Raw genomic sequence first — 55,420 nt, 5'->3', positions numbered from 1 at the left:
TCCCGAGGTCGATGGCGGTGAGCGCGATCACCGGGGTGAGCGCGCCGCGCAGCGCGTGCCTGGTCACCAGGCGCCGTTCGCTGACGCCGTACGCCCGGAAGGTCCGGATGTGGTCGTCGGCGAGGGTCTCCAGCAGGGAGGAGCGGGTCAGCCGGGCGTACTTGGCGGACTCGATCAGGGCGAGCGTGATCCAGGGCAGCAGCAGGCCCCAGAACCACTGCTCCGGGTCCTCGGTGAGCGGCGCGTAGCTCGGGAACGGCAGCCACTGGAGCTGGGCGCACAGGACGATGAGCAGCACCAGGCCGAGGACGAAGACCGGGACGGAGTTGCCGGCCAGGGTCAGCGCGGTCAGCAGGCGCTCGCTGAGCCGGCCGCGGCGCAGCGCGGAGAGCAGTCCGGTGCCGACGCCGAGGAGCAGCCAGAGCACCATCGCGCCGAGTGCCAGCGAGGCCGTCACCGGGAGCCGGGCGGTGATCATGTCGGTGACCTGCTCGCCGCTGCGATAGGAGACGCCGAGGCAGGGGGCCGGGCAGTGCAGCAGTCCGGTGCCGGCGCTGAAGTCGCGGCCGGCGACGATGCCCTGGAGGAAGTGGGCGTACTGGAGGTACACGGGGGCGTCCAGGCCGAGGCGTTCGCGCACCTGGGCGACCTGGGCGGGGCTGCACTTCTCGCCGCAGGCCAGCTGGGCCGGGTCGCCGGGGGCGATGTAGAACACCGCGTAGACGATCACGGAGAGGGCGAGCAGCACGCCGAGCATGCCGAGGGCCTTGCGGAGCAGGAAGCGGGTCATGCGGTGGCCTCCTCGGTGGCGTTCGACGGGCCGGGGCGGCCCGCGTTCGACGAACCGGCGCCGGAGGGCCCCGTGCCCGCCGAGGCCGCGCCGCCGCTCGACGCCCCGACCCGCAGCCGGGAGGCCGCCCGGGGGTCGAGTTCGGTGCGGACGGCGTCGCCGAGCACGGTGAAGGAGAGCACGGTGACGAACAGCAGCGCGGACGGGAGCAGCACGTACGTCGGGTCCGCGCGGAACCAGGTGGTGGCGCCGGAGAGCATCTGGCCCCAGGACGAGGTCGGCGGCTTGACGCCCACCCCGAGGAAGGACAGCCCGGACTCGGCGATCACGTTGCCCGGCAGCAGCACCGCCGCGTAGGTGACGACCGGCGCGGCGAGCGAGGGCAACAGTTCCCGGCGGGCGATCCGCCACCGGGTGGCGCCGGCCAGCCGGGCCGCGGCCACGTAGTCGAGCTGCCGGAGGGCGAGCGTCTGCGCCCGGACGATCCGCGAGGTGCCGGCCCAGCCCAGCAGCCCGATGACCAGGGTCAGCAGGAGCGGGCGGGGGAAGTCGGAGGGCACGACGGCCATCAGCGAGATGGCGAAGACCAGCGAGGGCAGCGCGAGCATCACCTCGGTGGTGTTGCCGATCAGCTGGTCGAGCACCCGGCTGCCGAGGCCCGCGGCGAGGCCGACCAGGACGCCGATGGCGACCTGGACGACGGTGGCGCCGAGGGCGACGAGCAGCGAGATCCGGGCGCCGTGGACGAGCCGGGCGAAGACGTCGCGCCCGGTGCCCGGTTCGACGCCCAGCCAGTGGTCGGCGCTGATGCCGCCGAAGGAGCCGGTGGGCACGCCGCCGGCCGCCGAGTCGAGCAGGTCGTTGTGGAAGCTGGTGGGGTCCTGCCCTTCGAGCGCGCTGAGCAGCGGTGCCGCCGCCGCGATCAGGACGAGCAGGACGATGACGAGGCCGGCGGCGAGGGCGGTGCGCCGCGCGAGCAGCCGCCGCCACACCTGCCGTCCCCCGGGGGCCGGGGAGACCGCGAGGGCCTCCCCGACGCTGGGTTCCTGTGGAGCCATGATGGTCCGTTCGATCCGTCCGTTCCGGCCGCTACTTGACCGCGACCTGGGAGATGTCCAGCACACCGGTCCAGTCGCTGATCACGATGTTGCGGACGTCCTTGCCGGACAGCCGCTTGTACACGGGGTGGTACAGCGGGACGGTCAGGGCCTGGTCGCCGATGCGCTTGTCCAGGGCGCCCCAGCGCTTGGCGGCCTCGGCGTGGTCGGTGATCTTGTTGATCTGGTCGATCTCGTCGTTCACCGAGGGGTCGTTCAGCTGCGCGGTGTTGAAGTTGGAGCCGTCGGTGACGATCTGCCGGCCGTCGAAGATCGGCGCCAGGAACGGGCCGCCGGACGGCCAGTCGGCGCCCCAGCCGGTGAGGAAGAGGCCGGGCTCGGTGCCGACGCCGTGGATCGTCTTGGAGTACCTGGTGGAGTCCAGGGGCTCCAGCTGGACGGTGATCCCGGCCGCCTTCAGCCCGTCCTGGACGGCGGTGGCCACGTCCGGGCCGTAGGCCTTGCCGGCTGCAGTGGAGTGGGTGAGCGTGATGGTCAGGCCGTCCGGGTAACCGGCCTCCTTCAGCAGCTCCTTGGCCTTCTCCGGGTTGCCGGTGGCGCCGGCCGGGAACGGGTCGTACGGCGTGTACCCGAAGGTCTCCTGGTTGGGCAGGAAGGTGGTGGCGGGCTCGGCGAGCGAGGAGCCGCCGACGGAGTTGACCACCGAGGTGCGGTTGATCGCGTAGGCGACGGCCTGCCGGACCTTGGGGTCGTCGAAGGGCTTGACCTTGGGGTTGAACGCCAGGTAGTTGACGAAGCCGAAGTGGCCGGTGCCGACCCGCGCGGCGAGGGCCTTGTCGTCCTTGACCTGGGCGAGTTCGGAGGGGCCGAGGTTGGTGTCGGTGGTGACGGCTGCCGCGTCGGCCCCGGTGCTCGCGGTGAGCCGCTGGTTGATCACCGCCGGGTCGAGCCCGGACTGCACGTCGACGGTGTCGGGGTACGCCTTGCGCTGGTCGTCCGTCGCCGCCGACCAGTTGGGGTTGCGCTTGAGGACGAGGTGCGTGCCGTCGTTCTCGTTCTTGACGACCTGGTAGGGGCCGGAGGAGACGGGGTGGTCCTGGTACTTGGTCCCGGTGTCCTTGGCCTTCGGGACGGGCGCGAACTGCGTCTGGGTGGCGAGGTAGGGGAAGTCGCCCTCGGGCTTGTTGAGGCGGAAGACGATGGTCTTCTCGTCCGGCGTCTCGATGGCGTCCAGGGTGCGGCCGTCCTTGTACGGGCCCTGGTAGTCGGCGGCGCCGACCAGCCAGTCCCTCAGGAACGGTGCGCCACCGGAGAGTTCGGGCGCGAATGACCTCTCGATGCCGTACTTGATGTCGGCGGTGGTGATCGGCGAGCCGTCCTCGAACTTCAGGCCGTCCTTGAGGTGGTACGTCCACACCGTGGCGCCCTCCGAGGGGGTGCCGGTGTCGGTGGCGAGGTCGGGGACGACCTTGGTGCCGGCCGCGCCGTCGACCCGGTTGCGGGTGGTGAGGGTGCGGAAGACCAGGGAGGGGACGTTGCCGCCGCCGGAGGTGTAGAGCCGTGCGGGGTCGAACTGCTCCTGCGGGAGCTGGTTGAGGACGGTGAGGGTGCCGCCCTGCTGCGGTGCGGCGTCCTTGCCGGTGCCACCACCGCCGTCGGCCTTCGGTCCGCACGCCGCCAGCCCGACGACGAGCGCGGCGGTGACGGTCGCCAGGGCGAGGCGGCGAGGGGTGAAGGTGGTTCGAGACATCGGAAAGGGAGCCTTTCGCTACCGATGGTGTACGGAGGAAGGCGGGCGACAGTGAGGCCTCGGGAAGATTGAGCGGCACCGCGCCCGCGGGAAGGGGCGACGCCCCGAAGCGCGGCGATCACCGCGAAGGCTTCGGGACAGGCGGATTCAGCGACAGAGATTGTCGGAAACGCAGTGCGCGGCCACGCCGATCAGCGCCAGCTCAATGGCGGCGCACTCGATCGGGTGACGGTCAGACATGCCGAGAAGACTGTATGACTTTAAGCGGAATGTCAAAACTCCGGATTCGGTCCCCCCTCCGAGGAACGACCGTCAGGGATTTCCGGGCGGGGGTGCCGCGGCTCGTTTCCCTGCCGCCGGAACCATCGGCGGACCGGACCCGGACGCTCAGCTGTGGTTGACGATGATGGAGATGCCCCAGCCGATCGCGGCGAGGACCACCGCGAAGCACACGGCGGCGACGGTGACGCCGAACGCCCCGGCCCTGGCGCGTGACGCCCCAGCCGCACCCCCGACCCCGCCCCCGACCGGCCCGACCGGGGGGTAGAGGGCGCGCACACCGACGGCGAACACCGCGGGCAGGCCGGCACCGGCGAGGAAGCCGACCACGACGATCTTCCAGACCGCGTTCAGATCGATCCAGGGGTTCACGAGGCCACCTCGTCCGTGCGGGCCGGCTCCTCGACGACGGGCTCGGGGACGACCGAGCCCGTCCAGGCGGCATTGACGTTCTCCGGCGTGACGGCCGGGTGGCGGGACGCGGCGTAGAAGGCGACCGAGGCCGCCACCAACACGATGAAGACGACCACCACGCCGGCGGCGCCGCCGATCCCGTTGGCGGCCCAGTAGGCCAGCGCCCCGACCAGCCCCGCGGCCGGGAGGGTGAGCACCCAGGCCACCACCATGCGGCGGGCGATGTTCCACCGCACGACCGCGCCGCTCCTGCCGACCCCCGATCCGAGGATCGACCCGGTGGCGACGTGGGTGGTGGAGAGCGAGTAGCCGAAGTCGGCGGAGCAGAGGATGACGGCGGCCGAGGCCGACTCGCTGGCCATCCCCTGCGGCGGTTCGATCTCCACCAGCCCCTTACCCAGGGCCCTGATGACCCGCCAGCCGCCGATGTAGGTGCCCAGGGCGATGGCCGTGGCGCAGGAGGCGATCACCCAGTCCGGCGCCTTCGCCCCGGCGTTCAGCGTTCCGTTGGCGATCAGGGCCAGGGTGATGACGCCCATGGTCTTCTGCGCGTCGTTGGTGCCGTGGGCGAGCGAGACCATGCAGGCCGAACCGACCTGGCCGCCGCGGAAGCCGCGCGTCCGCGAGCCTTCGGCGACGCCGCGGGTCACGCGGTACACGAGGTAGGTGCCGAGCGCGGCGACCGACCCGGCGATGACCGGCGACAGCGCGGCCGGCACGATCACCTTGGAGACGAGGCCCTGCCACTTGACGGCGGACGCCCCGGCCGCCGCCATGGTCGCCCCGACCACGCCGCCGACCAGCGCGTGGGAGGAACTGGACGGGATCCCGACGTACCAGGTCGTCAGGTTCCACAGGATGCTGCCGGTCAGGCCCGCCACGACCACGGTCAGCGTCACGTCGGCGCTCTCCACCAGGCCGCTGGCGATCGTGGCGGCGACCGCGGTCGACAGGAACGCGCCCACCAGGTTCAGTACCGCCGAGATCCCGACCGCGACGCGCGGCGGGAGGGCTCCGGTGACGATCGAGGTCGCCATGGCGTTGCCGGTGTCGTGGAAGCCGTTGGTGAAGTCGAAACCCAGCGCGGTGACCACCACCAGCGCCAGAACTACGTCGTTGCCGGTCACGGGGACGAACCTAGCCCGCGCACCGCTACCGCCCCGCGCTCCCACCACCGGGGCGGACCGGGAACCGCGAGGCTCCATCCGATCGGCCCAGCACGCCGCGGAACCGGCGAGGAGCGCCCGTACGGTCCCGGCCGCCGGGGTCCGACCGGCACTCGGGCCGGCGCTCGGTCAGTAATTCGCTGTCGCTGATCAGTTCGATCCTGCTAGCGTCCCGGACGTGGCAAAGCTGAACCAGATCATCGCCGTCGAAAAGGGCGTCAAGTCCAAGTCCTTCCAGGAGCTGACCCAGGCCCACCAGGACCTGCAGAAGCCCGCGCTGCTGGCAGGGATCTCCCGCACCTACCAGCCCAAGGACGAGGAGGGCGAGCAGCTGCCGCCGGAGTCCACCCGCGTGCAGCTGAAGGCCGAGGACATCCTGCGCTCCACCGCGCAGACCCTCACCCGGCTCTTCGACGTGACGGCCACCAAGGACTGGGCCAACGTCGGTGCCTCCGCCGACGTGGTGGTGGACGGCCAGGTCCTCCTCGCGCGGGTGCCGGTGCCGTACCTGCTCTTCCTGGAGAAGCAGCTCACCGACCTGTTCACCTTCGTGAAGAAGCTCCCGGTGCTGGACGCCTCCGAGTCCTGGAACCTCGACCCGTCCACCGACTCCTGGAAGACCGAGCCGGTGCGCACCATCCGGACCAAGAAGGTGCCGCGCAACCACGTCAAGGCCGAGGCCACGGACAAGCACCCGGCCCAGGTCGAGGTCTACTACGAGGACGTCGCGGTCGGCTACTGGACCACGGTCAAGTTCTCCGGCGCGTTGCCGGCCCGCCGGGTGAACGAGCTGGCCGAGCGGGTGGAGAAGCTCCAGCAGGCGGTCAAGTTCGCCCGCGAGGAGGCCAACGCCGCCGAGGTCACCGACCAGCGGGTGGGTGACGCCGTCTTCGGCTACCTGTTCCGGTAGCCTCATGATCGCCCGTCCGGGGAGCCGGGCGGGTGCACCGAGCGCCGAGGCTCCTGTCCGGGAAACCGGGCGGGAGCGGCTGCGCGGTGCGAAAAGCTGACACTGATGTTGAAGCTGACCAGGGGTCACAGTGGAGGTTCGAGTCCTCCCCCCGGCACCACCGGCCGGGGTAGCCCAAGCAGGCAGAGGCAGACCCCGTGAATCTCAGACTCTCGCTCCAGTCTCAGCATTCGCCGCCGAACACCGGATCGACCGGGTGTGGACGACCATCGACGAATGCAGGTTCGAGTCCTGTCTGTGCCGCTCCGTGGCACGGTAGTTCAAAGGCAGAACGCGTCGATTTCAATCTGATCCGCGACCCTTCAACGTGCCGGTGTGCGCAATTGGGCGGCAACCAGGGGCCCGGGAGCAGGCTACGCTCCCGGGTCCTCTAGCGTTCCCGACGCGGTCCGACACGCCCCCCTCGGAGGAGCGGCTAGCACGCCCCGGCCCGCCGTCGGCGGCGCAGGGCCAGCCGGAGGGCCAGGCGGAGCCGGCCGGTGGTCGGGCGCCCGGCGAGGACGGCTTCGAAGCGGCGGTGGTCGCGGGCCGCGCGCAGCACCGCGACGTCGTGGGTACCGGGGGCGGGCGGAGCCGGCTCGTCGTGCTGGGCGGCCCGGTAGCTGTCGAAGAGGTGCTGGTGCAGTGCGTTCATGCGCCCACCGTGCACCCCGGCCGCCCCACAAGTCCCGTCGATTGACGACCCCCGTCAAATGACGGAACCGCTCCCCCCGCCCGCCCCGGCTGCAGGGGCGCCAGGCACCATGGACGGGTGAGCGTGACCATTGACATCACCGGACTGCCGCACGAGCGGATCATCTTCTGCCCCTCGCCCCTGGCCGAGCTGAGCAACGCGCTGCACGCGCTCGCCGAGCCCGCCCACCACGCCCGGCTGCACGCGTGGACGACGACGACCTCCGCCGCGCTCACACCGGAACTGGCCGACCGGCTATTCGAGGCCGACTTCATGTGGCGCTCGACCCGCTCCGACTTCCTGATGCCGCCCCAGCCCCGGGAGACCCTCGCCGAGGAGCTCGACGACCTCGACCGCATGGACGACGAGAAGTTCGTGGGCGCGGCCCTGGAGATCTCGTGCAGCACCAGCCACTACCCCAGGGGCCTGCCGTCGCCGCTGGTCGACGAGTGGTCGCGGCGCCGCGCACTCGACCTGGCGGCGGCCCGCGGCCCGCGCCAGGCGGCCTTCGTCGAACGGATGCTCGCCGATCCCACCGCCACCCGCGCCTGGATCCGGCGCCTCCTGGAGGACTGCGACCAGGCGTTCTTCGCCGACACCTGGCGCCGGGTCCGCGTCCAGCTCGCCGCCGACGCCCAGCACAAGACCGAGCTGCTGCGCCGCAAGGGCCTGGCGGAAGCGCTCACGGCTGCGTCACCCGCGATGAGCCTGGAGGAGGACGAGCACGGCAGCCGCATCGTCGTCGACAAACTGATCCACGGCCGCACCGACGCCCGGGGCACCGCCGTCACGCTGCTGCCGACCGTCTTCGGCTGGCCGCACCTCTTCACCCTCTACGGGGCGGGCTGGCAGCCGGTGATCCAGTACCCGGCCGCCGCCCACGAGGTCGGCGGCACCGAGTCCGTGGAGACGGTCAAGCTGCGCCTGGACGCGCTGACCCATCCCATGCGGATGAGCCTGTGCCGCAACCTCGCGCGCAGCGCGTACTCGACGAGCGAGCTGGCCGACGCGTACGGCATCACCGCGCCGGAGGTCTCCCGCCACCTCGCCGTCCTGAAGAAGGCCGGGCTGGTCATCACCCAGCGCCGGGGCCGCTACGTCCTCCACCAGCTCGACATCCCGGTCGTGACGCGGCTCGGCAGTGACTTCCTGGAGTCCGTGCTGCGGTAGGGAGGGCCGGGCGGCAGGCGGGGCGGTCGTTCCGGGAGAGGTCCGTCCGGAGAGATCCGTCCGGGAAACACGACAGAGGATGTCGGGTTTGGCCGGGACAGTGGGGTTCACCGGCCGACGTCGTGGTGGCGCCGGGCCGGACACCGCACAGACAAGGATCCTCATGCGCGAAACACCCGACGAGCTCCGCCGGCTCCAGGCCCTCCTCGACGCCTCGCTCTCCCGCTCCACGGCGCACCTGCGGTCGATCGTCACCAGCGAGAACACGCTCACCGCCGAGCAGCTCACGCGCGTGCTCACCGGCATGTGCACGCTGGCGCTGTCCACCGTGACGGCGAAGGGCGAGCCGCGGATCAGCGGCGCGGACGGGCACTTCCTGCACGGGAGGTGGCACTTCGGCACCGCGCGCACCGCCGCCAAGGCCCGGCACCTCGCCGCCCGGCCCGCCGTCAGCGCCGCGCACATGCGCGGGGAGGACCTGGGCGTGTTCACCCACGGCACCGTGGAGGTCCTCAACCCCCACGACGGCGAGCCGGCCGCCGACTGGCCGGACCTGCTCGCGTACTTCCGGGACTTCTACGGCGCCGACGCCTTCGACTGGGACAACGACGTGGTCTACTACCGGCTGCACCCGCAGTGGATGACCGCGTTCGCCTTCGACCTCGCCAAGGTCGACCCCCTCCCGGACGCCTCGCGGGACGCCCGGCACTGACGTCCGAGGCACCGCCGCGACCGGAGAGAATGGTGGCGACGTCACACCGGACCGGTGTACGTGACGACGACGGACGGAGGAGGGAGCGACATGCGGGCGAGCCGGGCCATCGCGCTGCTGCTGCTCCTGCAGTCCCGGCGGACGATGACCGCCGCGGAACTCGCCGCCGAACTGGAGGTCTCCGAGCGCACCGTCCAGCGGGACGTCGCCGCCCTGGCCGAGGCCGGCATCGCGGTGTACGCGGAACGCGGCCGCGGCGGGGGCTACCGGCTCGTCGACGGCTACCGCACCCGCCTCACCGGCCTCGACCGCGCCGAGGCCGAGGTCCTGCACCTGGCCGGACTCCCGGGCCCGCTGCGCGACATGGGCCTGGCCGGGCGGGCCCTCGCCGCACGCCTGAAGGTCGCCGCCGCCCTGGGCGACGCCCCCGCCGCCGCCACCCGGCGCTTCCACCTCGACGCACCGGCCTGGTTCCGCGACGCCGGGACCCCGCCGCTCCTCGCCGAGGTGTCGCGCGCCGTGTGGGAGGACCGCGTCCTCCACGCCCGCTACGCGGCGCGCGGCGGCACCCGGGAGCGCCGGCTGGACCCGTACGGCCTGGTCCTGAAGGCCGGGCAGTGGTACCTCGTGGCGCGCGGCCCGTCCGGCCGGTTCGGCTCGTACCGGGTCGACCGCTTCGAGACCGCCGAGGCCGGCGACGAGCGGTTCGAGCGCGACCCCGAGTTCGACCTCGCCGACCACTGGGCCGCGGCGGCACGGGAGTTCACCCGCGCCATGCTGCGCGAGCGGGCGGTGGTGCGCCTGAGCCCGCTCGCCGTCGAGAACCTCGCCGTCCTGCTGGAACCCACCGCCGCCTCCGACGCCCTCGCCACCGCGGGCCCCCCGGACGCCGACGGCTGGGTCACCGTGACCCTGCCGATCGAGTCCTGGGAGATCGGCTACTTCGAACTCCTCCGCCTCGGCCCGGAAGCCGAGGTCCTCCACCCACCCGAACTCCGCGCCCGCCTCACCGAAGCGACCCGCCGCGCCGCCGCCCTCTACACCTGACAGCGGGCCCGAAAGGTCACACGACGTGCCAGGCCGGGTCCTCGCGTGGTCCGGCGCCGAGGACGAGCAGCGCCTCCGCCGTGGCCGGCTCGCCCGGCTGCCGCGCGGACCTGCCGTAGGCACTCGCCGCGCGGCCGAGCGCGAGGAGCGCCTCCGCGCTCGCCGGCGCCGCCCGGCCACCGCGGAGGCGGTCGGCCGCCAGCCGGGCGAGCCGGGCGATCGTCTCGCAGGCGCGGATCGACATGGTGCGCAGGAACTCCGCCACGCGCCGGTCGCGGAGGAGCCGGCCCGCCGCCTCGCCGGCCCGCGCGACGAGCGTCTGCCAGATCCGGGAGACCGCGTCACGCACCGCACGGAGCTGTTGCCACTCGGGGACACCGCGCAGGGCGAGGTCGTCCCGGTCGGCCTCGCGGAGCGCGGCGTTCACGGCCACCGCCGCGCCCCGAGCGCCCGAGTGCCCCGTCGGGCCGGCCGCCACCGCTTCCGACGCGTCGGGGAGCCCGGCGACGTGCTGCCACCGGGCCTGGAGCGCCTCCACGTCGGCCTCCAGAACGGCCCGCAGGTCGTCGCAGGCGTCGAGCTCCTCGGGCGCGACCTCCTCCCAGGCCTCGGCCACCTCACACAGCTGCGCCCTGAGGTCCGGTAGGTCCATGCCTTCCGCCGCCGACCGGCCCGTCGGCCGATCGATGATCAACTCACCACCCCACAGGGGAAGTTCGTCCACGGCCGCCGCTCCGACAACGACGTCCTCCCAGTCCGGTGAATTCAGTGGGCTCATACTCCGACTTCCGTACGACGAAGGGTCACGGCCGCCTCCCTGCCGTCACGCAGGACGGAGCGTCCGACGCGGACAACTCTCCCGAGGCGCTGAACGCACCTGGTGTAACACCTCTGTTCACCCCTGTCGACCGCCGCAACCCCGCTGTCAACCACTGCCCGGCCAAACCGCCCGCGAGAGTGCGCTGAACGGCGATGCCTTCGGGCTGGCGGCGGGGTAGGGATGGCGGCGGGGCGGATCCGTCCCCTCGCCCGGCGCCCGTGAGGAAACCGATGTCCGCACCCTTCCAGCACCGCCGGTTCGCCGTCGACGACGACGGCAACGACCTGGGGTACCTGCTGTCGCTGCCGGACGGCTACCAGGACGGGCCCGAGCCGTGGCCCCTGCTGCTCTTCCTGCACGGCGCGCTGGAGCGCGGCGAGGACCTGACGCTCCTGACCGCGCACGGGCCGGTGCGGCAGATCGCCGAGGGGGCGCGGCTGCCGTTCGTGGTGGTGGCCCCGCAGTGCCCGTCGCACAGTTCCTGGGTGGCGGAGCTGAGCGCCCTGGCCGGCCTGGTGGCGGAGGTGGAACGGGAGGTCCGGGTCGATCCGGACCGGCGGTACGTGACCGGCCTCAGCATGGGCGGCACCGGTTCCTGGGCGCTCGCCGCCCGCTACCCGCACCGGTTCGCCGCCGCCGTACCGGTCTGCGGCTCCTGGCTGCGGGAGTCCGCACCGCGGCTCACGACCGTACCGGTGTGGACCTTCCACGGCGACGAGGACGAGGTCATCCCGGTCGCCCACACCGAACGGCTGGTCGACGCACTGCGGGAGCTGGGCGGCCCGGTGCGGTTCACCCGCTACCCGGGGGTCGGCCACGACTCCTGGACGCGGACGTACGACGATCCCGAGGTCTACGGCTGGCTGCTCGCCCAGTCCCGCGGCCGCGGCGCCGTCCCGGCGGAACGGCCCGTGTGACCGCCCTGACGGACGCGCCGCGCCGAACCGTCAGCAGATCCGCGGCAGCTGCTCACCCATCGGCAGGTCGACCACCCGGGTGCCGCCGAAACCGGTCCGGGCGACGACCATCCCCGGGTGCTCCTCGACGCACTCGCCGATCACCACCGCCTCCGCGCCGAGCGGGTGGGCGCGCATGGCGGCGAGCACGGCGTCCGCCGAACCGCGCGGGACGAAGGCGACGAGCCTGCCCTCGTTGGCGATGTACATCGGGTCCAGGCCCAGCACCGCGCAGGCGTTGGCCACCGGCTCCGGAACGGGGACGTCGCGTTCGCCGATCACGACGCCGACCCCGGCGGCGACCGCGATCTCGTTGAGCGCCGCCGCCAGCCCGCCCCGGGTGGGGTCGCGCAGCACGTGCAGGTCGGCGGTGGCCACGAGCATCGCCTCGACCAGGCCGCCGAGCGCCGCACTGTCGCTGCGCACCTCGACGCCGAACTCCAGCCCCTCCCGGACGCTCATGATCGCCACGCCGTGCAGCCCGATCGGCCCGCTGACGATCACCACGTCACCGGGCCGGGCGCGCTGCGGCCGGATGTCGACCCCGGCCGGAACGAGCCCGATCCCGGCGGTGTTCAGGTAGACGCCGTCCCCGTGCCCGGCCTCGACCACCTTGGTGTCCCCGGTGGCGACCTCCACCCCGGCGGTACGGGCGGCGGCGCCGAGCGCCCGGGCGACCCGGTCCACCACGGCCATCTCCACCCCCTCCTCCAGGATGAAGCCGCAGGACAGGTAGGCCGCCCTGGCCCCGCTCATGGCGAGGTCGTTGACCGTGCCGTTGACGGCGAGGTCGCCGATGCAGCCGCCGGGGAAGAACAGCGGCCGCACCACGTAGGAGTCGGTGGAGAAGGCGAGCCGGGCGCCGCCCAGCTCCAGCACGGCGGAGTCGCCGAGTCCGGCGAGCACCGGGCCGCCGAAGGCCGGCGCGAAGAGGTTCTGCACCAGCTCGGCGGACAGCACCCCGCCGCCGCCGTGGCCCATCACCACCCGGGGGTGGTCGCGCAGCGGCAGCGGGCAGCTCCAGCCGGAGAAGTCCGGCCGCTCGGTGGGAAGTTCACCGGGAAGCCCGACAGGCAGTTCGCCGAGCAGTTCGGTGCGCAGTTCGATGTCAGCCAACGCGACCCGCCTCCTGGGGCTGCTGGGCCTCCCGGCCCCGGACGGACGTGTCCGGCACGCCCAGCCGCCGGTACAGGTAGTACGCCGCGCACGCCCCCTCGCTGGACACCATCGTGGCGCCGAGCGGTGTGCGCGGGGTGCAGACGGTGCCGAAGGCCTCGCACTGGTGGGGCTTCAGCAGCCCCTGCAGCACCTCGCCGCTGCGGCACGCCGCGGGTTCGCGGGTGGTGATCCCCGCGACGTCGAAGCGGTGCTCGGCGTCGTGGTCCCGGTAGCGGGGCGAGAGCCGCCAGCCGCTGAGCGGGATCACCCCGATGCCCCGCCAGGAGCGGTCGGCCACCTCGAACACGTCCTCCAGCATGGCGCGAGCCGCCGGGTTGCCCTCGGGGCGGACGGCCCTGGGGTAGGCGTTGTCGACGGTGTGCTCCCCGCGTTCCAGCTGCCGTACGGTCCGCCGGATGCCCTCCAGGATGTCCAGCGGTTCGAAGCCGGTGACGACGATCGGCACCCGGTGGCGCTCGGCCAGCGCCGGGTACTCGGCGGTGCCCATCACGCTGCAGACGTGCCCGGCGGCGAGGAAGCCCTGGACCCGGCAGTCCGGCGAGTCCATGATCGCGTCGATCGCGGGTGGCACCCGGACGTGGGAGACCAGCATGCTGAAGTTGCGCAGCCCCTGCTTCCTGGCCAGGTGGACGGCCATGGCGTTCGGCGGGGCGGTGGTCTCGAAGCCGATGCCGAAGAAGACCACCTCCTTGTCCGGGTTCTCCCGGGCGATCCGCAGCGCGTCGAGCGGCGAGTACACCACCCGCACGTCGCCGCCCTCGCCGCGGACCCGGAACAGGTCCCGGTCGGTGCCGGGCACCCGCAGCATGTCCCCGAAGGAGCAGAAGACCACCCCGGGCCGGGCGGCGATCGCCAGCGCGCGGTCGATCACCTCCAGCGGGGTGACGCACACCGGGCAGCCCGGGCCATGGATCAACTCGACCTCGTCCGGCAGGAGTTGGTCGATGGCGTGGCGGATGATGCTGTGCGTCTGGCCGCCGCAGACCTCCATCAGCGCCCACGGCCTGGTGACCGTCGCCCTGATGTCGGCGAGCAGCCCGGCCGCCAGCTCGGGGTTGCGGAACTCCTCCAGGTACTTCACCGTCCGGCCTCCTCAGCCTCTCCCGCCGCGCTGGCGGCTTCCCACGGGTCGCCGAACTCCTCCTGCAACAGCCCGAGTTCCTCGAAGAGGGCGAGGGTGCGCCGGGCCGACTCCTCGTCCAGGCGCTGCAGCGCGAATCCCACGTGGACGATCGCGTACTCCCCCACCGCCAGGTCGGGCAGGTACTCCAGGCAGACGTCCTTGACCACGCCGCCGAAGTCCATCACCGCCATCCTGGTCCCGTCCCGCTCCCCGATCTCCGTCACCCTGCCGGGCACCGCCAGGCACATCCGCTCTCACTCCTCCCGGGTGGCCGACGACCGGGCGGCCACCATCAGCTGGCCCAGCGCCAGCCCTCCGTCGTTGGGCGGCACCCGGCGGTGCCGCAGTACGGTGAAGCCGTCCTCCCCGAGCCCGCTCGCACAGGCCGAGGAGAGCAGCGCGTTGGCGAAGACCCCGCCGCTGAGCGCCACGGTGGTGGTGCCGTGCCGCTCCCGGACGGCCGCGCAGATCCGCCGGACCAGCTCGGCCACCGCGTGATGGAAGCGGACGGCGACCAGACCGGCGGGGGCTCCCGCGGTCACGTCGGTCACCACGGCGGCCAGCACCGGCGAGGGGTCGGCGATCCAGCCGTCCGCCCGCTCCGACAGGCCGAACGCGTAGCCGCCGGTCCGCACGAAGGCACAGGCCGCCGCCTCCAGTTCGATCGCCGCCTGGGCCTCGTACCCGGCCCGCTGGCAGACCCCGGCGAGCGCGGACACCGCGTCGAACAGCCGCCCCATGCTGGAGGTCGGCACGCAGTTCAGTCCGCGCTCCAACTGCCGCTCCAGCAGGGCGAGTTCCTCCTCCGTGCAGGCGCGGACCGGTGGCAGCTGGGGCAGCCAGGGCAGCCCGGCCGCGCGCAGGTGGGCGAGCGCCGTCCGGTACGGGCGCTCGACGGCCGCGTCGCCGCCCGGCAGCGGCACGTACCCGAGGTGGGCGAGGCGGCGGAACCCGTCGTAGTCGGCCAGCAGCACCTCGCCGCCCCAGATCGCGCCGTCCTCGCCGTAGCCGGTGCCGTCGAAGGCCACCCCGAGCACCGGCCGGCCGCCGTCCAGGCCGTGTTCGGCCATCACCGCGGCGATGTGGGCGTGGTGGTGCTGCACCCGGTGCACCGGCCGACCGGCGGCGGTCCGCTCGGCGTGCCGCAGCGAGCGGTAGCCGGGGTGCCGGTCGGCGACCAGCAGTTCGGGCCGTACGCCGCTGACCGTGCCGAGCTGCTCGACCGCCCGGTCGAAGGCCCGCAGGGTGGCCAGGTCGTCCATGTCGCCGATGTGGCCGGACAGCCAGGCGTAGCCGTCCCGGGCGAGGGCGAAGGTGTTCTTGAGGTCGCCGCCGACGGCCAGCGCGGGGCGGACGGGCACCGGCAGCGGGACCGGCAGCGGCGCGTACCCGCGCGAGCGGCGCAGCGGCAGCCGCTCGCCGTCCACCACCCGCACCACCGAGTCCTCGCAGGGGACGTGGATCGGCCGGTCGTGGGTGAGCCAGCCGTCGACCAGCGGGGCGAGGCGCTCCAGTGCCTCCCGGTCCTCGGTGACGATGGGCTCGCCGGAGAGGTTGGCGCTGGTCATCACCAGCAGGTCCGGCCCGGGGGCGGCGAGCAGCAGGTGGTGCAGCGGCGTGTACGGGAGCATCACCCCGAGGTCGGGGCTGCCCGGCGCGACCCCCTCGGGCACCGGCAGGCCCCTACGGCGGAGCAGCACGATCGGCTTCACGGGCCCGGTGAGCAGTTCCCGTTCGACCGGGTCGACGGGCAGCAGGCGCTCGACGGTGGCGAGGTCGCGGGCCATCACGGCGAAGGGCTTGTCGCCGCGCCGCTTGCGCCGGCGCAGCAGGGCGACGGCCGCGGCGTCGCGCGCGTCGCAGGCGAGGTGGTAGCCGCCGATGCCCTTGACGGCGAGGATCGCGCCGTCGGCGAGCAGCTGCCGGGCCGCGGTGAGGGCCTGTTCCCCGTCGAGGTCGGGGCGTGCGGGCACGGTCAGCGCGAGCCTGGGCCCGCAGGCGTGGCAGGCGACGGGCTGGGCGTGGAAGCGGCGGTTCGCGGGGTCGGTGTACTCCCGGACGCAGTCCGGGCACATCGGGAAGCCGGCCATGGTGGTGTTGGCCCGGTCGTACGGGAGGCCGGTGACGATGGTGTGCCGGGGGCCGCAGTCGGTGCAGCTGATGAAGGGGTGCCGGTGGCGGCGGTCGGCCGGGTCGGCGAGTTCGGCGAGGCAGCCGGCGCAGACGGCGGTGTCGGGCGGGATCAGGGTGGTGCGGGGGCCGTCGGGGCGGGAGGGGACGATCCGGAAGCCGGTGGCGCCGGTGACGGCGAGCGGCGCGTGTTCCACCGAGTGCACCCGGGCGAGCGGCGGCGCGTCCCCGGCCACCCGTCGGCAGAAGGCCGCGAGGGCGTCCGGGCTGCCCTCGACCTCGACCAGGACGCCCTCGCCGGTGTTGGTGACGGTGCCGGCCAGTCCGAGTTCACCGGCCAGCGTGTGGACGAACGGCCGGAAGCCGACCCCCTGCACCAGGCCTCGGACGGCGACCCGCCGCCGCTCGCGGTCGAGCCCGGGGTGACCGGCCGTCACGCGTCCTCCCCCACGACGGAGTGGCCGTGGTGGTGCCCGTGTTCGTGCTCGTGTTCGTGACCGTGGTCGTGCGGCGCCGGCGCCGACATCACCGGCCGGTGCGGCTCGGCCCCGTCCAGCACGGCCAGCGCCCGGTCCAGCAGCGCCCCGACGCCCGCGCCCGTCCGGGCGGAGGTGTGCAGCACCGTCACCCCGGGGTTGACCCGCTGGACGTTCGCCAGGAACGCGGCCTCGTCGAACTCGGCCGCCGCGGCGAGGTCGGCCTTGGTCACCAGCACCAGGTTGGCCGGCCCGAAGGCCGTCGGGTACTTGAGCGGCTTGTCCTCGCCCTCGGTCACCGAGGCCAGCACCACCCGCAGCGTCTCGCCGAGGTCGTAGGAGGCCGGGCAGACCAGGTTGCCGACGTTCTCCACGAACAGCAGCCGGCACTCCGCGGGCAGCCAGCCGTCCAGGTGCCCGGCGAGCATCCGCGCCTCCAGGTGGCAGAGCCCGTCGGTGAGCACCTGCTTCACCGGGGCGCCCGAGCGGGCCAGCCGGCGGGCGTCGTTCTCGGTGGCGAGGTCGGCGGTGAGCGCGGCGACCGCCACCCCTCGCCGCCGGGCGAGGGTCAGCTCGGCCTCCAGCAGCGCGGTCTTCCCGCTGCCGGGGCTGGACAGCAGGTTCACCGCGATCGTGCCCCGCTCCGCCAGCGTCGTCCGCAGCCGGCGGGCGCTGTCGTCGTTGCGGGCGAGGACCGCCTGACGGAGGTCGACCGTGCGGCACATCGGCATCAGCCTTTCTGTTCGGCCCGGACGCCGGGGCTCCGTGACCACTCGACGTCGAGGATCTGCAGTTCACGGCCGGACAACAGCTCCACGCCGCCACCGCCGTCGCAGCCGGGGCAGCCGAGGTCCGGCGGCATGCCGACCGCCCACTCGACCGCGCAGGGGGTGCAGCGGGCCCGGGCCGGGACGGACTCGGTGTCCAGCACCGCGCCCGCCACCAGCGTTCCGGCGCAGGCCAGTTCGAAGCAGAAGTCGAGGGCCTCGGGCACCACGCCGGCCAGCTCGCCCACCCGCAGGCGCACCCGCGCCACCCCGGGGGCCCCGTGCTCGCGCGCGGCCGTGTCCACCTGCTCGACGACGGCCTCGGCGATCGACATCTCGTGCATGGGTCCCCTTCCCGGAGCGGGCGGCAACGCGCCCCATTACAGGGCGCGGTGGCGGCGTCGGCCCGAAGCCGCGCCGCCACCGGGTGCGGGGCTGCACCGTTCGCAGCAATCCGCACCGCACGGGTCGTCCCCGGTCACATCCGGGAGATGTGCAGGTACCGCTTGATGTCCGGCAGGCTCTGCCAGAGCAGTGCGCCGATCCCCGCCAGCAGGGCGACGCAGAACAGTTTCCTCAGCATGGTGTCGTCTCCTTCTCCGGTTGCGCGGCCTCGTCCACGACGCGCAGGACCATTCGGACCGCCTCCTCAACGGCGGCGGCGACGGGCTCGCTCAGCCCGATGCCCTCCTCCAGCGAGGCCGGCTCGCAGCCGACCACCAGCACCCGTTCGGGCGGCTCGCCGCCGGTGCCGGCGGCGAGCGTGGCGAGCAGGGCCAGTACGGCGTCCGGCCTCATCCGGTGCCCGTCCAGGACCGGTACCTCCAGCGGCTGTTCGGCGTCCGCCTCGATCAGGTAGACGGTGCCGGGCGCTCCGCCGCGGCAGGTGGCGTCCACCAGGACGGCGGTGCGGTGGCCGTCGAGCAGCCGGTACGCCAGGTCCACGCCGCGCACGCCGACGTCGACCAGCTCGACACCGGCCGGCAGCGGGTGGGCGGCCAGCCGCCGGACGGTCTCGACGCCGAAGCCGTCGTCGCCGAGGAAGATGTTGCCCACCCCGGCGACCAGCACCGTGGCGCCCGTCACGACTCCTCCAGCGGTGTGACCTCGTCGGGTTGGAAGTAGCGGAAGCGCCCCTGGGCGCGCCACAGGTCGGCGCCCGGGTCGTCCTCGACCGTGACGGCCAGGTGCACCGAGCCGTCGACGTCGTACAGCACCGCCTCCACGATGCCGGTGCGCCCGTCCAGGAAGAGGTCCTGGGCGTCGGTGCGCCGCCGGCCCGGCCGCAGCAGGACCCGGCTGCCGGCGCCGACCTCCCGGCCGTCGACCAGCACCCGGTCCCGCTCGGGGTCGACCTCCGGGTCGTCGCCCGGGTCCCACCACGGCTGTTCGGCCGCTCCGGCGCCGCCGGTGACCTCGCGCAGCCCGCGGATGGCCCCGTGCAGCCGCTCCAGCACCTCGGGCGGCAGGGACTCGGCCAGGTCGATCACCGCGCCGGCCCGTTCGTCGGTGCCGCGGGCCTCCCGTTTCTCCTCCTCGGTCAGGGCCGCCGTCCGCAGTGCCAGGATCTCGTCGATCTCGGTGGCGTCGTACAGGGTGCCGAGGCTCTCGGGGGCGATCCGCGGGTGGTCCTCCAGGATGATCGGCGAGGACAGCACGACGCCGCGCTCGCCGTCCGGTCCGGCCAGCACCGGCCAGGTGCGCTGGTTGCGGCACCGCTCGACGGCCGGACGGGCCCACTCGGGCGGGTCGGTGACGGACAGGAAGCGGCCGTGCTCAAGCCCGAGCAGCAGGTGGGCGGAGACCAGTGAGCGCGGCAGCGCCTGGTCGCGGGTGGCCCGCCGGGGCGGCGTCCAGTCGGAGGTGTTCTCCACCTCGACGGTCAGCCGCCGCGCCAGGTACGGGCCGGGCACGTCCTCGGCCCGCAGCCAGACCAGGCCGTCGACCTGTTCGCGCCGCCGCACCAGCCGGCCGAGGACCTTGCCGTCCTCGCGCACCAGCCCGGTCTCGCCGACGCCCGGCAGCCGGAACGGCCGCTGCACCCCGTCGCCTTCCAACTCCTCGACGGGAATGAGGAGTTCGATCCGCTCCTCGACGCCCTCGTCCCACTCGACGAGGTCCCGGTCGGCCAGCGCCAGCCGCTCGACCGACTCGAAGCCGGCCGCCGTGGCCCGCTCGACGGTGCGCCGCTGGACCCGCAGGAAGCGCAGCTCGACCGCCAGCAGGTCCCCGCCGCGCGCCTCCATCACGCACTCGGTGCGCTGGTGGGAGTGCTCGCCGCCCTGCACGGTGTACTCGGGCGGCACCAGCACGCCGAACTGCCAGCGCAGCCGGTTCTTGGCCGCCGAGGCGCGGTACGGGTAGAGCACGTAGCCCTCCAGCAGCACCGCGTCGGCGATCTGCCGGGCGGCCGCGAAGCCGCGCTCGATCCGCTCCGGGAAGCCGCTCACCGGACCGTCCCCTCGCTCGCCGCCGCGAGCAGCTCGCGCACCGTCGCCTCCCAGGAGGGCAGAGCCCGCCGGGAGCGGTAGGCGAGCAACTCGTCCATCACCTCGTCCGGCAGCCGCAGCCAGCCGCTGCCGGGGAAGTGCCGGTCGATCGCCTCCCGCCAGACCCCGACCGGCATCCGCACCCTGGCCTCCCGGTCCCAGGGCACCGGGCTGACCTGGAACCCGGCGGGGCCGGCGAAGGCGGTGCCGGAGAAGAGCAGCAGCATCGGCACCTCGCCGCCGTCCAGCGCCCGGAAGTAGCGGGCCGAGGCGACGTCCTGGTCGTAGGTGCAGGGCACCGCGAGGTCGATCTCCGTCTCGCCGGTGAAGCCGGGCACCAGCAGCGGCACGGTGGCGAACTGGACCGGGTTGAGCGTGGTCGCCCAGCGCTCCCGGCCGCCGAACAGGTCGGCCAGCCGCTCGCCCTCGGCGTCGCCGTACGGTCGGCGGCCCGGTTCGATCCGCAGCTGGCACTGGAGAACGAGGGCGTGCACCCGGGTGTCGGCCGACGCGGTGATCCGCAGCCGGAACACCAGGGTCGGCCCGGCCGCGTACGGGTCGGAGCGCACGCCGGTGCAGGCGAAGGCGAGCGCCGTCACGCCGTCACCTCCGCGGGCAGCGGGCGGGCCCGCTCGGCCAGCCGCGCGAAGAACGCGTCGAGTTCGGTGCGTGCCTCGGCGCCGCCGTCGAAGCCGTGCCAGCACCGCCGCAGCCGGCCGACCAGTTCGTAGCAGACGTCGATCGGCACCAGGAAGCACGCCACGCGCTCCTCGGTGCGGCGCAGCAGCAGCGCCTCCACGTCCGGCTCCAGGGCGTCGGCCAGCCGGCTGCCGCCGAGGGCGCGCCGCCAGGCCTGCTCGTCCAGCTCGCTCTCGGTGGCGCCGGCCGGGCCGGGGTAGAAGGCGAGGAGCTGGTCCAGCACGGTGTTGCGGAACAGGAAGGCGGTGCCGACCGGGATGCCCAGCACCGACCAGGCCTGCTGGTCCAACTCGCCGTCCGGGTCGGCGAGGTAGCGGTCCGGCACGGTGCGGTAGCGGCCGCCGGCCGCGCCCGGCTGCTGGAACAGCAGGCCGCAGGCGGTGCAGGCGCAGGCCAGGGCGCGCTCCTCGACGTCCACCAGGTGGCGGTGGCCGTCGGGCAGGTCCCGGCCGCAGAACGCGCACTGCTCGGGGCGCGGCGGGGCCGGTTCGCGCAGCCGGTGCAGCAGGGCCGTGCCGTCGCGGGAGATCCGGCGGGTGTTCATCGCGCCTCCGCGGGCTGCGGCGGGCGGGTGCCGATCTGCAGCAGCTGGGGAGCGCGTTCCAGTTCCACGGCCGTCACCTCGGGCGCGTGGCAGGCGAGGACGGCCTCCACCTCCTGTTCGCCGCAGCCGCAGCCGGTGGCGGTGCGGCGCAGCCGCAGGACGCCGGTGGCCTGGTCGAAGCCGGCCACCTCGACCCGCTCGGGCAGGTTGGCGAGGGCCCGGTCGATCCGGGCGGGGAGGTCCTCGGGGTGCAGGTCGTGCAGGAGCAGCAGCCCGGCCACGGCCGGGTCGTCCAGCATCCGGTCCAGCGCGGGCGGGGGCAGCGCGGGGACCATCCGGGCCAGACCCTGGCCGTAGAACTCCATGAGTTCCCTGACCAGTTGCTCGCCCGCCTGCTCCGCGCCGCTGCCGGCCAGGTCGTCCAGGGCCTGCTGGATCCGCTGCCCGGTCCGCTCGGCCGTCATGCGGTGAGCCCGCTCAGGCCGGTGGGCACGTGCATGGTCTGCACGGTGCGCCCGCCGCCGACGTACATGTGCACGCCGCAGGGCAGGCAGGGGTCGAAGCTGCGCACCGCGCGCATGATGTCGATGCCCTTGAAGGTGTCCGGGGGGTTCTCCTCGAAGATCGGGGTGTTCTGCACCGCGTCCTCGTACGGGCCCGGCGTGCCGTAGCTGTCCCGGACGCTGGCGTTCCAGGGGGTGGGCGGGTACGGGTGGTAGTTGGCGATCTTGCCGTCGCGGATCACCATGTGGTGCGAGAGCACGCCGCGCACGGCCTCGGTGAAGCCGCAGCCGATCGACTCGTCCGGCACCTCGAAGCGTTCCCAGGTCTGGCTGCGCCCGGCGCGGACCTCGTCGAGCGCCTTCTCGGCGAAGTGCAGGGCGGCGGCGGCCGCGTACGCCTGGAAGTAGGTGCGGGCGCGGTTGCGCTCGATGGCGTTGCTCCACCGCGGGATCTTCCACTCGAAGGTGACCTCGGGCTTGGTCATCGAGCGGGGCAGGTTGATCTGCACGCTGTGGCCGGTGGCCTTGACGTAGCCGATGTCGACCAGCCCGGACAGGGCGGTGGACCACAGCCGGGCGATCGGGCCGCCGCCGGTGTCGAGGGCGAGGTGGTCCTTCCCGTCGAACCAGCGCGGGGACATCACCCAGCTGTACTTGTCGTCGAAGTTCCGCTTCTGCGGGGCGGGGATGGTGTGCTGGTTCCACGGGTGCCGGGGGTCGACGGGGTTGCCCAGCGGGTCGTGGGTGACGAACAGGTCCTTGCCCTGCCAGTCCTCGTAGTAGGAGCTGCCGAGCAGGATGCGGATGCCCAGGTTGATCTGCGTCAGGTCGTTGGTGACGAGCTTGCCGTCGACCACGATGCCGGGGGTGACGAACATCCGCCGGCCCCAGTCCGTCATGTTGCGGTAGGTGAAGTCGCAGTGGTCCGGGTCGTTGAGGCTGCCCCAGCAGCCGAGCAGGACCCTCCTGCGGCCGACCTCCTCGTAGCCGGGCAGGGCCTGGTAGAAGAAGTCGAAGAGGTCGTCGTGCAGCGGCACGACCTTCTTCATGAACTCGACGTAGCGCATCAGCCGGGTCAGGTAGTCGGTGAACAGCTGCACCGTCGCGACCGTGCCGACGCCGCCCGGGTAGAGCGTGGAGGGGTGCACGTGGCGGCCCTCCATCAGGCAGAACATCTCCCGGGTGTACCGGCTGACCTGGAGCGCCTCGCGGTAGAACTCGCCCTCGATGGGGTTGAGCGAGCGCATGATGTCGGCGATGGTCCGGTACCCGTGGTCGCCGGCGTGCGGGGCCTCGGTGCGCTCGGCCTGCTCCAGGACGCCCGGGTTGGTCTCGCGGACCATCTTCTCGCAGTAGTCGACCCCGACCAGGTTCTCCTGGAAGATGTTGTGGTCGAACATGTACTCGGCGGCCTCGCCGAGGTTGATGATCCACTCCCCCAGGTGCGGGGGCTTCACCCCGTACGCCATGTTCTGGGTGTAGACGGAACAGGTGGCGTGGTTGTCGCCGCAGATCCCGCAGATCCGGCTGGTGATGAAGTGGGCGTCGCGCGGGTCCTTGCCGCGCATGAAGACGCTGTAGCCGCGGAAGACCGAGGAGGTGCTGTAGCACTCCGCGACCCTCTTCTGCTTGAAGTCGATCTTCGTGTGGATGCCCAGGCTGCCCACGATCCGGGTGATCGGGTCCCAGGACATCTCGGTCAGGCCGCTGCCGTCGCCGGCCGCCCTGGTGGTCGGAGTTGCCATCGTTGCTGTCGTGTCCTTGTCTCTGGGAGCGGGGCCCTCGGCGGGCGGGATCGGTGGGAGTGCGGGGCCTCGGCGGGCGGGATCGGTGCGGAGGACGCGGGGCCTCGGCGGGCGGGAGAGGGTCGGCGGCGGCCGCACACCGGGTGGTGTGCGGCCCTCCGGCGGTCGTCACCAGGGCGGTCGGTAGCCCGTGGTCAGCTGGCGGCCGGTGCGGCGCCACTTCGGTTCCTTGTCCAGGGTGTTCAGCGTGATCGCGCGCAGCCGGCGGATCAGCGTGCCGTACGCGCTGCTGGCGTTGGAGGAGACCCGGGAGCCGGGCGGCGGGTCCATGAAGGGCATGAACTTGTCCGGGAAACCCGGCATGGTGCAGGCGATGCAGATGCCGCCCACGTTCGGGCAGCCGCCGATGCCGTTGGTCCAGCCGCGCTTGGCGACGTTGCACTTCACGACCGGGCCCCAGCAGCCGAGCCGCACCAGGCACTCGGGGGTGCCGTAGTCGGTGGCGAACTGGCCCTGCTCGTAGTAGCCGCCGCGGTCGCAGCCCTCGTGCACGGTGGCGCCGAACAGCCAGGCGGGCCGCAGCTTGTCGTCCAGCGGGATCATCGGCGCGGAGCCGGCCAGCTGGTACAGCAGGTAGGTGAGCGTCTCGGCGAAGTTGTCGGGCTGGATCGGGCAGCCCGGCACGCAGACGATCGGCAGTCCGGCCTTGGACTTCCAGTCCCAGCCGAGGTAGTCCGGCACGCCCATGGCGCCGGTCGGGTTGCCGGCCATCGCGTGGATGCCGCCGTAGGTGGCGCAGGTGCCGATCGCCACCACGGCGGTCGCCTTGGGGGCGAGCCGGTCCAGCCACTCGCTGGTGGTGATGGGCTGACCGGTGGCGGGGTCGTCGCCGAAGCCGCACCAGTAGCCCTCCTTCTTGATCTTCTCGTTGGGGATGGACCCCTCGACGACCAGCACGAACGGCTCGATCTCGCCGCGGTCGGCCTTGAAGAACCACTCGACGAAGTTGTCCGCGCCCTGGACCGGGCCGCACTCGAAGTCGATCAGCGGCCAGTGCACCGCGACCTTGGGCAGGCCGGGCAGCGCACCGGTGACGATCTCCTCGATGCTGGGCTGCATCGCAGCGGTCAGCGAGACGGAGTCGCCGTCGCAGCTGAGGCCCGCGTTGATCCAGAGAATGTGCACCACGTCGGTGTCGGTGGTTGCGGCTGTTGCAGCTGTTGCAGCACCCATGAGGATGCCTCCTCGGGGATGGGAGCCGGAGGGAATGGCTCGAAAGCCAGTCATAGCAACGGTCCGGTCCTGGCGCCGGTCCGCGTGGCGCGAACCGGGGCCCGGGGAGGCAAGCCCGGCGGGGCCGTTCGGGTCACGCCCGCGCGGTCGGCCCCGTCGCCACCGGGCGCTTGTGGACGAACGCGGAACGCAGCGCGTGGTACGGCGATTCGGGTGTGAAGAACTGCCGGTGCATCACCGCGAGCTCCTCCTCCCGGTACGCGTCGAGCGGCTTCGTCCGCTCGTCGGCGTCGCGCGCGGCCTTCTTCGCCGCGATCCGCTGCTGGGTGGTGGGCGAGGCGGCGAGCAGGCCGGCCAGGTGGGCCGTCCGCCGCTCGAACTCCTCCGGCCCGCAGGCGAGCACCCGGTCGACCAGGCCGATCCGCTCGGCGGTGGCCGCGGAGACCGGGAGGGCCTGGTGGGTCAGCCGCTCGGCCGCCGCCGCGCCTACCCGGCGCGGAAGGGAGTACGTCCAGTACTCCGACCCGTACAGCCCCATCAGCCGGTAGTGGGGGTTGAGGACGGAGCCGCCGCGGCACCACACCTCGTCCGCGGCCAGCGCCAGCATCACCCCGCCGGCCGCGGCGTTGCCCCCGACGGCGGCGACCACCAGCCGGTCGGTGGTGGTGAGCACCGCGTCGACCAGCTCGTCCATCGCGGTGATGTTGTCCCAGGACTCGACGGCCGGGTCCGCCGAGGCCTCGATCACGTTGAGGTGGATGCCGTTGGAGAAGAAGTCCCGGCCGCCGCCGAGCACCAGCACCGAGGTCGGGCGGGCGAGGGCGAAGCGGTAGGCCGCCAGCAGCCGGCGGCAGTGGCCGGTGGACATCGCGCCGCCGGGGTAGGAGAACCGCAGGAAGCCGACCGGGCCTTCCTCGCGGTAGCGCAGGTCCGACCAGACCGGGCCGTCCTCCTCCTCCGGCATCAGCGGCGCCGTCGCCTCCGGCAGGGCGGGCAGCAGGCCGCCGAGCGCCGTCACCGCGGGGAGCTTGACGCCCGCGGGGCCGCCGGGGGTGTGGCGGCGCAGTTCCGGGATCCACACCGCACCGTCCACGGTGGCCCGGCAGAGGGCGCCGGCCCGGGTGGCGATCAGCTCGCCCGGGCGGCCGCGCAGTTCCGGCTCGCGGTGCCCGCCGTGCAGGTACCAGGTGCCGCCGCACAGTTCGTCGAGCACGCCGGGCCGGGAGTCCGCGGCGCGGAGCCTGCGCAGCACCTCCTCGGTGGGGTCGGTCGCCCAGTCGATCCGGCGCTCCTCCTGGCGCAGGACGGGCCCGGTGCGTACCGCGGCGCTCCAGCCGGGCCCGGACTGCGGCTGCGGCGCGTACGTGCCGGAGGCGAAGCGCTCCACGGCGAGCAGCGCGGCCGCCACCGCCGCGTCGGCGACCTCGTTGCGGTACAGGTCGCTCTTGCCGTACTCGGGCAGCAGGCAGGGCGCCCAGGCCCAGACCGGGCCGGCGTCCATCTCCGCCTCGGCCTGGAGCACCGTCACGCCCCATGCGGTGCGGCCCTCCTGGATCGCCCGGTCGAGGGAGGAGGGGCCGCGGTCGCCGGGCGGTCCGGGGTGGACGACGAGGCAGGTGAGCCGCGACCAGAGCTTGCGGGGGATCGCCGTGCGGAGCATCGGCGCGAGCACCAGATCGGGTTTCAGTCGGCCCACCGTTTCGAGCAACTCCTCGTCATCACCGGCCAGTTGGACGTCCACGGTGTGGCGCCGGTCGCGCAGTTCGGCGTGCAGCCGCTGGCTGAGGCTGTTGAACGCGCTGACGAGGAGAAGAATCCGCATGTCCGCCTCCGAGGGGGTGGGGCTCCGGGGAACCCGGCGATCATCACCTCCGCCTCCGCGACCCCCCGCCCGGTCCGGCATGTCGCGCCGCGCGTTCACCCGAGCGGCCGGAGCCGGACAGCAGGGTCGAGCGGGTAGCATGTAAGCTATGACTCCGATAAGTGACCCTTACGAGCTTCGCCCCGGCGTGCCCACCGTCGAGGTCTTCCGCCGCCTGCGCACCGACGCCGGACTCTCCGACAAGGCGCCCGAGGCGGTCGCGGTCGCCCTCCCCAACACCTGGTACGGCGTGGTCCTCCACCACGAGGGCGAGCCCGTCGGCATGGGGCGGATCATCGGCGACGGCGGCACCGCGTTCCAGATCACCGACATCTGCGTCCACCCCGCGCACCAGGGCCACGGCCTCGGCAAGCGCATCATGGCGGCACTCACCGAGGAGCTGGAACGCCGGGCCCCCGCCACCGCGTACGTCTCGCTGATCGCGGACGGCCCCGCGCGCTTCCTCTACGAGAAGTTCGGCTTCGCGGACACCGCCACCCACGACTCGATCGGCATGTACCGCCTGATGGAAGGCCGTTGACGGCCCCACGCGCCGCCGGAGCGGCCCCGCGGGCTCAGACCACCGGGGCGAGTGCCCGCGCGGGCCGGGTCCGCTCGTAGGCGTGGCCGACCCGCAGCAGCGTGCGCTCGCCGAACGGCCGCCCGAGCAGTTGCAGGCCGATCGGCAGCCCCGCCGCGTCGCGGCCGGCCGGGACGGACAGGGCGGGCACGCCGGTGACGTTGGCCGGGGCGGAGAGCCGGACGTAGGCCTCCGGGACGCTCTCGGTGGTGCCGTCCGGCCAGCTGACGCTCTCCTGGCCGGCCCGGACCGCCGTCGTCGGCACCGTCGGGGCGGCGATCACCTCGACCTGCGCCAGCACCCGCGCCCAGGCCTCCCGGATCATCGTCCGGGCGCGCTGGGCGCGCAGGTAGTCGCCCGCGCCGATCAGTTCGCCGGCCTCCAGCAGCACCCGGACGTCGGCCTGGTACAGCTCGGGGACGGTGCGCAGGGTGCGCGCGTGGTAGGCGGCGGCCTCGGGCGCCGTCAGGCCCCACAGGGTGGGCACGAGGTAACGCGCCATCGGGATCTCCACCGCGACGGGCCGGGCACCGAGGGCCTCCAGCTGCGCGACCGCGCCGTGGACGGCCACCGCGACCGCCTCGTCGACGTGGTCGAGGTAGTAGCCGTCCGGCACGCCGACCCGCACGCCCGTCAGGTCCGGCTCCCGCTCGGGCCGGTGGTCGACGGTGGGGACGGCCACCGAGGCGGGGTCGCGCGGGTCGTGCCCGGCGATGGCGTCCAGGACCAGCGCCGCGTCCTCGACGGTCCGGGTGATCGGCCCGACGTGGTCGAGCGACCAGGACAGCGAGGTGACGCCGTGCCGGGGCACCAGCCCGTAGGTGGGCTTGAGGCCGACCACCCCGTTCAGCGCGGCGGGCACCCGGATCGACCCGCCGGTGTCGGTGCCCAGGGCGAAGGTCGCCGCCCCGGCGGCCACCGCGACGGCCGACCCGCCGCTGGAGCCTCCGGCGACCCGCCCTCGGTCCCAGGCGTTGCCGGTCTGCGGGGTGGTCAGGCCGTACGCGAACTCGTGGGTGTGGGTCTTGCCGGCCAGGACGGCCCCGGCGGCCCGCAGCCGGGCGGCGACGGTGCTGTCCTCGGCCGCGCGGTGGCCGTCGCGGACCCGGGAGCTCGCGGTGGTGGGCGTGCCGGCGACGTCGATCAGGTCCTTCAGCCCGACCGGGACGCCGTGCAGCGGCCCCCGGTACCGGCCCCCGGCGATCTCCCGCTCGGCCTCGCGGGCCGCGTCGCGGGCCTGCTCGGCGGTGACGGCGACGTACGCGCCGAGCCGCGGCTCCACCCGGTCGATGCGGCCGAGGACGGAGTCGACCAGCTCCACGGGGGACAGCCGCCGTTCCCGGATCTCCGCCGCCGCGGCGGCGAGGCTCAGCTCATACGGCTGCATCGGGCCGCTCCCCTCCCGCGCGGAAGACGGCATCGGGCGGGGTGTCCCCGTAGTCCAGCTCCCGCAGGACGGCGACGACGGACTGGAGGCGCCGGGCGGTGGCCGCCACCGCGGCATGGCGCTCGGCCGGCAGGTCGAGTCCGGCCCGGGCGGCCCACCGGGCGGCCTCGGACGGGGTGAGTTCGGCGGAATCCACGGGTGCGCTCCTGACTGAGGCTGGTGCGGCGGGGTGACTCGGACGTCGGACGGAGGATCCCCGTCGGCGGCGCCGTCCACCCCACCGCGGGCTCAGCGCACCGGCTCCACCTGCTCCACCGGCGGCGTCCGGACGGCGAGCAGGGCGGTGTCGTCCGTCAGCCGGCCTTCGGTGTGCCGCAGGACCGCGGCGGCCACCTCGTCGACCAGGCGCCCCGGGTCGACCGTCCCCGGGCCGTCGGCCAGCCGGTCCAGCTGGGCGCGCAGGGAGAAGAACGCGCCCGTACGGTCACGGGCCTCCGTCACCCCGTCCGAGACGATCAGCACCGTCTCCCCCGGGCCCAGCCGCAGCCGCCGCACCGGCGGCAGCCCGCCGGCCAGCTGGGCCAGCCCGATCGGGGCGCCGCCGCCCGGCGGCAACTGGCGAACGCCCTCGGAGCCGAGCACGTGGGGGCTGTCATGGCCGAAGTTGACCACCTCCACCTCCCCCGGCGCGTCGGCGGGGAAGCCGACCACCACCGCCGTCGCGAACCGCTCCTCCCCCTCCCCCAGCCGCTCCGCCAGCAGGTTCTGCCGGTGCAGCCGCTCCTCCAGCCAGCCCGCGACGGTGGCCAGGTCGCCCTCGTGGAAGGCGGCCTCCCGGAAGCAGCCGACCAGGGCCGCCGCCGCGGAGACGGCCGGCAGGCCCTTGCCCTGGACGTCGCCGAGGATGACCCGCGCCCCGAACGGGGTGGCCAGCACGTCGTAGAAGTCGCCGCCCACCCGGGCCTCGACGTCCGCGGCCAGGTAGCGCGCCGCCGAGTCCACCCCGCCCCACCCCGGGGGCACCGGGCGCAGCACCACCTGCCGGGTGGTCTCGGCCGCGCCCTGGAGGTGGCGGACATAGCCGGCGGCGCGGACGCGGAAGATGCTGATCGGCACCGAGAGGGCGGCTCCCGCGATCACCAGCAGGAAGTCCTCGGTCCCCTGGGACTTCCCCCAGATGCTGTCCAGGGCGGGATAGGCGGCGATGGCGAGGAGGGAGAACAGCACGGTGGCGGCCGGCCCGCAGAGCCCGGCGGCGACCACCGGGACCATGACCAGCCAGCTGACCGACGCGAAGGTCATCGGCGTGGCCGCGTCCACCCCCACCACCAGCCCGAGCACCGCCAGGGGCACCAGCCAGGAGCGGTGGCCGTACCGGATCAGGATCGGCGTCCGCTGCCCCGGCTCCTCCACCGAACGCGCCCGCACCCCGTCCCTCCCCTTCTCGCGACCTGCCCCGACCTCCGGACGCCCCGCGCGGGCGAGGGCGCCGGGCGGAGGCTGCGCCCAAGGTAAGGGGCCCGCTCCCGGCGTGGGCGACGCCCCGGCCCGACGGCCCCGGCCGTCGCACGTTCGGCCCAGTCGCGGCGCCACTCCCGGCGCTCCGGCCGGGCCCGGCGTGCGGCCTTCCGGGTGAGGGGGCAGGGTGGTGCCGTACGGACCTGCCCGGACCAGTCGGCGCACCCGCGTGCCCTGGCCGTCGGCCGAAGGAGGCGCCATGCGCACCCGGAAGATCCCCCGTCGGAGCGTGGCCCTGGCCGCGGCCGTCGCCGCCGTGCCCACCGCCCTGCTCACCGCCCCGGCCCAGGCCGCGACCGGCACCGCGGCCGCGGCCGGCGCCCCGCCGACCGGCTTCGTGGAGCTGCCCACCTCCCCGCTGCCGCGCGACGACGCACAACGGGTGGTCACCGTCACCTACCGCAACGACTCCTCGGCGGACCGGACGGTGGCCCCGCAGATCCTCATCGAGTCCCCCCAGAACGGCCCCTTCCTCGACCCGTCGAGCATCCGGCTCGAGGTGCTCTCCCCGGACGGCCACTGGCGCACCACGCCGCTCGCCAGCCAGACCGGGACGCTGTACACCAAGCTCGTCCCGGCCAAGCTCGTCCTGCACGGCCACCACACCCTGACCGAGCGCTACCGGGTCACCGTCGTCGGGGCGGCCCCCGCCCAGGGGACGGTCGAGCCCAGGGTGGCGCTCTACGGGTGAGTCCTGCCCCGAGTCACCGGCCCAGGGCCTGTCTCTCGGGTTTCGTCGGACCCGGCAAGGACCCAGGAGACAGGCCCTAAGGCAGCTGCACCGGGGTGAAGGTCCCGGCCGGGGTCCCGGCCAGGGCGCCGTCCATGGCGTCGCGCCAGATCGGGCCGGCCAGGGTGCCGCCGAAGGCCTGGCCGACCACCGTGCCGCCGATCCGCTGGCCGTCCAGCGGCTTCGGGTTGTCGGTGTCACTGACCACGGTCGCACCCGCCATCTCCGGGGTGTAGCCGACGAACCAGACCTGGCGGCTGTCGTTGGTGGTGCCGGTCTTGCCCGCGCTGTCCCGGCCGGTGAGGCCGGCCGTCCGGCCGGTGCCGTCCTCCACCACGCCCTTGAGCATCGCGCTGACCGTGTCGGCGGTGCCGGCCGACATCGCCGCCGTGCAGTTCGCCTGCGGCACCGCGAGCGGCTTGCCGTCGGGACCGGTCACCGAGGCGATCGCGGTCGGCGCGCAGTAGGTGCCGTGGGCGGCGAAGGCCGCGTAGACGGCCGCCATGCCCAGCGGCGTCAGGTCGTTGCTGCCCAGCGTCATCGACGGGACCACCTGGAGCTTCTCGCCGCCCGCCTGCTGGGTGATGCCCAGCTTCTCGGTCATCCGCGCGACCGAGCACAGGCCGGTGTCGGCCTCCAGCTTCGCGAAGTAGGTGTTGACGGACTGCGCCATCGCCGACTTCATGTCGAACCGGCCGGTGAGGCTCTGGCTGTCGTTGTGCACCTGCCCGGCGGAAGGGAACCGGCCGCCCGAGCAGTCCGTCATGGCCGGCCACGGGATGCTGTAGTCGGTGGTGTAGCTCTGATCGGCCGGTATGCCGCCCTCCAGGGCCGCCGCCGCGACGATCGGCTTGAAGGTCGAACCGGTCGGGAACCCGAGCCCGCCGCCCAGGGCCTTGCCGACGTTGTAGTTGATCTGGGTCTGGTGCTGCCTGTCGTCCACCCCGTACGGGCGGCTCTGGCCCATCGCCAGGATCCTCCCGGTGCCCGGCTGGACGATGCTCATCGCCGTCGCCGCCTGGTCGCCCGCGTCGACGTGACCGGTGACCGAGGCCTGCAGCGCCGCCTGCGCCTTCGGGTCGAGCGTGGTCCGGATCTGCAGGCCGCCGCGCTTCCAGAGCGCCTGCCGCTCGGCCGCCGACTTCCCGAAGGCCGGATCCGTGAGCACCACGTTGCGCACGTAGTCGCAGAAGAAGCCCTCGCCCTGCTTGGCCAGGATGCAGCCCTGCTGCGGCGCCTGGACGTTCAGGCCCAGCGGGGAGGCGATGGCCTGCCGGGCCTCCTCCTGGGTGATGTGCCCGTACGCGGCCATCTTGCGCAGCACGGTGTCACGCCGCTCCTTCGCCGCCGTCGGGTTGACCGTCGGGTCGTAGCCGGTCGGCGACTGCACCAGACCCGCCAGCAGCGCGGCCTGCGGCAGGGTGAGGTCCGCGGCGTGCACGCCGAAGTAGCGCCGGGCGGCCGCCTCGACACCGTAGGCCTGCTCGCCGAAGAAGGTGATGTTCAGGTAGTTGGTGAGGATCTGGTCCTTGCTCAGGGTCTCCTCGACCTTGATCGCGTACTTCAGCTCCTGGATCTTGCGGCCCACCGTCTGCCGCTGCGCCTCGGCGACCTTCTGCGGGTCGTCTCCCGCCTCCTCGACGAAGACGTTCTTCACGTACTGCTGGGTCAGGGTGGACGCGCCCTGGGTCGCGCCCGAGGAGGCGTTGTTGTCCAGGGCGCGCAGCACGCCCTTGAGGTCGATCGCGCCGTGCTCGTAGAAGCGGTTGTCCTCGACGTCCACCAGCGCGGTCTTCACCAGCGGGGAGATCCGGTCCGCCGGGACGACCGTGCGGTCCCGGTCGTACACGGTGGCGATCGTGCCGCCCTCGGCGTCGAGGATGGTCGTCGCCTGGGACAACGGCGGGGTCCTGAAGTCGTCGGGCAAGCCCTGGAAGTCGTCCGCCGCCGACCGCGCGCCGAGCCCGACCGCCGCCACCGCGGGCAGCACCATCCCCGCCGCCACCACCCCGGCGACCACGCTCACCGCGATCAGCCGCGTCCCGTGCCCCAGCTTCCCCATGCCCGCCACCACCCGCCGTTGTGCCATGACGGGTGACCGTACGTGGCGCAGATGAGGAACTCCTTGGAAGGCCACCGCCGTACCCCGGGTGCCCCGGCCCCTGGTGGGTGACATTCGGCGGGCAATGGATGGAACGCCCCGGGGTGCGAACGGCCCCTACGTCACGGCGAACCTGATCGCGATGAAGGACGGCGCCCAGCGGTGCGGGGGGGCTGCCGCTGGTGTGAGTGCGCGGGCCGCACCGTTCAGGACGGATCGGAACCGGGCGGTTCGGTGCCGTCGCCGAGCAGGCCGAGGCCGAGGGCGGTCGGGCTGTGCAGTGCGGTGTTGCGGTACCGGGCGGTGCGGACGAGGCCGGCCTCGCGCAGCACGGTGGCGTGTTCGCTGGCGCTGGAGGGGGTGGTCCCGGCGAGCGCGGCGAGTTCCTTCGTCGTGCAGCCGGGGTGTTCGGCGATCGTCTGCAGGACGGCGGCGCGGGTCTGTCCGAGCAGCGCGGACAGGGCGGCCGCCGTCCCCGCCGGGGCCCGGTCGGGCCCGAGCAGGGCCGGCCAGCCCGCCGGCCGGCTGTCGTCGATCGGGTAGGTGATCACGGGCAGGGGCAGGCCGTGGGTGTCGTCGCTGACCATGGCCCGGGTGGCGAACACGGACGGGCCCAGCAGGACGCCCTGCCCCCGCAGGTGCAGGTCGTGGTCGACGCCGCTGCGGACTTCGAGCACCGGCGGGTTCCAGCGCATCCAGCGGGGGTTGGCGCCGGCCAGCAGGAGTTCGACGCCTCCGCCGAGGAACTGCCGCAGCCGCACGGACCGGTCGGCGGCGTGGCGGTCGACGAGCTGCGGCCAGTGGCCGCCGACCAGGTGCTCGTAGAGCAGCCCGAGGCTGTCGGCGAGTTCCTCGCGCAGCGCCCGGTCGTCCGCCAGGTGCCGGGCCCACCCCGGGACGGGCTGGTGCTCGGCGATCGCGGCGAGTTCCGCCTCGACGAGCCGGCGCGGGGTGGCCCGTACGCGTTCCAGCAGTTCCTCCGGGTGGCCCGCCACCGCGGGCATGAGGAAGGTCGGCCCCCAGCCGTCCGCCGGGACCAGGGACAGAGCCATGCGGGCGCCGTCGGGCAGGCCCGCGAGGACGCTCCGCCGCCACGGATCCAGCCGCGCCGCCTGGCTCCGTTCCTGCAGGGCCCTTGCCGCGGCCATGAGTTCGGAGAACGGCATCGGCTCCGCCGGCCGGGTCCTGGCCAGGTCCTCGGCGGTGAAGTGGATCCGGTAGACCATCGTTTCCCTCCGGTAGCGCGCGCCAGGGTCAGGTGCGCTTGAAGAATTCCACCTCCGAGAGCGCGATGGCGCGGCCGGGGCCCGTCCCGGCGGCCTCGCGGACGGTGAGCTTCACCTGGGTGACGTCGCTGATCCCGGTCGGCACGGTCTGCGGGCCCGGCTGGTCGTTGAGCGCGACCTGCTCGGTGTGCACCTTGCCGTCCTCGGAGGTGACCTCCATGGAGACGACGATGGGGCGGGCCTGCTGGCGGAACTGCTGCTGGTCCACCGAAGGGCCGGTGTGGACGATCAGGTCCACCAGCCGGAACGGGGTGCGGAAGGAGAAGGTGACGGAGTCCCCGATCGCGGGTGCGCCCCAGTAGGTGTTGGTGAGGCCGTCGTCGGCCGCGCCGGCCGGATGGCCCTCGACGGCCGCGCTCGCCGTGGTGGCGGAGGGGGTGATCGGCGCGGTGCCGCGGACCTTGTCCAGCACGTCCTGGAAGGCGACCTTGCCGGCCGGGTAGAGCAGGATCCCGGCGACGACCAGCGCGACCAGCACGAGCAGCGCGATGGTGCGGCGCAGCGCGTTGCCGGAGCCGCCGATCCGCACCCGGCGCCGGAACGGCCAGCGGGTGCGCCACCAGGGCAGTTCGGGCGCGGCCGCGGTGGGGGTCAGCGGTGCGGCGCAGCGGCGGCAGAACTTCCGCTCGGGCAGGTTGGGCGTGCCGCACCGGGGGCAGGGCGGGCCGTCCTGGGTCTCGACGGTCTCGGCCGGCCGGCTGACGGGGCGCGGGGCCACGGGCTTGGCGGGCTGGACGGCCACCGGGTCGGCCTGCGGGGCGGGGGCGGGTGCGGCGGTCTGCGCGGGGGCCGGCCGTACGGGGGCGGGGCTCGGGCGGGCGGGCTCGGCGGCGGGCGGGGGCTCGGGGGCCGGGGTCTCGACGGGCGCCGGGCGGGCGGGCGGCTGCTGCGCCTTGGCCTCGGGTTTGGGCTCCGGCTTGGGCTCCGGCTTGGGCTCCGCCTTGGCTTCTGTCCTGGCTTCCGCGGTGGTTTCCGCCTTGGCCGCCGGTTCGGTTGTCGGCTCGCTGCGCGCGGTCCGGCGCGCGGCGCTCCGCCGAGTGGATTCGGCGGGCGCGGGCTCCGCCGTGGGTACGGGTGTCGGCTCGGGCGCGGGTTCGGCCTTCGCGGGTGCGGGCACCGCCGCGGGCGCGGCCGTCGGCGCCGCCGCCGGGGTGGCGGGGGTGCCGCGCGACCAGCCGAGGTAGGCGCCGCAGTTGCCGCAGAAGTCGTCCCCCTCCCCGTTGGCCGTTCCGCATTCGGGGCACACCGGCATCCGTCAGCCCTCCGTTCGCCCGGGTGGGCCGGGCAGGATCTCCACCCGGCAGGTCAGGTGGACGGGACAGCCCGCCCTGACGACGGACCGCACCTGGTCCTCGTCCGGCGCCGGTCCGCGCAGCGGCCAGACCCGGACCAGCACCTCGCCGCCCGGCGCGGGCGCCGGCGTGGCGTCCGGGTCGGTGGACCAGGAGGCGCCGCCGCCGTCCACGATCTCGGCTCCGGCGCCGAGCACCAGTCGCAGGCGTTCGGTCAGGCCGCGGCGGGTGCCGCGCCAGCGGTGCAGTTCGACGGCGCGCTCGACCACGGCGCGGCGCACCTCCACCGGCCAGGCCGGGTCGACCTCCACCGCGACCCAGGAGGCCAGCCAGTCGAGGAAGTCGGCCGGCGCGAGGCCGGGCCGGAAGTAGGCGGGCAGGTTGTCCAGGGTCGCGAACACCGGGGCGAGGACGGTGTCCAGGCCCGCGGTGAACCGCTGGGCGAAGTCGTCGTCGGCGAACAGCGCCGGCAGCAGTTCGCCGATCGGGTGCGGGCTGGGCAGCCCGGGGACGGCGGCCCGGGTCATGAGATCCCCTCGGCGGCCGTGGTGACCACGACCTGGTGCTGGTGGGAGAAGACCAGGGCGTCCGGCGGGACCTCGACCCGCTCGGCGGGGGCGCCCCGGCGTCCGGTGATCGGGTCGGCCGGGAACAGCCGCACCTCCTCGACGCCCGAGACGGCGGACACCCGCTGGAGCACGGCGAACACCTCCCCGTACTGCACCGCCCGGCCGAACGGCCAGCCCGTGCCGTCCGCTCCTCCGCGCAGCGGGTTGAGGTACCGGTACAGCGCGGCGAGCACCTCCTCGCGGACCCGGTCGGGGTCGGCGGAGCGGGTGGTGAGCCGGGCGACGACCGTGACGCCCTGGTAGGAGGGGGGCTGGACGAGCAGCCGGGTGCCGATCAGCCGCCGCTCGTCGAGGGCGGTCGCGACGGCGGCCAGCATCTGCTCGTCGGGGATCAGCTGTTCGAAGCGCAGCCGGTCGCCCTCGTCCGCGACGGCGTCGGGGACCACCAGGACCCGCACCGCCCCGGCCTCCGCGCCGCCGGCGGGCACGCAGCTGATCCGGGCGGCGGACGGCGCGGCCTGCCGGGCGATCAGCTCGAAGTCCCCGGCGGTGACGGCACGTTCCTGCAGGCGCAGCTGGTGCGGGGCGCGGGCCTTGGCGTTCTCCACGGTCTCGCCGTCGACCCCGCCGCGGGCCGCCTCCCGGTTGTCCACCCGGGCGATGTACGGGACGGAGCTGCGCAGCACCGTGACGGTGCCGCGGGCGACGTTGCCGGCGATCCCGCCGCCGGTGCGGTAGCGCGGGACGCGCAGCTGGGCGCCCTTGGGCGGTACGGCGCCGAAGGCGCGCAGGCTGCCGTCGGGCTCCCGGACCGCGGGCGGGAAGAGGAACTCGCCGGTGGTCGCGTCCAGCACCACGTGCCGGTCGGTGGGCGAGGACTCGCCGAAGTGCTCGACGACCGTCCAGCGTTCCCAGCCCTCGCCGGCCGCGACCTCGACCACCGGGGGCTCGCCGTCGAGCAGCACCGGCGGCCGGGCGAGCCGGAAGCGCTGGCCCGCGACGCCCTCGGAGGCGCCGAGCGGCGCGTCGGTGACGGTCCGCGCGTGGACGGCGGTGGCGGTGCCGCCGACCGTGAACACCTCGGCCCGCCGGATGGTCGGGGACTCGGAGTAGAAGGGCTGCCCCGGCTGCGGCTCGGTGACCCGGCAGCGCAGCCAGCCGGCCCGCCGGCCGGCGACCACCGAGGCGGTGTGCCCGGCGGGCACGAAGACGACCACCTCGCCGGGCCGGTTGAGGCCGCCGGTGGTGTCGCTGCCCGTCTCGCAGGCGATCCAGCGCGCGCCGTCCCAGACCTCCCAGGCCAGCGGAGGCTGGCGCGGGTCGACGCCGACGCCCTCCACCCGGCTGTCCAGGCGGACGATCAGGATGCAGCGCGGCACCACGGCGGGCAGGGCGAAGAGCATGGCGTCCCCGGCGACCGGGCGCGGCTGGAAGCACGGCACGTCCGCGCCGTCGGCCAGCCGGGCCGTGCCGTCGGACTGCTCGCCGGAGGCGGAGACGGTGACCAGCCGCTCCAGCGAGCTGGGGACGATCGGCAGGTCCTCGGCGGTGGAGAAGACCACCGCGTCGTCGGTCTCGGTGCGCAGCGTGGAGACCTCGGTGCCGGCCCGCAGCAGGACGGTCTCGGGCTGCGGGGCGGAGAGCCAGAAGTCGACTTCGGTGCGGGCCGCGGCGGGCGGGAAGAGCCGGATGCCGAGCAGGTCGAGGAAGGCGGCGTAGTTCTTCTCCGGGACCCGGTTCAGCCGGTAGAGCAGCTGGTCCACCAGGTAGGCGAAGGTCTCGATCAGGGTGACGCCCGGGTCGGAGACGTTGTGGTCGGTCCACTCCGGGGCGCGCTGCTGGACGTAGCGCTTGGCCTCGTCGACGAGCTGCTGGAAGCGGCGGTCGTCCAGGTTCGGGGAGGGCAGGGCCATCAGTACGCACCCCCGCTCGTCGCACTCAGCGGCTCGGCCTCCGGGTGCTCCGGGATGGTGTAGAAGGGGAAGACCAGGTTGCGGCGGTCGTTGGTGGCCCGCACGGTGTAGTGGACGTCGATGTAGAGCGTGCCCTCCTCGACGCTGTCGAAGGCGATCACCACGTCGTCGACCTCGATCCGCGGCTCCCAGCGCTCCAGCGCGATGCGCACCTCGCGGGCGATCCGCCCGGCGGTGGTGCTGTCGCCCGGGGCGAAGACGTACTCGTGGATGCCGCAGCCGAACTCGGGCCGCATCGGCCGCTCGCCGGGGGCGGTGCCGAGGATCAGGCGGATCGCCTCCGCGAGCTCCTGGTCCCGCTCCACCATGCCGATGCCGCCGGTGGCGTTCACCCGCAGCGGGAAGGCCCAGCCCCTGCCTATGAAACTTCCACTCATGCTCAGCCCCCGATCAGCACGTTGAACGCGCCGACGGTGATGGTGGCGCCGCAGGTCGTCTTGTCGCCCATACGGGCGGCGGGAAGGCCGCCGATCAGCACCATTCCGCGGGTCACCGCGCCCGGGGAGGGCAGCACCACGTTGCCGGGGCCCAGGGCCAGGTGCGGGGGGACGACGCAGGCGTGGACGCTGCCGACCACCGCGGCGGGGCGGCCGCCGATGAGCACGGTCGCCACCCTGGGGGCGCCCGGCGGCGGGGTGGTCAGGGCGCCGCCGTGGTCGGTGAGGTCGCCGGTCCGGGCTGCGGGGGGCATGTGCGGTCTCCGTTTCCGATGGTGCCCCGTTGGTCGTGGGCACTCGTCATACTGCCATGTGTTGTTGACGTTCCATCAATTGATCCTGACGAAGGCCCCCTTGAGCACCGCCTCGGCGCCGCCGTCCACGGTGACCGAGGTCGTCCCCCGGACGGTGACCGATCCGCCGCGCACGTTCACCGCGCCGGTGCCCGCGTCCAGGGTGATGCCGGAGGGCGAGAGCCGCACCGTGCTGCCGGCCGCGCCGCCGAGGCCGTGGACGGTCAGCACGATCTCGCCGCGCTGCTGGTCCAGGCTGACCTCCAACTTCCCGTCGCCGCTGGCCAGATGGACGCCGGACTTGCCGCCCGGCACGTCCAGCAGCTCCATCCGGTGGCCCGAACGGGATACCACGGAACGGCGGTTGACCTTGCCGGAGGCCCCGTCGACCAGCGGCACGTCGTGCGGGGAGGGCCGGTCGACGCCGTTGTAGAGCCCGCCCAGCACGTACGGGCTGTCCAGGTCGCCCTGCTCGAAGCCGACCAGCACCTCGTCGTTGACCTCGGGGCTGACCACGCCGCCGCCCCCGGCTCCGCCCCACTGCACGGTGCGCACCCAGTCGGAGACGTAGGTGTCGTCCAGCCAGGGGAACTTGAGCTTCACCCAGCCGCGCTGCCCGCCGCCCGGCTCCCGGACGTCGGTGACCACGGCGACGGCCAGGCCGGGCATCCGGGGCCCGCGCGGCGGCGCGTTGCCGCCGCTGGTCAGCCCGGCCAGGGAGCGGTCCGGGGCGGCGCTGACCACCACGGTGGTGCGGTAGCCGCGGAACGGTTCCAGCAGATGGCGTACCCCGGTGGCGGTGTAGCGACCGGAGAAGGCGGCGCCGACGTTGCCCAGGGCGACGGCGGTGCCCGCCCGCAGCCGCGGGTTGCCCTCGGCGACGGCCTCCAGCTCGCCGAAGCCGGCCGCCACCGAGGCGGCCAGCGACCGGGCCACCGAGGCGGTCTCCGCCTGGGTGCGGTACGGGGTGTCGGCGACGGTCAGCCGGGCCTGGCCGGGGAACGCGGAGGCCACCACGGAGGGGCTCATGCCCGGTTGCACGGTACGGGAGGTCACCGCGGGCTCGGTGGCGACCAGGGCGCTCTTGGTGGTGACGTTCCAGCCGCGCGCCTCGACCGTGTCCGCCCCCGCGGCGCCGGTCAGCACGCCGCGCAGCTCCAGCAGGTTGCGGCCGTACTCCAGCACCAGCGGGTTCTGCGGGGCCGGGGTGGAGGGGGCCGGGGCGCCGGAGGCCGGGTCGGGCCGGACGAACTCCAGCTTCCCGTCGTCGTCCACCCGCACCTGGGCGCCGCTCTCCTGCGCCAGGAACTGGAGGAAGTCCCAGTCCGGGACGTTGGCCTGGGAGAGCTGCTGGTGGACGACCGGGAAGGAGTCGATCTTCCCGCAGGTCAGGCCCGCTCCCGTGGCGACCTCGCGGACGATGTCGGCGGTCGTCATGTTCCGGAAGGCCTTCACCCGGCGCCCGCGCATCAGCCGGTGGGTGACCGCCGAGGCCCGCACCACGGTGTACGAGCCGGTGGTGTCCACCTCCAGCTCCAGCGCGGTCACCTCGCCGGTGAACAGCCGCGCCCTGGTGTTGCCCTGCACGGTGACCACGGAGACCTTCAGCGGGGTGCCGATGGTGATCCCGGTGGCGGCGAGGAAGGCGTGGTTGGCGTCCCGGAAGGACAGCACGGCGGTGTCGGGCAGGCCGACGCTCTCCTCGATGTCGCAGGAGACCAGCTGGGTCACCCAGATCGGCGGGAGCGGGCCCGGCGCCTCGACGACGGGATCGGCGGCGAAGGAGCGGCCGCCGCGGGCCTCGGGAGTGGTCATGGCCGTCCGCCCTGGGTGGGTTCGCTCCGGGTGTGGTTCCCGGCGCGGCTCTGGGTGAGTTCCTCGATGCCCGGCACGATCAGGTCCGCGCCGGGGACGAGCGCCATCGGGTCGTCGATGTCGTTGGCCTCGGCGATGGTGCGCCAGGCGGTGGCGTCCCCGTACGCGCGCCAGGCGAGCAGCGGCAGGCTGTCGCCGGCGATCACCCGGTGGGTGCTGCGGGCCTCCGGGGAGCCGGAGGTGGGGTTCTGCCCGGCCGGGTCGACGCTGGCCTCGTCGATGGTCAGCGAGCAGACCGCCCGCAGCGGCTTCCCGTCGACGTCGAAGAGCGAGTAGGTGACCGAGAGGCCGGTCAGCACCCCGTTGAACGAGGTGGTCTTCAGGGTGCCCCAGTCCAGCCGGATCCACGGGCTGGCCGGTGTCTTGCGCGCCAGGCTGGTCGGGGTGGGTACGCAGGCCGTCATCAGCTGCTCCACCGCCCGCTCCACCGAGTTGTCGTGGGTCGCGGTGGAGTCCAGGAACACGTCGAGGGAGAGCGAGCGCGGACCGCTGCCGACGAACTCGGGCAGTGCGGACTCCCCCGCCATCCGGGACGGGGTGCGCCGCCACTCGGTGGTCTTGCTCAGCCGCAGGGTCGCCGGGTTGAACTGGAGGCGCAGCTGGGCGAGCGTGCCGCCGGGCTGGGCGCCGACCGTGGACGGTGGCTCCATGATGGTCAGTTGGGCCCGGGTGACGCTGGCGGGGACCGCCGGGGACATCCTGGTGCTCCTTCCGCGGGTCGGGGGGTGGACGGGGTTCGGGAGGGGTGGGGTCAGGAGGGACGCAGGCCCGCGTGGGCGATCTCCAGGGTCTCCATCGCGGCCTGGGAGTTGGCGGGGTCGAAGGACGGCCCCTCCCAGCGCACCGGGACGATCCCCATCACCTGCCAGCCGACGATCCGGCTCAGGTCCGGCCGCAGCGCCACGATCTCGCCGTCCTTGGGCTCGACCTTGCGGACGATCTCGGACAGCCAGCGGGTGATCTTGGTGGTGTCCGCGGTGACCGCGCGGGTCAGCGTGATGTTCGACCAGGTGATGCGCCCCGGCAGCTGCCACGCGAAGCCGTTGTTGCCGCCCTCCGCGTACTGCTCGATCTCGACCTGGGCGCCGAGCCCCGAGCAGGTGGTGAACTCGCCGAGGTCGTTGCCGCCGATGGTCAGACTGAAGAACACACTGGACGCGAAGATGTTGTCGGTCATCGCTTCTGCTCCCTGCTTCCGGTCACGTCGCTGCTGCGGCCTTCTGGCGGCCGTTCACCTGGTCCGCGTCGCGGCCCGCGCTCAGCGGCGCATGTCGTACGGTTTGCCGCTGCGCTCCCGGCCCCTGCGCAACTCGGTGCGCAGCAGCCGGCCGACGGGTTCGACCAGGCGCCGGGCCAGTTCGTCGAGGTCGGACGGGTCCGCGGACGGCTTGGCGTGCGGCCCGCCGGGGGCCTGCGCCGGGGGTTCCGCGGCCCCGGCCCGCTGCACCGTGGTGGGGGTGCGCGCGGGCACGGCGGTCAGCGGGATCCCGGCCAGGCCGTTCTGCTCGGCCACCCGCTGCAGCACCCGGGCCGTGCCGGGCGTGGGCGGGACGGCCCGCGCGGACGGTGTGGACCGTACGGCGGGGGCGTTCGCGGCCTGCCCGGTCGGCAGGGACCAGGACACCACGGGTACGGACGCGGACGCGGTGGCGGGCTGCGGGCCCGCCGACCAGCCCGCGCCCGCCGGGGACGCGAGGGTGGGCGGCTGCGCCGGGGACGGCTGCGGGGGGTGGGAGGTGGCCGGGAGACGCTGGATCGACTGGGCCGCCGGGGGCGTCACCGGCCGGAGCCGGACGACCGGCGGGCGCGCGGCGGACGTCGGCACCGTGGCTCGCTGCAGGACCGACTGCCCCGGGCTCGTGACGTCGGACTGAGGCCACGCCGGTGCGCCCGTGTTCGGGACTGCCGAACGGGTTCGACCGGGCAGCACCTGCGACGCGTGCGCGGGCACGGCCGCGGTCGGGGTGGTGCCGCCGGGCACCGGCGGACCTCCCTGCGCCGACGGGTGACCGGCCCGGTCCGAGGACCGTCGGGAGAAAGCACGCTGCACGGCGGCCACCACCCCGCGCGGCGCGGCCGTCCCCGGGGCGGGGAGCCGCCCCGGGTTCGTCCGTCCGGCCGGCCTCCCGGTTGCCGGGCCGCCGTCGCGGCCGCCCGGCGAGGGCCGGTCCGGTGCCTGTGAGCGCTGCGGCGCGGCAGCGGCCGACGGTGCAGCGTCCGGGTGGGAGGTGAGGGCGTTGGGCCAGGCGGCCCGGACCACGGGTGGCGTCGACGCCGGACCGGCGCCGGACGGCCCGGCTGACGCGGCCGCAGCGGCCGCGGACGGCGCCGGCGCAGTGGCGAGGGAGACCGACATCCGGCGGTCACCGAGCAACCCGCGCCGCGTGCCGATGAGTTGGACGGCGCGCTGCACGCCCAGGCCGCCCGGGGCCGGACGGGCGGGCACCGTCACGGTAGGCATCGGAGCGGTGCCGCCTCGGGGCGGGGCGCTCGCAGGGCGCGCCCCGGGAGCGGTCGGTTGCACCGAGGCGTCCGGCCGCCGCTCGGGGCCGCTGCCACTGCCACTTCCGGACGGCGAGGCGGCGAAGGTACCCACAGTCCCCTGTGGGGCAGCGGAGGGCAGGGGGCGTCCGGCTGCCGGTCCGCGCCTGCGGCGTCCGCTGCCATCGGCGGCCGGGGCGGTCGGGCCTGCCGGTCGCCCGTCATGGCCGGTCTGGGTCGGGCTCTCGGACGGGGTGTCGCCCGGGCGCCCGGTGGCGCGTTGCACGGGCAGCCCCTCACCGGCCGCCGGCGAGACGACGGCGGGCGCGGCGCCGTCCGCCGCCGGGGCCGCGATCCGCTGCACCGGTCGGCGCCCGCCGAGCAGCGGCGCGGCGGCACCGGCCACGGCCGCCGTCGACGGCAGCGCGTCGAGCGGCGCGCCCAGGCCCCCGCGCGCACGGGCCGGGACCGGCTCGGGCTGGACCGGCGCCGAGGGAGTGGCGGCCCCGGAGGGCGCGCGGTGGACGGACGCGCCCTCCACGGGCCCGCTCACGCCCCCGGGGGTGTGATCGGGCCGGAGCGGCACCGACGGCGCACGCTGCACGGACACGCCCTCGGCAGGCCCGCTCGCGCGGGCAGGAGCCGAATCGGGCCGGACCGGCGTCGACGGAGTGTGCGACGAGGTGGCGGCGTCGGACGCCGCGCGCTGCACGGACGCACCCTCGACGGGCCCGCCCGCGCGGGCAGCGGTCGGTGCGGGCCGGGCCGGCGCGGCGCGTTCGGGGGTCGGCGAGGAGGAGGGCGTGCGCTGGACGGACGCGCCGCCGGCGTTCCCGCGCTCGGGCCGGGACGGCGCCTGGCCTGCCGGGCCGCCGGCCGTACGGGCGCGACGGGCCGGGGCGGCGTCACGGCCCCCGCCTCCGGAGGGCAGGGCGCCGTCGGGCCGGCTCGTCCCGACGACGGGAGACCCGGCCGCGGCGGCGGGGACGACGGGCATGGCCGGCGCCCCCGAGGCGGCGTCAGCGGCCCGGGGACCGTCGGTGGCCAGCGGTGTGGCGCTTGCGGGCAGCGCGGTCAGGGGCGCGCCGAGGACCGGGCGGGCGGGCGCCGCGGCGGGGCCGCTCGCGGGGGCACGCTGGACCACCCCTTCGGCCCGCCCGCTCCGCGCGGGCGCGGACGCGGGCGCCGCGGCCGGACCGGACGCCGTCCGTACGGCGGCTTCGCCGCTCGCGGGAGGGCGCGTGCCGTCGGTCGGTGTCTCCGTCATCGCGGCGGGCGTCGGTGTGTCGGTGCCCCGGGCCGTCGGCTCGGTGGCGACGCCCGGCGCCCTGACCGTTCCCGGGACGGCCGCCACCGGGCGCGCGGGCAGCGACGTGGGGCGCCTCGCCACGACCAGCGGAGCGCCCACGGAACGCGGACGCACCGGACGCTCGACGGTCCGGGCCGCGGAATCGTTCGGAAGCGGGGAGGCCGTGACGGCCTCGGGCGTCGCCCCGACGGCAGCCGGCGCACTCGCCGCCGCAGCAGCAGCGGGCGTTCCGGCAGCGGATTGCGGCGCCGCGGCCTTCGGCGAACCGGCCTTCGGTGAACCGGCCCTCGCCGCAGCGGACTTCGACCCGCCCGGCACGGGCGCAACGGGCGCCGCCACAGCGGGCCTCGGCGCACCGCCGTCGGCCCCGGCCGCGACCGGCTGACGCTCGCCCCCTCCCGCGCGCGGCGGGCGCGGCGCCGACCGCACCGGGAGTCGCCGCAGCCGGACGGAGCGCTGGACCGGCGCGGCCGGCCGGGCCGCGCCCGACGGCCCGGCCTGCGCCGGCTCCTCGGGCCCGGCCTGGACCGGGAGCACCGGCACGACGAGGTCGTCCCCGCCCGTGCGGGCGGGGTCCGGCAGGCCCGGCCTCGCCACGGCCCGCAGGATGCCGACCGGGGCGGTCGGCAGGACCGCGTGGCCGAGCGGGCCGCAGAGCGAAGGGTCCTGCCAGGCGGTGAGCCGGGAGCGGAACGTCAGGCCGTCGCTGACGCCGTGGGCCGGCCCGGCCAGGGTCGGGACCAGCGGCGCGACGGCGCGCCAGCCCCCGTCCCCGGCCGCCGGGCGCCGCCGGGGAGCGGCCTCCCCGACGCCCCCACCGGTGCTCCCGTCGGCCTCCACGCCGACGGGAGCACCGGTCTCGCCGCCCCTGCGGCGGCCGATCCAGTCCCGAAGCCCCACCCGGCTCACCCGCCTTCGCTGATGCGGGTGTTGAGCCGCGCGATCTCCCTGACCCACTGCCCGCGTTCGCGGTGGGTCAGGTCCAGGATGTCCTCCCGCTGCCAGTGGAAGTGGTACGCGATGTACGCGATCTCCTCGTACAGCCGAGCAGGCGCGTACGTCACGATTCCCCCAGGCGCCCACCGGCGAGGTCGACCTCGAAGGCGCCGTCGCAGTGCGGGCAGGTCACCGCGGCGCGCGTGTGGCCTTCGCTGTTGATCCGCTGGTAGAGGTCCTGGAGGAAGGCCACGTCGGTGGCGTACATCCGCTCGACGACCCCGGCGTGCACGTCGGTGATGTCGCCCAGCCTGGTGATCACGTGGCTGAGCAGCACCACGCTGAGGTACGCCGGGTTCTCCTTGACCCGCAGGTCGATCTGCGGCATCAGCTCGTCGCGGGCGGTGGCCAGGCGCATGGCGCCGTGCCGGTGGACGGTGCCCTCGTCGTCGACGTAGCCGAGCGGCAGCTCGAACTCGAACTCGGTGTGCGGCGCCCGCCCCCGGGGCTGCGACGCCGCCGCTGCCGCCGGGGCCTGCTGCTGGGGCGCGGCGTTCTGCGGGGCCGGAGCCCCTTCCAGCAGCTCGTCCAGGCCGATCTTGCGCCTCACTCGACCGAGATCTCCTCGAACACGATGGTCACGGTCTCGGTCGCGGCGCTGGACTCGCCGGCGCTGAGGGTGGGGCCCTCCCAGCGGCTCGCCCAGGCGTTGGTCAGCTGGATGCGCCGCAGGGTGGCACCGGTGGTGTCCTTGACCTCGATGGTCAGGTTCTGCCGCGCGGTGTTGATCGCCCCGTTGTTGAGGGTCTCCTTGATCCAGTCCGTGAACGCGCCGCTCTTGTCCAGGCCGCGGGTGATGGTCACCTCGCCGGGGAGCCGGGCGCCGGGCTGCTTGCGGACGATCAGCTTGCCCTCTTGGGTCACCTGCTTGTACTCGACGACGTCCTGTTCGACCGTCAGGTTGCTGATCTCCTTGACGGACTCGACGTTGTAGCCGCCGAGTTGGACGCCGAAGATATGTGTGGAGAGCGGATCGCCTTCAGCCATGGGTTTCTGTCACCTTCCGATGCGAGGGGTGCCGAGGGGTGGTGGTGCCGACCGGGCCGGTCACTCGTTGACGAGGCTCGTGCTGTCGGAGAACTGGGACAGCCGGAACACCACGAACTCCGCGGGCTTCACCGGGGCGACGCCGATCTCGCAGATCACCTGGCCGAGGTCGATGGACTCCGGCGGGTTGTTGTCGCGGTCGCACTTGACGTAGAAGGCCTCGGCCGCGGTCTGGCCGAACAGGGCCCCGCGCCGCCACTCCTCGGTGAGGAACGCGGTGATGTTCCGGCGGATGCTGGACCACAGCCGGTCGTCGTTGGGTTCGAAGACCACCCACTGGGTCCCCAGGAGGATGGACTCCTCCAGGTAGTTGAACAGCCGGCGCACGTTCAGGTAGCGCCACGCCGGGTCGGAGGAGAGGGTGCGCGCGCCCCAGATCCGGATGCCGCGCCCGGGGAACGCCCGCACGCAGTTGACGCCGATCGGGTTCAGCAGGTCCTGCTCGCCCTTGCTGAGGCGCAGCTCCAGGTCCACCGCGCCGCGGATGACCTCGTTGGCGGGCGCCTTGTGCACGCCGCGCTCGGCGTCGCTGCGCGCCCACACACCGGCGACGTGGCCGCTCGGCGGGACCAGCACGTTGCGGCCGCTCGCCGGGTCGAACACCTTGATCCACGGGTAGTAGAGCGCGGCGTAGCGGGAGTCGAAGCCCGCCTCCTCGTTGCGCCAGGTGCGCATCCGCTGGGCGTTCAGGCCGGGCGGCGGGTCCAGGACGGCGATCCGGTCGCCCATCTGCTCGCAGTGCGACATCACGGCCAGCTGGACGGTGCGCAGGCCCTCGTCGTCGAGGTCGCCGCGCTGGTAGGCGCTCATCAGGTCGGGCACCGCGACCATGGTGATCTCGTCGATCGCCTCCAGGCCGCCGAAGCCGGTCCGGGCGGCGGCGTCGCCGACGTACTCGGCCGGGTCGAGCCGGCCGGCCGGGACGGCGGCCGGCGCGGGCGCGGCAGCCAGGGCGTGGGTGCGGCGCTCGGGGCGGCTCGGCGCGGTGCCGGGCTTCTCGGCGACGGCGACCAACTTCGACTCGCGCAGCTGGGTGACGACGTAGCCCTTGGTGCTCTTGCGGGTCGAGACGTCGTACGTCTCGACGACCTCGGCGCCCCGGCGCACCAGCAGCCGGAAGCGGTCCTCGGGGACGTTCTCCCCCTCCGCGTCGGCGACCTCGACGGACACCTCGCCGCCCGCGGCGGGCAGGGCGGAGAACAGGAACCCGGCGATCTCGACGGGCGGGGCCGCGGTGACGGCGGGGGCGGCGCCGGGCGCCTGCCGGGCCGGGTCGCCGACCCGCACGACGTAGGCGGAGCCGCCGCCGTTGGCGAAGAAGCCGTACACCGAGTGCGCCAGGTAGGTGCCCTCGGTGAAGCCGCCGAACCGCTGGACGTACTGGTCCCAGTTGGTCACCAGTGTGGGCTCGTGGAAGGGTCCGGTCTCGGCGAAGCCGACGAAGGCGGCGACGGCCGTGCCGACGCCCTCGATCGGCCGGGCACCGGACTGGACCTCCTCCACGTACACGCCCGGGGTGAGGTACGACGGCATACGCGCTCCTTCGGCTGGACCACCGCTATTCGCCGGTCATTCGCCTCCGAGTCTGCTGCCCGGGCACCTCCCGGGAACATGTCCGCAGGTCCCGGACCGGGGGCAGGAACCGCTGCCCCCGGCGGACACCTCGGTGGGTCTCCCCAGGCGCCCCGGCTGCCCCGCCGTCCCCCGGCCCCTCGGCAGCCCGACAGCCGGTCGGCCCGTCAGCCCGTCAGCCGTGCCCGGCGTCCCCGAGCCGGCCCAGCCACGGCCCGAACTCGCTCGCCAGCACCAGCCGGCCGAGCTTGCGGTACTCGCCGACGACCGCGGACACCAGCTGCGCCATGCCCAGCGGGGCACCCGTCCCGGCGGCCAGGTAGGCCGCGGAGACCGCGCAGGCCCGGATGGAGCCACCGGTGAGCTCGAAGTTCCGGGCGCAGTAGTCCAGGTCGAGGTCGTCACCGCGGGGCACCAGCGGCCCGAGGCAGCGGTCCCACAGCAGACGCCGCTGCGTCTCGTCCGGCAGCGGGAACTCGGCGATGACGTCCAGCCGGCGGGTGAACGCCTCGTCGAGGTTGGCCCGCAGGTTGGACGTCAGCACGGCGATCCCGTCGAAGGACTCCATCCGCTGCAGCAGGTACGCCGTCTCCACGTTGGCGTGCCGGTCGCGGGCGTCCTTGACCTCCGAGCGCTTGCCGAACAGCGCGTCCGCCTCGTCGAACAGCAGGACGCCGTTGACCTGCGCGGCCTCGGTGAAGATCCGTTCCAGGTTCTTCTCGGTCTCGCCGATGTACTTGTCCACCACGGTGGAGAGGTCCACCACGTACAGCTCCATGCCGAGTTCGGCGGCGACCACCTCGGCGGACATCGTCTTGCCGGTGCCGGACTCCCCGGCGAACAGGGCGATCACGCCGTTGCCCCGGCCGCCGCCCGGGCGCATCCGCCACTGCCGGAGCACCTGGTCGCGGTGCCGGGCGCGCAGCACGAGTTCCCGCAGCCGGCCCGCGGTGGGGGCGGGCAGCACGAGGTCGGACCAGCCGACCCCGGGCTCGATCCGGCGGGCGAGCCGGGCCAGGCCGGCGGCGTTCTGCGCCCGCACCGCCGTCCGCAGGTCCTCGGCCCGCACCGGGCGCCGCTCGGCGGCCGCCGTCCTGGCCGCCACCGAGGCCGCGCGGGCCAGTTGCTCCCCGTCCAGCCGGTAGGCGGCGACCGCCTCGGCCAGCTCCTCGTCCAGCTCCGCGCCGAGCGCGCCGGCCCACTGCTCGGCCCGTACCCGGGCGTCCGGCGGTGGGACGGTGACCACGACCGGGCTCCGGGCCGCCCAGGTCGGGTCCCAGACCTGCGGGCCGTGCACGACCAGCGGGACGCCGTCGAGTGCCGCGCACAATTCGCGCAGCAGGGCGGCCCGCTCGGGCCGTTCGGGTTCGAGCCGGTCCAGCGGTCCGAGCACCACGCCGCCCCCGGCCAGGCGTGCCTCGCGGGCGAGCACCCGTACGGTGGCCTCCGGTGGGCGGGCGGCGAGCGCGGCGGCGTCGACCAGCAGGGGCGGCGGGCCGTCGGCCGCGAGGGCGGCCACCGCGATCGGGGCGGCGTGTCCGCTGCGGTCCAGCAGGTGGACGAACCCGCCGTTGGCGGCCAGCGCGCGCAATCGCTCGTCGGGCCGCTCGCCGGACCGTTCGTGGGACCGCTCGTCGGGCCGCTCGTCGAGCTGCCGGAAGCGGGGCTCGGCGCGGCGGGCCAGCCCGGCGAGGGTGCCGTCCGGCTCGTCGTCGCCGAGCAGATGGGCCGTCACCCGGTCCGGGACGCGCAGGGTGCGGGAGAGCAGCGGGCGGTCGGGCTCGGTGACCTCCAGCAGGCCGCCGGCGACCAGCGGGGCGCGGACGGAGAACCGGAAGCGGCCGGCGCCGGCGCCGGGCTGTCCGCACAGCTCCAGGGCGAGGCCGATGGTCGCCCGGCGGCGGGTCAGGTCGTCGTTGAGGTAGCCGTAGAGCTGTTCGAAGCGGGAGTCAAGGTCGGGGGCGAGGGCGACCAGCAGCAGGTCGAGGTCCACCGGGAGCAGCCCGAAGGCGGCGGCGAGCCGGCCGAGCCGGGAGCCGGGCGGCGGGGCGGGCCCGTCGCCGAGGTCCCCGGTGGCCCCGTGCACCGTGGCGGAGGCCGCCAGGATGCGCTCCACCGCCTCCGGGCCGAGGTACTGGCCGCGGTACGGGTCGTCCGGGTCCGGGTCGTCGGCCCGGCGTTCGCGCACCGCGGCGCGGACCTTCTGCTCGACGCGGTGCAGCCGCTCCCAGAGGTGGTCGTGGTGCGGGCCGGGTGGCTGGGCACTCGGCGGTGCGTCGTTCACGGGCTGTTCGAGGTCGACGGTCATCGCGCCCTGCCCCGTGGCCGGCGGCCGGGCGGCAGGCCGCGTTCCCTGGGCGCGGCGAAGCCGTCCGGCCCCGGGTCGTCGGTGCCCTGGTAGCGCAGTCGGCGGCCCGGCCCGTCGGTGGGCGGCGGCCCGGCCGGGGTGGTGTCGCCGGCGTGCAGCACCAGCCCCTCGGTGACCGGCGGCCCGGCCGGGCTGCGCCCGCCGGGCAGCGGGGCGAGCACCCGGAGGTCGACGGAGGGCCGCAGCTCCCCGCCGAGCGAGGACCAGACGTCGGACACCGACGGCAGGCCGGTGTCACGCCCCGCGATGTCCAGCGCGACGGTCAGTCCGAGCTCCGCGAGGCTGCCGGTGAGCAGCCGGGCGGGCAGGGTGTCGGTGGCGGTCAGGCACTGCAGCACCTCGGCCAGCAGCCGGTGTTCGTCCTGCGGCCGGTTGGTCCAGGCGGTGACCAGGTAGGCCAGCTCGAACCAGCGGGGCGCCGGGCGGTGGCCGGTCACCAGGCCGTCCGCGTCGTACTCGGCGACGGTGCCGGTCTGCCGGCGGCCGGTGTCCTCGCGCAGCCCGTACAGGAAGACGCTGACCGTGGGCGCGTTGCGCCGGGCCGCGAAGTCCCGGGTGGGTGCGTCGAAGACCACCTCGATCCCGCGCTCGGGCAGGCCGGTCTCGGCGAGCAACTGCCGTAGTGCTTCGTCGACTTCGTGGATCACCGCCGCTCCACCTCCCCGGGCGGGCCGATGCTGCCCTCCACCACCAGGAAGGGGCAGGTCACCGGGGAGAAGCCGGGGCCTTCGGCGGTGATGGTGCGCGGGCCGGTCTCGTCCTTGGGGAGGATGAGCAGCTGGCCGGCGAAGGTGCCGTCGTCCTTGGGGCGGGTGGGCGCGGCCGCGGCGGTGATGCCGGGGTTCCAGGTGAACCGGACGGGCGTGCCGGGCGGGAAGTCCACGCCGCGCACCGAGGTGACGAAGCCGGGCTTGCCGATCGGCGGCACCGCGACGATGCGGGGTTGGAGGATGCGCAGCGGGGTGCTCGCCCGGTGCGGTCCCGGGGTGGCGTCGGTGCCGGTGGTGGTCAGCTCCGCGGTGATGGTGGTGTCCAGCGCGGCCACGGGCGAGAGCACCACGCGGACCACGGCGCTGCGGCCCGGGGCCAGGTCGCTCACCGTGCAGGTGCCGGCCCGGCAGCCGGGGGGCAGGGCCTCGGTGGGCACTCCGGCGGGCAGGCCGAGGGTCAGGCGCAGACCGGTGGCGAGGGCCTGGCCGGTGTTGCGGACGGTGTAGCTGACGGTCACGTGGCCGCCGACGTAGCCGGGGTTCGGCTGGGCGTCGACCGCGATCGTGGGGCCGGCCTGGGGCGGCGGTACGGGGGCGGGCGCCGGGGGCGGCGGCGGGGCGGGGCTGGGCGTGGCGGTCGGGCTGGGTGCGGGGGTGGTCGGGGTCGGTGTCGGGGTCGGCGTGGCCGTCGGTGACGGGGTGGGGGTCGGGGTCGGCGACGGGGTCGGCGGCTCCAGCACCGGCAGGAAGGTCCGGGCGGAGTCGTCGTCGGGGTTCGGGTCCTGGACCGCTCCGGTGACGCTCCAGCCGAAGTCCGGGTAGCCGGGCCGGGTGCCGATCAGGGTGGCGGTGATCCGGATCACCGCGTGCGGTGCCATGGTGCCGAGTTCGCAGCGCAGCGCCGCGGCGTCGCACGTTCCGGTCGGGGTGGTCAGCTTGCCGAGCCGGGCACCGGTCGGCACCGAGACGGTGAGGACGGTGCCGGGCGAGGGCGCGGGGCCCTTGTTGGTGACGGTGACGGTCACGTCGGTGCTGCCGTCGACGGGGACGGCCGGGGTCCGCTCGGGCACGCTGACCGACAGGTCGACGGACTGCTGGACGGCCGGCTCCTTCTGGCGGCCCGGCAGCCGCCAGTCGAGTTCGGTGAGCTTGGCGGTCGCGAAGTCGTAGACCTTGAGGCCCTCCGGCGAGCTCGGCGGCGCGTCGCGGCGCGAGGTCATCAGCAGTTGCGCGCTGTTCGCCGTCCAGGCGACGTCGCGGGGCTGGAATGGCCCGGTGGTGGGGCGGTCGGGCAGCGGCCGGGTGCAGGCGCCCTGGCCGAGCCCGGCGGGCACGATCACCGTGCAGTCGGCGCCGGTCGGCGTGGTGACCACCACCCCGTCCTGGTGGTTGTTCCCACCGTCACCGGCCTTGCGGTTGAAGGCGATCCGGCGCCCGTCGGGGGCGAAGGCGGGGCTGTCGTCGATGACATCGCAGTTGCCCGGGCAGGCCGTCCGGCTGAGGTCGGTCTGCCGGGTGAGGTCGTCCGCGGAGACGGTCCAGACGTGCAGGTTGCCGGCGTTGCCGTCGATCACGGCGGTCCGGGAGAAGGCGATCAGCTTGCCGTCGGGGGACCAGAACGGCTGGCCGTCGGAGGCGCCCTGCTGGCCGGCCGGCGGCTGGACGGTGCCGACGATCCGCCCGGTGGCCACCTCGGCGATCAGGACGCGACCGGGCCGGGCGGGCTGCCCGTCGGTGGCCGGGGCGCTGCGGCTGAACACGATCAGCTTGCCGTCCGGGGAGAGCGACGGGTCGGTGTCCCGGTCGTCGGGGCCACGCCCGGCGAGGTTCATCGGCTGCGGGTTCGCCCCGTCGCCGTCGGCGATCCAGATCCGCTGGATCCGCCCGGCGGGCCCGTCCTCGTAGCGGGTCACCACGATCTGGCGGCCGTCGGGGGTGTAGGTCTGGCGCTCGTACCAGGGGTCGAAGCCGGGGCGGGGGTGGAAGAGCGGGTCGGCGGCCGGGTCGGTGCTGGTGTTGCCGTCGGCGGCCGGGTCCTCGCGGAGCACGCTGATGCCGAGGTCGCGCGGGTCGGACCCGTCGGGGCGCATGTCCTCCACGTCGGCGACGTTGGAGCCCGAGGCGCTGGTCTGCTCGACGACGGGGCCGCCGCCCTGCTGCGGGCCCAGCCAGGTCGGCGAGGAGATCAACCGGTCGGCCCGGTAGAGCAGTTCGGGCGCCTTGCAGTTGCAGGTCAGCGCGCTGTAGAGGTTCACCACGGGCGGCCGGGTCGGGTCGGGCTGCGGACTCGGGTTGTTGGGGTCGAGCAGGTCCGCGCTGAGGAAGACGACTCCGGTGCCGTCGGCCGTCCAGGCGGCGGAGCCGGTCTTCCAGGTGGAGCCGGTGCCGGGGAAGAAGGCCTTGTCGTCGCCGGTGGGCGAGGTGAGCATCAGGGTCCGTCCCTGGGCGCCCTGGTCCCAGGTGTAGACGATCTCGTTGCGGTGGGCGTCGTCGTCGACCGGGTTCCAGGTCGGGTCGACCGCGTCCCCGTTGGTCACGTTGGTGACCTTGACGGGCGCGCCGCCGGTGAACGGCCTCAGGTAGATCTGACGGTGCGACGGTTCGCCGTCGCAGGAGTAGGCGATCCACTTCCCGTCGGGCGAGACGGTCGGATGGGTCTCGTCGGCCGCGCCGTCGGTGATCCGGTGCAGGCCGCTGCCGTCCCGGTTGACGGCCCACAGGACGTGCTGGGGCTTGCTGTCGCCGCCGCGGTCCTCCAGCGCCTCGAAGACGACGCCCTTGCCGTCCGGGGCGAGGGCGGGGCGGGAGGTGTCCATGCCGGTGGTGAGCCGGTGCACCGCGCCGGCCGCGTCGCGCAGGTACACCTGGGGCAGCGGGCTGTCGCGCAGGCTGGTGAAGACCACCTCGTCGCCGCGGGCCGACGGGTCACGGTCGAAGTGGATCGGGCCGGGCCCGAACAGCGGGGTGCTCGACTCGGCGCCGGTCACCTTGCCGAGGCCGCGGTGGTCGGTGCCGGCGAAGACGATCCGCCCGGCCGCCGGGTCGACCGCGGCCACCGGGGCCGCGGCGCCCGGCCCACCGGGGGCGGCGCCGGTCAGGGTCACCAGGGCCGCCGCGAGCGCGAGCAGCACCGCGACGGCGGCCCTGGCCGGCCGCCGGACGGAGCGGGGGGTGGCGGTGGCGCCGATCACGCTCGACCTCACAGGTTGCAGGGGCGGTCTCCCCCGCAGTGTCCCCGGTGCGGGCGCGTCACGGGAGAGCCCGAGCACCCTCAGTGGGGGTAAGAGGTGATGTCCCCAAAGGGCAGTCCGGGACGGTCGTGGGGCGCGTGGGCCGGCGCGTGGGGGGCGGTCGGTCGGTGGGTCGGCTCCGGGGACGGCCGCGCCTCAACACGAAGGCGCCGCCTCTCGCCCGCCCTTTCGGGCGTGGAGAGGCGGCGCCGTGTGTTCGAGGGTCGATCAGAGGTCGGCCCGCAGGGCGACAGCCGCGGCGACCAGGTCGTCCAGCCGGTCGAACCGCCTGTTGTCCTCCTCCGCCTTCGATGAGGACAACAGGTAGGAACCGTCGGTCTCCTGCCGGATCCTCAGCTGACCCGGCTGCTCGTCGTAGGCGTCCTTCGCCAGGACCAGCGTCCACATCGACATGTAGGGGAACATCTCCGCGAGGACCGACTCCGCACGCAGTGCGGTGATGAGGTTCCGGTAGTCCTCGAATTCCTCGTTGCCGAGGAGGAGGTCCCACATCACGGCTTCCGGGTTTCCGTCCTCGTACCCCTGACTCAGCCGTGAGTACGTCATGAAGGGAAACTCTTCGGAGAGCTCCTTGAGCGTGGCCCCCCGCTTCCAGGCCGCGATGACCCTGGCGGTCTCGACGAGGTCAGAAGTGGTTCCGCCGGCCGATGCCCGCAGTCCTCGACCGCTGCCCAGCCAGAGGACGAACCCTCTTTCCTCCAGCAGGAGGTTGACCCTCACCCGCCGCGCGGGTGACTCGAACACCGCGACTTTCGGCGACCAGTCGGGAACCGGCGGCGGGGGCTCGTCCCCGAGATCGATGCCGTGTTCGGCAGCGGTCGCGAGGATGGTGGCCGTCAGGCCTCCGAAGCGGGCGAACTCCGGATAGTGCCCGGATCCGCTCGATGGGTCACCGCCGATCGCACCGTTCGCGTCGGTCATGGAATCCTCCCTTCGTACTCAAGCTCGGACAGGTTACCGGCCCCGGGGGGGGGGGGGGGGGGGGGGGGGGGGGGGGCGGGGGGGGCGGGGGGCGGGGGGGGGGGGGGGGGGGGGGCGGGGGGCCCCCCCCCCCCCCCGCCCGCCGTCCATGCCGTACACACACGTCGGAC

Annotated in this window: 53 protein-coding genes (1 of these 53 cut by a window edge); 8 read left to right on the top strand and 45 right to left on the bottom strand. The window is 74.4% G+C overall.

Going from position 1 to position 55,420, the window contains the following annotated elements; genetic code table 11:
* From ACGF0D_RS30725 to ACGF0D_RS30700, 6 genes are all read right to left on the bottom strand, one after another.
* Window positions 1-790: the 5' portion of an ABC transporter permease gene (locus tag ACGF0D_RS30725; RefSeq protein ID WP_392921709.1), read on the bottom strand. 200 nt of this gene lie to the left of the window's left edge; 790 of the gene's 990 nt are visible here — the first part of the coding sequence; it begins with the start codon at window positions 788-790; its stop codon lies off the left edge, out of view.
* Entirely contained in the window at window positions 787-1,848 is a 1,062-nt protein-coding gene (locus ACGF0D_RS30720) for an ABC transporter permease (protein ID WP_392921707.1), read from the bottom strand. The genes ACGF0D_RS30725 and ACGF0D_RS30720 overlap by 4 nt, the downstream gene beginning before the upstream one ends.
* Window positions 1,849-1,879: 31 nt before the next feature.
* On the bottom strand, window positions 1,880-3,598 hold the full coding sequence (locus ACGF0D_RS30715; RefSeq protein ID WP_392921705.1) for an ABC transporter substrate-binding protein: 1,719 nt from the start codon (window positions 3,596-3,598) through the stop codon (window positions 1,880-1,882).
* Window positions 3,599-3,745: 147 nt separating this feature from the next.
* A complete protein-coding gene (locus ACGF0D_RS30710) occupies window positions 3,746-3,838 on the bottom strand; it encodes an Ms4533A family Cys-rich leader peptide (RefSeq protein WP_317620150.1) in 93 nt (30 codons plus the stop codon).
* Between the two features lie 147 nt (window positions 3,839-3,985).
* Window positions 3,986-4,249, bottom strand: coding sequence for a hypothetical protein (locus tag ACGF0D_RS30705; RefSeq protein ID WP_392877481.1), 264 nt, complete (start codon window positions 4,247-4,249; stop codon window positions 3,986-3,988).
* Window positions 4,246-5,418 (bottom strand): anion permease, encoded by a 1,173-nt coding sequence (locus ACGF0D_RS30700; protein WP_392877483.1) that lies wholly within the window; start codon window positions 5,416-5,418, stop codon window positions 4,246-4,248. The genes ACGF0D_RS30705 and ACGF0D_RS30700 overlap by 4 nt, the downstream gene beginning before the upstream one ends.
* A gap of 217 nt (window positions 5,419-5,635) precedes the next feature.
* On the opposite strand from ACGF0D_RS30700, the gene ACGF0D_RS30695 reads away from it, so the two are divergent.
* Complete coding sequence (locus ACGF0D_RS30695; protein ID WP_392877485.1) at window positions 5,636-6,367, top strand: hypothetical protein; 732 nt, start codon at window positions 5,636-5,638, stop codon at window positions 6,365-6,367.
* A gap of 475 nt (window positions 6,368-6,842) precedes the next feature.
* Here ACGF0D_RS30695 and ACGF0D_RS30690 read toward each other — a convergent pair whose 3' ends face one another.
* Entirely contained in the window at window positions 6,843-7,061 is a 219-nt protein-coding gene (locus tag ACGF0D_RS30690; protein WP_392877486.1) for a hypothetical protein, read from the bottom strand.
* A gap of 117 nt (window positions 7,062-7,178) precedes the next feature.
* Between ACGF0D_RS30690 and ACGF0D_RS30685 the strand changes: the two genes are divergently transcribed.
* The 3 genes from ACGF0D_RS30685 (at window position 7,179) to ACGF0D_RS30675 (ending at window position 10,029) form a co-directional block, all read left to right on the top strand.
* Window positions 7,179-8,270 carry a DUF5937 family protein gene (locus ACGF0D_RS30685; protein ID WP_392877488.1) on the top strand — a complete coding sequence of 364 codons (1,092 nt, stop codon included), beginning with the start codon at window positions 7,179-7,181 and terminating at the stop codon, window positions 8,268-8,270.
* A gap of 163 nt (window positions 8,271-8,433) precedes the next feature.
* On the top strand, window positions 8,434-8,982 hold the full coding sequence (locus ACGF0D_RS30680) for a pyridoxamine 5'-phosphate oxidase family protein (RefSeq protein WP_392877490.1): 549 nt from the start codon (window positions 8,434-8,436) through the stop codon (window positions 8,980-8,982).
* A 90-nt stretch (window positions 8,983-9,072) separates the two neighbouring features.
* Window positions 9,073-10,029 carry a helix-turn-helix transcriptional regulator gene (locus tag ACGF0D_RS30675; RefSeq protein WP_392921703.1) on the top strand — a complete coding sequence of 319 codons (957 nt, stop codon included), beginning with the start codon at window positions 9,073-9,075 and terminating at the stop codon, window positions 10,027-10,029.
* A gap of 16 nt (window positions 10,030-10,045) precedes the next feature.
* Here the strand turns inward: ACGF0D_RS30675 and ACGF0D_RS30670 are convergent, their stop codons facing one another.
* On the bottom strand, window positions 10,046-10,681 hold the full coding sequence (locus tag ACGF0D_RS30670; RefSeq protein ID WP_392877494.1) for a hypothetical protein: 636 nt from the start codon (window positions 10,679-10,681) through the stop codon (window positions 10,046-10,048).
* Between the two features lie 398 nt (window positions 10,682-11,079).
* Here ACGF0D_RS30670 and ACGF0D_RS30665 point away from each other — a divergent pair, with 398 nt between their 5' ends.
* Window positions 11,080-11,766 carry a prolyl oligopeptidase family serine peptidase gene (locus tag ACGF0D_RS30665; RefSeq protein ID WP_392877495.1) on the top strand — a complete coding sequence of 229 codons (687 nt, stop codon included), beginning with the start codon at window positions 11,080-11,082 and terminating at the stop codon, window positions 11,764-11,766.
* A 30-nt stretch (window positions 11,767-11,796) separates the two neighbouring features.
* Here ACGF0D_RS30665 and hypE read toward each other — a convergent pair whose 3' ends face one another.
* From hypE to ACGF0D_RS30590, 15 genes are all read right to left on the bottom strand, one after another.
* Complete coding sequence (hypE, locus tag ACGF0D_RS30660; protein WP_392921741.1) at window positions 11,797-12,882, bottom strand: hydrogenase expression/formation protein HypE; 1,086 nt, start codon at window positions 12,880-12,882, stop codon at window positions 11,797-11,799.
* Between the two features lie 31 nt (window positions 12,883-12,913).
* On the bottom strand, window positions 12,914-14,065 hold the full coding sequence (hypD, locus tag ACGF0D_RS30655) for a hydrogenase formation protein HypD (protein ID WP_392877497.1): 1,152 nt from the start codon (window positions 14,063-14,065) through the stop codon (window positions 12,914-12,916).
* Window positions 14,062-14,355, bottom strand: a complete 294-nt coding sequence (locus tag ACGF0D_RS30650) for a HypC/HybG/HupF family hydrogenase formation chaperone (protein ID WP_392877499.1) — start codon at window positions 14,353-14,355, stop codon at window positions 14,062-14,064. The genes hypD and ACGF0D_RS30650 overlap by 4 nt, the downstream gene beginning before the upstream one ends.
* 6 nt (window positions 14,356-14,361) lie before the next feature.
* Window positions 14,362-16,674, bottom strand: coding sequence for a carbamoyltransferase HypF (hypF, locus tag ACGF0D_RS30645; RefSeq protein ID WP_392921701.1), 2,313 nt, complete (start codon window positions 16,672-16,674; stop codon window positions 14,362-14,364).
* The gene (hypB, locus tag ACGF0D_RS30640; protein WP_392921699.1) at window positions 16,671-17,438 is read right to left on the bottom strand and encodes a hydrogenase nickel incorporation protein HypB; all 768 of its coding nucleotides are present in this window, start codon (window positions 17,436-17,438) and stop codon (window positions 16,671-16,673) included. The genes hypF and hypB overlap by 4 nt, the downstream gene beginning before the upstream one ends.
* A gap of 5 nt (window positions 17,439-17,443) precedes the next feature.
* Window positions 17,444-17,824: a hydrogenase maturation nickel metallochaperone HypA gene (gene hypA / locus ACGF0D_RS30635; RefSeq protein ID WP_392877505.1), complete on the bottom strand. Its 381-nt coding sequence runs from the start codon at window positions 17,822-17,824 to the stop codon at window positions 17,444-17,446.
* A 134-nt stretch (window positions 17,825-17,958) separates the two neighbouring features.
* A complete protein-coding gene (locus ACGF0D_RS30630; RefSeq protein WP_392877506.1) occupies window positions 17,959-18,063 on the bottom strand; it encodes a DUF6893 family small protein in 105 nt (34 codons plus the stop codon).
* Window positions 18,057-18,566 (bottom strand): hydrogenase maturation protease, encoded by a 510-nt coding sequence (locus ACGF0D_RS30625; protein ID WP_392921696.1) that lies wholly within the window; start codon window positions 18,564-18,566, stop codon window positions 18,057-18,059. The genes ACGF0D_RS30630 and ACGF0D_RS30625 overlap by 7 nt, the downstream gene beginning before the upstream one ends.
* On the bottom strand, window positions 18,563-19,930 hold the full coding sequence (locus ACGF0D_RS30620; RefSeq protein WP_392921694.1) for a hypothetical protein: 1,368 nt from the start codon (window positions 19,928-19,930) through the stop codon (window positions 18,563-18,565). The genes ACGF0D_RS30625 and ACGF0D_RS30620 overlap by 4 nt, the downstream gene beginning before the upstream one ends.
* Window positions 19,927-20,568, bottom strand: coding sequence for a DUF6084 family protein (locus tag ACGF0D_RS30615; RefSeq protein WP_392921691.1), 642 nt, complete (start codon window positions 20,566-20,568; stop codon window positions 19,927-19,929). Before ACGF0D_RS30615 ends, ACGF0D_RS30620 begins: the two co-directional genes overlap by 4 nt.
* Entirely contained in the window at window positions 20,565-21,212 is a 648-nt protein-coding gene (locus tag ACGF0D_RS30610; protein ID WP_392877514.1) for a DUF5947 family protein, read from the bottom strand. Before ACGF0D_RS30610 ends, ACGF0D_RS30615 begins: the two co-directional genes overlap by 4 nt.
* Window positions 21,209-21,676: a thioredoxin gene (locus ACGF0D_RS30605; RefSeq protein WP_392877516.1), complete on the bottom strand. Its 468-nt coding sequence runs from the start codon at window positions 21,674-21,676 to the stop codon at window positions 21,209-21,211. The genes ACGF0D_RS30610 and ACGF0D_RS30605 overlap by 4 nt, the downstream gene beginning before the upstream one ends.
* Complete coding sequence (locus tag ACGF0D_RS30600) at window positions 21,673-23,460, bottom strand: nickel-dependent hydrogenase large subunit (protein ID WP_392921688.1); 1,788 nt, start codon at window positions 23,458-23,460, stop codon at window positions 21,673-21,675. The genes ACGF0D_RS30605 and ACGF0D_RS30600 overlap by 4 nt, the downstream gene beginning before the upstream one ends.
* A gap of 168 nt (window positions 23,461-23,628) precedes the next feature.
* Window positions 23,629-24,693 carry a hydrogenase expression protein HypE gene (locus ACGF0D_RS30595; protein WP_392921685.1) on the bottom strand — a complete coding sequence of 355 codons (1,065 nt, stop codon included), beginning with the start codon at window positions 24,691-24,693 and terminating at the stop codon, window positions 23,629-23,631.
* A gap of 133 nt (window positions 24,694-24,826) precedes the next feature.
* Window positions 24,827-26,515 (bottom strand): hydrogenase maturation protein, encoded by a 1,689-nt coding sequence (locus ACGF0D_RS30590; RefSeq protein WP_392921683.1) that lies wholly within the window; start codon window positions 26,513-26,515, stop codon window positions 24,827-24,829.
* 148 nt (window positions 26,516-26,663) lie between these two features.
* Here ACGF0D_RS30590 and ACGF0D_RS30585 point away from each other — a divergent pair, with 148 nt between their 5' ends.
* The gene (locus tag ACGF0D_RS30585) at window positions 26,664-27,095 is read left to right on the top strand and encodes a GNAT family N-acetyltransferase (RefSeq protein WP_392877524.1); all 432 of its coding nucleotides are present in this window, start codon (window positions 26,664-26,666) and stop codon (window positions 27,093-27,095) included.
* A 34-nt stretch (window positions 27,096-27,129) separates the two neighbouring features.
* Here ACGF0D_RS30585 and ACGF0D_RS30580 read toward each other — a convergent pair whose 3' ends face one another.
* The 3 genes from ACGF0D_RS30580 to ACGF0D_RS30570 all read right to left on the bottom strand — a co-directional run bounded on the left by ACGF0D_RS30580 (window position 27,130) and on the right by ACGF0D_RS30570 (window position 29,949).
* Window positions 27,130-28,521 carry an amidase gene (locus ACGF0D_RS30580; protein ID WP_392921680.1) on the bottom strand — a complete coding sequence of 464 codons (1,392 nt, stop codon included), beginning with the start codon at window positions 28,519-28,521 and terminating at the stop codon, window positions 27,130-27,132.
* Entirely contained in the window at window positions 28,508-28,717 is a 210-nt protein-coding gene (locus tag ACGF0D_RS30575) for a hypothetical protein (RefSeq protein WP_392921678.1), read from the bottom strand. Before ACGF0D_RS30575 ends, ACGF0D_RS30580 begins: the two co-directional genes overlap by 14 nt.
* A gap of 92 nt (window positions 28,718-28,809) precedes the next feature.
* Window positions 28,810-29,949 (bottom strand): PP2C family protein-serine/threonine phosphatase, encoded by a 1,140-nt coding sequence (locus ACGF0D_RS30570; RefSeq protein ID WP_392921675.1) that lies wholly within the window; start codon window positions 29,947-29,949, stop codon window positions 28,810-28,812.
* 289 nt (window positions 29,950-30,238) lie between these two features.
* Here ACGF0D_RS30570 and ACGF0D_RS30565 point away from each other — a divergent pair, with 289 nt between their 5' ends.
* Window positions 30,239-30,730: a signal peptide protein gene (locus ACGF0D_RS30565; protein WP_392921672.1), complete on the top strand. Its 492-nt coding sequence runs from the start codon at window positions 30,239-30,241 to the stop codon at window positions 30,728-30,730.
* A gap of 76 nt (window positions 30,731-30,806) precedes the next feature.
* Here the strand turns inward: ACGF0D_RS30565 and ACGF0D_RS30560 are convergent, their stop codons facing one another.
* The 11 genes from ACGF0D_RS30560 to ACGF0D_RS30510 form a co-directional block, all read right to left on the bottom strand.
* Window positions 30,807-32,858 carry a transglycosylase domain-containing protein gene (locus tag ACGF0D_RS30560; protein WP_392921669.1) on the bottom strand — a complete coding sequence of 684 codons (2,052 nt, stop codon included), beginning with the start codon at window positions 32,856-32,858 and terminating at the stop codon, window positions 30,807-30,809.
* Between the two features lie 218 nt (window positions 32,859-33,076).
* Window positions 33,077-34,096: an ArsR/SmtB family transcription factor gene (locus tag ACGF0D_RS30555; RefSeq protein ID WP_392877536.1), complete on the bottom strand. Its 1,020-nt coding sequence runs from the start codon at window positions 34,094-34,096 to the stop codon at window positions 33,077-33,079.
* A 28-nt stretch (window positions 34,097-34,124) separates the two neighbouring features.
* Window positions 34,125-35,408: a zinc ribbon domain-containing protein gene (locus tag ACGF0D_RS30550; RefSeq protein WP_392921666.1), complete on the bottom strand. Its 1,284-nt coding sequence runs from the start codon at window positions 35,406-35,408 to the stop codon at window positions 34,125-34,127.
* Between the two features lie 3 nt (window positions 35,409-35,411).
* Entirely contained in the window at window positions 35,412-35,975 is a 564-nt protein-coding gene (locus ACGF0D_RS30545) for a phage tail protein (protein WP_392877540.1), read from the bottom strand.
* Window positions 35,972-37,930: a putative baseplate assembly protein gene (locus ACGF0D_RS30540; RefSeq protein WP_392921664.1), complete on the bottom strand. Its 1,959-nt coding sequence runs from the start codon at window positions 37,928-37,930 to the stop codon at window positions 35,972-35,974. The genes ACGF0D_RS30545 and ACGF0D_RS30540 overlap by 4 nt, the downstream gene beginning before the upstream one ends.
* Window positions 37,930-38,367, bottom strand: a complete 438-nt coding sequence (locus ACGF0D_RS30535) for a GPW/gp25 family protein (RefSeq protein WP_392921661.1) — start codon at window positions 38,365-38,367, stop codon at window positions 37,930-37,932. Before ACGF0D_RS30535 ends, ACGF0D_RS30540 begins: the two co-directional genes overlap by 1 nt.
* A 2-nt stretch (window positions 38,368-38,369) precedes the next feature.
* Window positions 38,370-38,681 carry a PAAR domain-containing protein gene (locus ACGF0D_RS30530; protein WP_392921658.1) on the bottom strand — a complete coding sequence of 104 codons (312 nt, stop codon included), beginning with the start codon at window positions 38,679-38,681 and terminating at the stop codon, window positions 38,370-38,372.
* Between the two features lie 75 nt (window positions 38,682-38,756).
* Window positions 38,757-40,535 carry a VgrG-related protein gene (locus ACGF0D_RS30525; protein WP_392877547.1) on the bottom strand — a complete coding sequence of 593 codons (1,779 nt, stop codon included), beginning with the start codon at window positions 40,533-40,535 and terminating at the stop codon, window positions 38,757-38,759.
* The gene (locus tag ACGF0D_RS30520) at window positions 40,532-41,293 is read right to left on the bottom strand and encodes a LysM peptidoglycan-binding domain-containing protein (protein WP_392877549.1); all 762 of its coding nucleotides are present in this window, start codon (window positions 41,291-41,293) and stop codon (window positions 40,532-40,534) included. Before ACGF0D_RS30520 ends, ACGF0D_RS30525 begins: the two co-directional genes overlap by 4 nt.
* 53 nt (window positions 41,294-41,346) lie before the next feature.
* Complete coding sequence (locus tag ACGF0D_RS30515) at window positions 41,347-41,772, bottom strand: phage tail protein (RefSeq protein WP_392877551.1); 426 nt, start codon at window positions 41,770-41,772, stop codon at window positions 41,347-41,349.
* An 81-nt stretch (window positions 41,773-41,853) separates the two neighbouring features.
* A complete protein-coding gene (locus ACGF0D_RS30510; protein ID WP_392877553.1) occupies window positions 41,854-42,420 on the bottom strand; it encodes a hypothetical protein in 567 nt (188 codons plus the stop codon).
* Window positions 42,421-44,317: 1,897 nt separating this feature from the next.
* Between ACGF0D_RS30510 and ACGF0D_RS30505 the strand changes: the two genes are divergently transcribed.
* On the top strand, window positions 44,318-44,770 hold the full coding sequence (locus tag ACGF0D_RS30505) for a hypothetical protein (protein ID WP_392921656.1): 453 nt from the start codon (window positions 44,318-44,320) through the stop codon (window positions 44,768-44,770).
* A 520-nt stretch (window positions 44,771-45,290) separates the two neighbouring features.
* On the opposite strand, the gene ACGF0D_RS30500 is transcribed toward ACGF0D_RS30505, so the two are convergent.
* From ACGF0D_RS30500 to ACGF0D_RS30465, 8 genes are all read right to left on the bottom strand, one after another.
* Window positions 45,291-45,449: a DUF6760 family protein gene (locus ACGF0D_RS30500; RefSeq protein ID WP_181970396.1), complete on the bottom strand. Its 159-nt coding sequence runs from the start codon at window positions 45,447-45,449 to the stop codon at window positions 45,291-45,293.
* Window positions 45,446-45,931 carry a hypothetical protein gene (locus tag ACGF0D_RS30495; RefSeq protein WP_392877558.1) on the bottom strand — a complete coding sequence of 162 codons (486 nt, stop codon included), beginning with the start codon at window positions 45,929-45,931 and terminating at the stop codon, window positions 45,446-45,448. The genes ACGF0D_RS30500 and ACGF0D_RS30495 overlap by 4 nt, the downstream gene beginning before the upstream one ends.
* Complete coding sequence (locus tag ACGF0D_RS30490; protein WP_030290301.1) at window positions 45,928-46,368, bottom strand: phage tail protein; 441 nt, start codon at window positions 46,366-46,368, stop codon at window positions 45,928-45,930. Before ACGF0D_RS30490 ends, ACGF0D_RS30495 begins: the two co-directional genes overlap by 4 nt.
* A gap of 60 nt (window positions 46,369-46,428) precedes the next feature.
* Window positions 46,429-47,961, bottom strand: a complete 1,533-nt coding sequence (locus ACGF0D_RS30485; protein WP_392877559.1) for a phage tail sheath family protein — start codon at window positions 47,959-47,961, stop codon at window positions 46,429-46,431.
* A gap of 214 nt (window positions 47,962-48,175) precedes the next feature.
* On the bottom strand, window positions 48,176-50,308 hold the full coding sequence (locus tag ACGF0D_RS30480; RefSeq protein ID WP_392921653.1) for an ATP-binding protein: 2,133 nt from the start codon (window positions 50,306-50,308) through the stop codon (window positions 48,176-48,178).
* A complete protein-coding gene (locus ACGF0D_RS30475; RefSeq protein ID WP_392921651.1) occupies window positions 50,305-51,015 on the bottom strand; it encodes a DUF4255 domain-containing protein in 711 nt (236 codons plus the stop codon). Before ACGF0D_RS30475 ends, ACGF0D_RS30480 begins: the two co-directional genes overlap by 4 nt.
* Window positions 51,012-54,281, bottom strand: a complete 3,270-nt coding sequence (locus tag ACGF0D_RS30470; RefSeq protein ID WP_392921648.1) for a hypothetical protein — start codon at window positions 54,279-54,281, stop codon at window positions 51,012-51,014. Before ACGF0D_RS30470 ends, ACGF0D_RS30475 begins: the two co-directional genes overlap by 4 nt.
* 255 nt (window positions 54,282-54,536) lie before the next feature.
* Window positions 54,537-55,250, bottom strand: a complete 714-nt coding sequence (locus ACGF0D_RS30465) for a hypothetical protein (RefSeq protein ID WP_392921645.1) — start codon at window positions 55,248-55,250, stop codon at window positions 54,537-54,539.
* Between the last annotated feature and the right edge of the window lie 170 nt (window positions 55,251-55,420).

The sequence above is a fragment of the Kitasatospora sp. NPDC048298 genome (assembly GCF_043201465.1).
Lineage (GTDB): Bacteria > Actinomycetota > Actinomycetes > Streptomycetales > Streptomycetaceae > Kitasatospora.
The sequence above is the reverse complement of the archived record's forward strand: the minus strand, read 5'-3'. Positions and strand labels throughout refer to the sequence as shown.

What these genes read in the sequence shown, in the direction of transcription:
- ACGF0D_RS30480 (WP_392921653.1), bottom strand. Translation starts at nt 50,308, where the DNA reads ATGACCGTCGACCTCGAACAGCCCGTGAACGACGCACCGCCGAGTGCC.
- ACGF0D_RS30580 (WP_392921680.1), bottom strand. Translation starts at nt 28,521, where the DNA reads ATGCAGCCGTATGAGCTGAGCCTCGCCGCCGCGGCGGCGGAGATCCGG.
- ACGF0D_RS30555 (WP_392877536.1), bottom strand. Translation starts at nt 34,096, where the DNA reads ATGGTCTACCGGATCCACTTCACCGCCGAGGACCTGGCCAGGACCCGG.
- ACGF0D_RS30690 (WP_392877486.1), bottom strand. Translation starts at nt 7,061, where the DNA reads ATGAACGCACTGCACCAGCACCTCTTCGACAGCTACCGGGCCGCCCAG.
- ACGF0D_RS30595 (WP_392921685.1), bottom strand. Translation starts at nt 24,693, where the DNA reads ATGGGTGCTGCAACAGCTGCAACAGCCGCAACCACCGACACCGACGTG.
- ACGF0D_RS30515 (WP_392877551.1), bottom strand. Translation starts at nt 41,772, where the DNA reads ATGACCGACAACATCTTCGCGTCCAGTGTGTTCTTCAGTCTGACCATC.
- ACGF0D_RS30650 (WP_392877499.1), bottom strand. Translation starts at nt 14,355, where the DNA reads ATGTGCCTGGCGGTGCCCGGCAGGGTGACGGAGATCGGGGAGCGGGAC.
- ACGF0D_RS30665 (WP_392877495.1), top strand. Translation starts at nt 11,080, where the DNA reads ATGTCCGCACCCTTCCAGCACCGCCGGTTCGCCGTCGACGACGACGGC.
- ACGF0D_RS30535 (WP_392921661.1), bottom strand. Translation starts at nt 38,367, where the DNA reads ATGAGTGGAAGTTTCATAGGCAGGGGCTGGGCCTTCCCGCTGCGGGTG.
- ACGF0D_RS30525 (WP_392877547.1), bottom strand. Translation starts at nt 40,535, where the DNA reads ATGACCACTCCCGAGGCCCGCGGCGGCCGCTCCTTCGCCGCCGATCCC.
- ACGF0D_RS30610 (WP_392877514.1), bottom strand. Translation starts at nt 21,212, where the DNA reads ATGAACACCCGCCGGATCTCCCGCGACGGCACGGCCCTGCTGCACCGG.
- ACGF0D_RS30715 (WP_392921705.1), bottom strand. Translation starts at nt 3,598, where the DNA reads ATGTCTCGAACCACCTTCACCCCTCGCCGCCTCGCCCTGGCGACCGTC.
- ACGF0D_RS30560 (WP_392921669.1), bottom strand. Translation starts at nt 32,858, where the DNA reads ATGGCACAACGGCGGGTGGTGGCGGGCATGGGGAAGCTGGGGCACGGG.
- ACGF0D_RS30600 (WP_392921688.1), bottom strand. Translation starts at nt 23,460, where the DNA reads ATGGCAACTCCGACCACCAGGGCGGCCGGCGACGGCAGCGGCCTGACC.
- ACGF0D_RS30540 (WP_392921664.1), bottom strand. Translation starts at nt 37,930, where the DNA reads ATGGCCCTGCCCTCCCCGAACCTGGACGACCGCCGCTTCCAGCAGCTC.
- ACGF0D_RS30630 (WP_392877506.1), bottom strand. Translation starts at nt 18,063, where the DNA reads ATGCTGAGGAAACTGTTCTGCGTCGCCCTGCTGGCGGGGATCGGCGCA.
- ACGF0D_RS30520 (WP_392877549.1), bottom strand. Translation starts at nt 41,293, where the DNA reads ATGTCCCCGGCGGTCCCCGCCAGCGTCACCCGGGCCCAACTGACCATC.
- ACGF0D_RS30545 (WP_392877540.1), bottom strand. Translation starts at nt 35,975, where the DNA reads ATGACCCGGGCCGCCGTCCCCGGGCTGCCCAGCCCGCACCCGATCGGC.
- ACGF0D_RS30720 (WP_392921707.1), bottom strand. Translation starts at nt 1,848, where the DNA reads ATGGCTCCACAGGAACCCAGCGTCGGGGAGGCCCTCGCGGTCTCCCCG.
- ACGF0D_RS30465 (WP_392921645.1), bottom strand. Translation starts at nt 55,250, where the DNA reads ATGACCGACGCGAACGGTGCGATCGGCGGTGACCCATCGAGCGGATCC.
- ACGF0D_RS30590 (WP_392921683.1), bottom strand. Translation starts at nt 26,515, where the DNA reads ATGCGGATTCTTCTCCTCGTCAGCGCGTTCAACAGCCTCAGCCAGCGG.
- hypB (WP_392921699.1), bottom strand. Translation starts at nt 17,438, where the DNA reads ATGTGCCGCACGGTCGACCTCCGTCAGGCGGTCCTCGCCCGCAACGAC.
- ACGF0D_RS30675 (WP_392921703.1), top strand. Translation starts at nt 9,073, where the DNA reads ATGCGGGCGAGCCGGGCCATCGCGCTGCTGCTGCTCCTGCAGTCCCGG.
- ACGF0D_RS30490 (WP_030290301.1), bottom strand. Translation starts at nt 46,368, where the DNA reads ATGGCTGAAGGCGATCCGCTCTCCACACATATCTTCGGCGTCCAACTC.
- ACGF0D_RS30565 (WP_392921672.1), top strand. Translation starts at nt 30,239, where the DNA reads ATGCGCACCCGGAAGATCCCCCGTCGGAGCGTGGCCCTGGCCGCGGCC.
- ACGF0D_RS30710 (WP_317620150.1), bottom strand. Translation starts at nt 3,838, where the DNA reads ATGTCTGACCGTCACCCGATCGAGTGCGCCGCCATTGAGCTGGCGCTG.
- ACGF0D_RS30530 (WP_392921658.1), bottom strand. Translation starts at nt 38,681, where the DNA reads ATGCCCCCCGCAGCCCGGACCGGCGACCTCACCGACCACGGCGGCGCC.
- ACGF0D_RS30485 (WP_392877559.1), bottom strand. Translation starts at nt 47,961, where the DNA reads ATGCCGTCGTACCTCACCCCGGGCGTGTACGTGGAGGAGGTCCAGTCC.
- ACGF0D_RS30670 (WP_392877494.1), bottom strand. Translation starts at nt 10,681, where the DNA reads ATGGACCTACCGGACCTCAGGGCGCAGCTGTGTGAGGTGGCCGAGGCC.
- ACGF0D_RS30605 (WP_392877516.1), bottom strand. Translation starts at nt 21,676, where the DNA reads ATGACGGCCGAGCGGACCGGGCAGCGGATCCAGCAGGCCCTGGACGAC.
- hypA (WP_392877505.1), bottom strand. Translation starts at nt 17,824, where the DNA reads ATGCACGAGATGTCGATCGCCGAGGCCGTCGTCGAGCAGGTGGACACG.
- ACGF0D_RS30680 (WP_392877490.1), top strand. Translation starts at nt 8,434, where the DNA reads ATGCGCGAAACACCCGACGAGCTCCGCCGGCTCCAGGCCCTCCTCGAC.
- ACGF0D_RS30550 (WP_392921666.1), bottom strand. Translation starts at nt 35,408, where the DNA reads ATGCCGGTGTGCCCCGAATGCGGAACGGCCAACGGGGAGGGGGACGAC.
- ACGF0D_RS30585 (WP_392877524.1), top strand. Translation starts at nt 26,664, where the DNA reads ATGACTCCGATAAGTGACCCTTACGAGCTTCGCCCCGGCGTGCCCACC.